This is a genomic window from Acinetobacter sp. 148 (genome assembly GCF_031196675.1).
GTDB lineage: Bacteria > Pseudomonadota > Gammaproteobacteria > Pseudomonadales > Moraxellaceae > Acinetobacter > Acinetobacter baumannii.
The window spans coordinates 1-43286 of the sequence record NZ_JAVIMT010000096.1; the positions used below are offsets into that span (position 1 = coordinate 1).

Here is a 43286-nt window from a genome sequence, read left to right on the forward strand (position 1 = left end):
TATTCCAGATGGTGCCTATGTGAACTTGGGTATTGGTTTACCGACCAAGATTGCCAGCTACCTACCTGCCGATAAAGATGTCTTCCTACATTCTGAAAATGGTCTGTTGGCTTTTGGCCCGCCACCAGCTGCGGGTGAAGAAGACNNGGCGAACTGGCACACGGGTGCGCCGGATGCGATTCCTGCTGTTGGTGGTGCGATGGATTTAGCGGTTGGTGCCAAGAAAGTATTTATCACTACAGACCACGTCACCAAACAAGGTGAGCCAAAGATAGTCGCTGAGCTGACTTATCCGGTAACGGGTAAGCACTGTGTGGATCGTATTTACACTGACCTGTGTGTGATTGATGTGACCAGAGATGGTTTAAAGGTGATTGAGAAAGTTGAAGGTCTTAGCTTTGATGAGTTACAGGCTTTAACGGGTGCAACTTTGATTGATGCGACTCAAGGGTAAGGTTTACACAACAAACACCTATTACACAGCATTCACTATCGTGACAGGCGACATGGATGTCGCCCGTTGGACAGGGAGGCAAGGAAGCCTCCTCTGTTCAACAAAGGTTTTTGTTACTTTTGACCTTTCAAAAGTAAGGTATCGCTTATACAACAGACCTATGGATATCACAATAAATTACAGCTGTGATGTTATTCGTTGATATGAAAATTTATAAAGCATCACAACGGAGTCTTATCTGTTTAAGTCAGGTACCACCAGCTAATTCGTGTCACTTTTTTAAAAAAGTAACCAAAAACCTTTGTTACTCAGACACAACCTCCCTGTTGTGCTGAGTAACAAGGCGACATCCATGTCGCCACTGCAAAATACTTACGGAGAATGGCTAAAAAGGCCTGAAGTAAAGGACAAAAGTTAGAATGAAAAACGCTTATATCATCGATGCCATCCGTACTCCATTTGGCCGTTACGCCGGTGGCCTTGCACCCGTCCGTGCCGATGACCTTGGCGCTGTACCTATTAAAGCCCTCATGCAGCGTAACCCAAGTGTAGATTGGGAACAGGTCGATGATGTGATTTATGGTTGTGCCAATCAAGCCGGTGAAGATAACCGTAATGTCGGCCGTATGTCAGCACTACTTGCTGGTTTACCGTATCAGGTGCCGGCAACCACCATTAACCGTTTATGCGGTTCATCACTCGATGCCATTGCCATTGCTGCCCGTGCCATTAAAGCAGGTGAAGCAAATCTAGTAATTGCTGGTGGTGTGGAAAGTATGAGCCGTGCGCCCTATGTGATGGGTAAGTCTGACAGTGCCTTTGGCCGTAGCCAGAAGATTGAAGACACCACCATGGGCTGGCGTTTCATTAACCCTAAACTTAAAGAATTGTATGGTGTAGACACCATGCCCCAGACTGCCGAAAACGTTGCTGAACAGTTTAACATCAATCGTGCAGATCAGGACCAGTTTGCCTTGGTGAGCCAACAACGCACCGCAAGCGCGCAAGCCAACGGCTTTTTTTCTAAAGAAATCGTGGCGGTTGAAATCCCTCAGCGTAAGGGCGATGCTGTGGTGATTGATACCGATGAGCATCCACGTGCATCAACCACCCTTGAAGGTTTAAGCAAACTTAAACCTGTAGTTAAAGCAGAGGGTACGGTCACTGCGGGGAATGCTTCAGGCATTAATGATGGTGCAGCGGCTCTGCTGATAGCTTCTGATGATGCAGTTCAGGCTTACAACTTAAAACCACGTGCCAAGATCATTGCTTCAACGGCCGTAGGTGTAGAACCACGCATTATGGGTTTTGCTCCGGCACCAGCGATTAAAAAATTACTTAAACAAGCCAACCTGACTTTAGAGCAGATGGATGTGATTGAGCTCAATGAAGCCTTTGCTGCACAGGCTTTGGCAGTAACCCGTGATTTAGGTTTGCCAGATGATTCTGACAAGGTGAATCCAAACGGTGGTGCAATTGCATTAGGTCATCCACTTGGTGCATCAGGTGCACGTCTTGTGACCACAGCCTTAAACCAGCTTGAACAAACAGGTGGTCGTTATGCCTTGTGTTCAATGTGTATTGGTGTAGGCCAAGGCATTGCTTTGATTATTGAACGTGTTGAAGCACTTTAAGGAGAAACAAATGCCATCTTTTCAATCTGCCGATGCACAAATTAACTATCAAACCTTTGGTGAGCCATCTTCCCCTGCTCTGGTGTTTTCCAACTCTTTGGGCACCAATTATGGTATGTGGCAAAAACAGTTTAATGAGTTAAAAGATCAATTTTTTGTGATCTGCTATGACACTCGTGGTCACGGTTCATCCTCTACACCTAATGGTCCATACACTGTAGAGCAATTAGGTGAAGATGTTGTCCGTTTACTGGATCATCTGAATGTTAGCAAAGCTGCTTTTTGTGGTATTTCAATGGGTGGTTTAACAGGTCAATGGCTGGCGATTCACTACCCTAACCGTTTTAGTCATGTGGTTGTGGCAAATACTGCCGCTAAAATTGGACAAGAACAGGCATGGCTTGACCGTGCAAAATTAGTACGTGAGCAAGGTTTACAACCAATCGCAGCTACAGCAGCTTCGAGATGGTTTACAGATCCCTTTATCCAAAGTCATCCTTCAATTGTTAACAACCTGTGTAACGACTTAAGTGCTGGCAGCGCAATGGGTTATGCCAATTGTTGTGAGGCTTTGGCTAAAGCGGATGTCCGTGAACAGTTAAAAGACATTAAAATTTCTGTATTGGTGATTGCTGGAACTCAAGACCCAGTCACTACAGTTGCAGATGGTGAATTTATGCAGCAACGCATTCCACAATCAAAACTTGCAGAAATAGATGCCTCTCATATTTCTAATGTCGAGCAACCAGAAGTTTTTAATAAAATCTTAAAAGATTTTTTAGTAGGTTAATTTAATGATTCAAAAAAATGGCCTATAGGGGCCATTTTTTATATTTCTTAGAATTTTGAAATTTAATACCGAATCATGACCGATTTTAATTCGGTGTAATCTTCGATAAATGCATCTGAAAACTCTCTGCCAATTCCCGAAGCTTTTACCCCACCAAATGGAACTGATGGATCTAAGAACGTATGCATATTGACCCACAAGGTACCTGCTTCAATTTTAGGAATTAAACGCAAAGCTTTCGATAAGTCATTTGTCCAAATACTTGCCGTTAAACCAAAGCGAGACTGGTTCATCAGTTGAATGAGCTCTTCATCAGTGTCGAATGGCATTACCCCGACCACTGGGCCAAAGATTTCTTCTGAAAATAAAGGATCATCGGTATTTTTAAAGGAAATTAAAGTCGGCTGTACAAAATATCCTGTTTGATCTAGAGCCTCACCACCAGCAATAATCTGATTGTTGGCTTTAGCCATATCTAAATAATGTTTCACTTTATGAAAGTGTGGCTGGTTAGAAAGTGGACCAAACATACTTCCTTCATCCATAGCTGATCCAATTTTAAACTGCGAAAGTGCTTTCGAGAGTTTATCAACTAGTTCATCATATTTTGTACGATGTACAAAAAAACGCTCTGGGGATGCACAAACCTGACCTTGATGCACAAAAGTTGCTTGCAATAAAGTCGGTAAAATCTCATCAATATTTGCATCAGCCAAAACAGCTATAGCATTTTTACCGCCTAACTCTAGACTTACACGGGTTAAATCGCTGCTCATTGCGAGTTTACCAATGGCAATACCTGTTGGTACCGAACCTGTAAACGAGACTTTCTTAACCAGCGGTGACTCAATTAAATATTGCCCTGTATCGCCCTTACCCGTAACTACATTAATTACACCAGCCGGAATACCTGCCTCAATAGCAAGTTCAGCTAAACGTAATAATGATAAACTGGCGAACTCACTTGGTTTAAGCACAATGGTACAGCCAGTTGTTAAAGCTGAACCGATTTTCCAAACGCCAATCATCAGTGAAAAATTCCAAGGCACAATCCCTGCAACTACACCCACTGGTTGCCTTAAAGTAAAGGCCGTATATTTCTCACCTTGCATAGAAGGAATAGAAGGTTGCATGGTTTGACCATTAATTTTGGTTGCCCACCCTGCAAAATATCTTAAGAAAATAACGGATTGTGCAACTTCAAGATGACGGGAAATATTGATAAGTTTTCCTGTAGACAACGTCTCGAGCTGAGCAAGTTCTTCACCATGTTGCTCAATTAAATCTGCCAACTTATTTAGTTTAACGCCACGTTCATACGGTGTAGTTTCAGCCCAAGCATTTTGAAAAGCATGTTCAGCACTTTTCACGGCGCTTTCGACATCGTGTTGACTACCAATACTAATTTGAGCAACGACTTGTTCAGTAGATGGATTCACTATATCCACTTTATCTAAAAGCTCGGCAACAACTAACTTTCCATCAATAAAATGTCCATATTGACGTGCCATAAATTGCTGTACGCTTTGTAAAATCTTAACTTCACTCATTTTTTATTTCTCTCAATTCATTTAAAAGGATTTATTAATAGATGTATTGCAGAATTAACTGCGCATAGACATTGGTTTTGTCATCGTAGTTTTGAGTACCGCCACTATGGATATCGTGTTTTGGTTTATAAAGTCCCACTAAAGGAATCACGTTGAATTTTTTATTAACCGACCAGACCGAAAAGACATCCAGCTCATGTCCATCTACATTAGTTAAAGATTTATTAACTGTTTTGAACTTATAGGCCAAAGCACCTAACATAAAGTTTTCTTTCAAATTCATCATGTAAGAAACTTGGTGAATATCTGCATTTTTATTGAATGGTCCAGCATAGTTTCCGGCAACTTCACCCTGAAACCATGTACCAAAGCCGACCGTATTTCCATAAAACATAGGGTCGTATTGGTCTGAAAAATGACTAAAACGGTAGCCTAATGAAGGCGTATATTTTGAAGATAAAAAGTTATAGTTCAGCGCTAAGTAGCCAGCATTTTCTTGGCCATCTTTTTTATCTTGAACTACAAACTCAGTTTTAACCTGTAGTTCTGGTAAAGGTTGATAATTCAAACGTAAAGCATAATTTTTAAGATCTTCTCGCCCTGAAACGTGTTCAGCATCTTCAAGGTCTAATACGTTTAAATAGGTAAACCCAACACCCTTATCTTTAAGCTGATACATCAGATCAGTCACAAACAGTTCAGGTGAAAATTGTGCTTTATTGTCGGACTTTAAATAAGCCAGTTTTAAGGTTGTGTTCTCTTGCGGTTTGTATTGAAGCAAACTTGTAAAATCAAAGCTTCGACGAGCTGCCAGATAATATGCCCCGCCACGATCTAGTGTGCCCTCCGCAGGCGCTTTACCAAGATTTAACGCATCACCTGCAATGAAGAACCCATCACCAATCATGATATTTTGCCGACCGATACTTAAATCATAGGTCGTTAACTCATCTTTATTGGTGCCATCTTTAAAACCAATAATCCATTCATTCACATCTGTTTTACGTTCTTTGCCATTACTATTTTGGCCGGCATCACCATCACCAAATGTTGCCGAGCTAATACCGCTCAAACTTGCATAGAGCTGATTGTTTTTAAAGGTGTATTGTCCTTTCGCACCATATTTAAGATGACCTTCTTGCCAATTGATTCTTTCATCATCTAGGTTTTCGCCGTTATAGCTTTTACCACTACTAAAAGCTCCAAAAGTTGCTTCAAATGTTGGCTTAATTTCTAGCTCACTAGCATGCACAGTTGAAAAAAATGAGACAAAGAAAGTCCCTCTCATAACCTGAGAAAATAAATTTTTCATTGAGAAATTCCTTTTTGCGAACGGCCTAACCGTGCTCAGATATGGGTAATTTATTCGTTACCCATCCTCGTCATGTTTGTCTTTAGTGAGGGTCGTGCTGCGTGCTTTGCTCTTCTTCACCCAAGTTTAAAGTCGGGGTGTTGTCAAAGAAGTTCCAAGGTTTGATTAAGGTATAAACCCATTCTGTCGGCATAATTGGCCACTCTTCAGCACGTGCCACATGGGTTGTGCCTGTTGTCATCCAAACCACAAGGTCTTTATTTTCAATATTTTCGTTGTTACCAATGAACTGTCCTAAGCCTGTATCATGAGTTGAACGGTTTGAATATTTCCCTTCAGGATAGCGTTCGTCTGGATTGTATTGAGTCACCCAAATTTGCTTATCCATAAAGTTCAAACGTTTAAATAACCATTCATCTTTAGAAAAATTGGCTCCTTTCGCCACAGGGTGTGTTCCACCTGCAAAAGGAATGAGCTGGTAAGAAACCGGATTACCTAATTTATTTTCCTTATTGAAATTCGTGAGTAAGCGAATGGTAGATGGATCAAACTTTTCAGCTGCATTTTGCTCATTGGTAATGACTTTACTGTCAATTTGCATTGAACTTGTACGAACACCACCTTTGTCATTGGCTTTCACTACAGGGTCCATATGCATAAAGCTGTTATTTTCCCCATCTACGTCCATGTCTAAGCGGAAGTTATAGATGTGCTGATGCGTTGTACCCACAATATTATGGTCAATTAAAGTTCCATATTTGGTGTCTTCTTTGGCAGTACTGTCATGCATGGTGCGTGCTTTAACACCTTTAACAGCTTCAATACCCGTTGCACCCGCATTAATTCCAATTACACCATTTTGGGAAAATACCCAGTCAAACATGTAATCGTAGTTTCCAACCGTACTAATCCAGCGGATGACAAGTTCACGGCGGGCTTCACTGGCATCCTGATTGCCAAAAATTTCGTGATGTTTATATTCAGGTCCTGCATAACGTTCAAATACAGCAATGGCATTTGGAATTACTTGTGGCTGGCCTTTGTAGTCTGCAATCACGGCATCAAGTAAAACAGCGTTGTCGGGTGCATCTGTTCCCGGAATAATAGATGAGGTAAGTGTTCCCATACCATATTCGCCAGAGTCCAAATAAGATTTGAAGTACCAACCGATATCAGGGTCACCATATGGAACCACCATTCCACCCAAGTTACCTTCATACATGACTTTACGCTTCACACCTTTATCTTTATAGGTCACTGTTGAAAGCTGTAAGCCAACACGAGAATCTAACGCCACATGCAAACACCAGTTCCCCCAATGTATGGTTTGGCCAGTAATGCTAAAGTTCTTACCCTCAGGTTCAGTAATATTGAGTGGTTTTAACTTACTTGCTACGGGCTTATTCGACATATAAGGTCGATTTGCCATCGGCACAGGAATGATCGCACCTTCTTCAATCTTGATAATTTTTTCTTTATCTAAATCGACTACAGCAACTAAATTTTCAATTGGATGCGCCCAGTAGTTACCATCCCCAACATCGAGATAAGCAACGACTTTTAATATATTGAGTTGTTTATCCAGACCATCTTTACCGCCAAAAAATCCAACAGTTAGCGGAGTAGCGATCACTTTCTTCACATCGGTAATGCCGCGTTTGCGTAACGCGTCTTGATATTCTTTACTCGTCTCAATTACGCGCTGTACGGCTTCAAAATTATCAAGCAAAACCATACCGTGAGTATCTTTAAGTACATTCCATTTTGTGACTTGTTGAGTATTAAGATTAACTTCACCTTCAATCGCTTGATTGCCCTTTAATAAAATAAATGAGGCAATACGATCTTCTTTAAAATCTTTATGATTAATAAAGTAATCCCATACTTTGGCTTTTTCAGGTTCTTTAAGCTTTAACTCGGCAAAACGCATATTTTTATAAGCGTATTTCGAGCGGTTAATCACATCAAATGTCTTTTTGATTTCGTCAGAATTTAAGCTATTGAGCGGGTGAAAGGTATTTTCAACTTTAAAAGTTTGATCTAACCCCGACTGGAATACTTCGTTAAAAAAATCTTTTCCAATAACAGGCTTACCATCTTTGATTAATAACGGGACACTGAGTTTTAAAGGTTTGCCATTCACTAAAACCTGATTTGAGTTTGGCTTGGCTCTCACCACTATAGAGCCTTTGGTAATTGTATAGGTATTGGTAAAGTCATCTTTAACAACTTTAGCGCCTTGCTCACTCATGTTCTGATAAAGTGAGACCATGTCGGCCTTTCCACCATGAGCAAACGCTTGAGTATTGAGTCCCCAAAAGCTTGCAGCGATTGATAAGTTAAGTGCCAGTATTTTTTGTATGTCATTCAATAATCGTTGTTTACGCATTGGTTTCATCCTTTTCATCTATCCCTGAACTATCTGAATCAGACAGTTAAAATGCACTTTCCTGTGAGTAAAATTCATTAGACCAACTTAATAGTTCTATGGTTATTAAGCTTATCTAACCTGCTCTAATGAATTTAATTTCAACACAGTTACATAGGGCTAGCTTGTTCAAGAATGACGTCGAATTTGTCTAAAAATGACATTAAAAGAAAAAATATTTAAACCGACATACCCTCTCTAAACTCTTTAGGAGAGATACCATAGGTCTTTTTAAAGATCTTTGAAAAATGAGCACCGTCCCAGAAACCCCACTTCAAGGCAATTTGGGTAATCGAACTCTGTTTGTTCTTTTTATCAAGCAAATCCGCTTTGACTTTTTCTAGGCGTTTGAGCTGTATATATTTGTTAATAGATAGATTTTCTTGAAGAAATAAACGGTAGAGATGTCGTAGTGATACCCCAATATGCTCTGCAATTAATTTAGGTGTTAAATCTGGTTTTGCTAAGTTCTCTATAATAAAACGCTCGGCTTTTTCCATCAGGTTATTGGAGCTATGAACATTTTTATAATTAATTGTGGGTTTGATTAAGGCAATCAGCGCATCTTCAAAAGCGTTACCATCTTCGGTTGCGTACCAAAGTTTGATGTTTTCAGCAGACATATTTTTCAAAATATTCTTGAGTAAAAAACCACTCATATTTTGAGTAATCAGTTTTCCAAAATATTCGGTACTAATATTTTCTTTAAGTAATTTTTCACGCGACAGGTGCACTGAAATCTGACTCACCAAACCTTGCGGATACATCGAAATTGTTTCGACCGGGTCCACCAACACAATATCGCCTTCATTTAGGCTTAAGGTTTCATTCTTATACTCGAGCAGCATTTTTCCCGAATACTGCAAAATCAAAAAACAAAAACGATTATTTACTCGATCTATTTCATCGGCTTTTCGGACAATTTTATTTGCATTGTTTTTGATAAAAGCAATTTCGGTATCGCCCAATAAAAAGCACTGAACCTCACCAATGAATAAATTACGGGTTCCGTCAAAATCGGTTTCAAAATTGCCGCACACACTTTTAATATGGTGCGTCCATGTGAGTAATGCATCGCTTACATATTGGTTCATCCCTTACCTCTCTATACATGTGCCACCGCTCAAAATTTTGTGTTTGTGGTGGTGCACTGTCTTGGCATATTTGCAATATTGTTTTATTGATAAACAAATTGTGTGCCAAAAATTCCTTATCCGTGGAATTGTTTTGATGATAGTCAGCTAGATATGAATAAGCTGATAAATCAATTCAATTTATCAGCTTAATGGGGCTTATGCTACTCCTGCAAAATCTCGCAGCATGGTAATAAAAATATCCTTTTGTTCCTCAGAATACTTTTTAAACACCTCATTTTGGTGGCTATCGGCAATATCAAATAAATACTGCGCCGTTTGTTTGCCTTTTTCAGTCAGTGCGTACAAATTATCGTGATCAACCAGTAACCCTTCAAATTTTAGAATTTCAGCTGATCTTTCAACTTCTTGCATTGGCATAGCAATATCGCGCGGTAAATCTTCTTTACTTGAAGCAGTACCACTGGCCAAAACAAGCAAGAGACGAGATTCACTGGTACGAAAACCCGAAGCCATTTGCTTTGGAATATAGTCGGTTTGATAAGCTTTGAAAGCACGGCTCATTAAGTAGCAGACATTATTATATAAGTGCCCATAATGTGTTTGGTCTACGCCGCTCTGTTCAGTTTGCTTAACTTGAAGGCTTGGATGCGGCATGACACAAGAATATGCACCTTGATGGTAGACCAATGGGCTTCGACCTTGGTCATGGAAACGAACCACCTTACCAATAATAATCCAGTGATCACCGCCTTCAATAACCTGATAGCGTTCGCACTCAAACACCGCAGAACAATTTTCTAAGATGGGTGCACGTCCTGCACCGAGTTGAAAATTTGTGTCGGCAAATTTATCTATATTGCGTCTCGAAAACTTATTAGACAGCTCAATTTGCGTGCCCGATAAAATATTAACTGCAAAATGTGTTGCTTCTTCAAATACAGAAAAACTTGACGATTTTTTATCAATGCTCCACAAAATAAGCGGTGGGTCGAGCGATACCGAGTTAAAACTATTTGCGGTTACACCGACTTTCTCACCTTGTGCATTTTGTGCAGTAACAATGGTAACGCCTGTTGCAAAATTTCCTAATGCTCGTCGAAACTGTAGTGGATCGACCGTAAACTCATCTATTTGTTGTAATACATTCATCATCTTTCTCCTAAACCTTCTCTTACATCCATATAAATCGCGAGAGCATTAGATATCTAAAACTAATCTCGGTGTTTTAGAGCGTGAACAGCACACCAATATTTGTTCATTGCTGGCCTTTTCTTCGTCAGTAAAATAAACATCTCTGTGATCAGGTTCGCCTTCAATTACATCGCACATACAGGTTCCGCATACGCCTTGCTCGCAAGACATTTCAATGTCGATGCCTTCTTTAGCCAAAGCCTGCAAAATGGTTTCGCCAGCTTCAACCATAATAATTTTTCCACTTCGCTCAGCCACCACCTCAAATGAATCTCCCGATGTGTCGGTTTCGACTTGGAAATACTCTTTGTGGATTTGCTGCTCAGGAAAATCGTGAGTCGTGGCGAGGTTAATCACCCAATCCATGAAACCGACTGGACCACAGGTATAAATATGACTTTCAGGATCAATATCTTTAATGGCAGATTCAAAAAATGCTCTGTGGCTTGCGCCTTCGGATTTAAAATGGAAAGTTGTGTATTGTGCTAACACACCATTTTTAATTTCATCAACAAAAGCACATTTTTCAGGGCTAGCACCACAGTAGTGAAGCTCAAATGATGCACCTTCATGTGCAAGTTGATATGCCATCGTAATTAACGGCGTAATCCCGATTCCACCGCCAATCAACACACTGTGCTTGGCTTTTAAAAGTGGGAATAAGTTTTTCGGCTCACTAACCTGAATTTGCATCCCATCTTTAATTTCATCAAATGCAGAAATCGAGCCGCCACGTGATTCAGGGTCACGTAAGATTCCAAGGCGGAACTTTCCTTCGTCATTTGGATTTTGGCAAAGCGAATATTGGCGCACCATACCATTCGGTAAGTGCACATCAATATGTGCACCGGGTTCAACCTTTGGTAATGCAGCAGAAGTTGCAGATTCAAACTCCATAACTGCAATATTTCCACCTTCCACATGGCGATTTTTAACGACAACATCATAAAGTGTAGTCATGATTTAACTCCCTTTTCATGGTTAAGCGATTGGCTTAACGCATGAATAAACCACCGTTAATATCCCATGTTGCACCAGTCACAAAACTCGCATTTGGACTTGCAAGCAACCCACAAGTTTCAGCAATAAAATGCATACTTCCTAAGGCTTTAACCGGAATATTCTGGATGAACTGTTCCATTTTTTCGTCTGGCACCACACTATGAACGATCGGTGACTCCATCGGTCCCGGTGCAATCGCATTGACCGTAACACCTTTTGCCGCAAACTCTTTGGCAAAAATTTTGGTTAACGTCACAATGGCCCCTTTGGTTGCCGCGTAGTGTGCACCCGTTGCAGTACCGCCGTTTTGTCCCGCTAAAGACGCCATATTAATGATGCGTCCATAACCTTTTTTGGCCATATATTGGCCAATAATTTGACAAGCTTGAAAGGTGCCGCGTTGGTTAACTTGGGTTACCCAATCAAAATCGGCTGCGGTAATTTCTAATACAGGCGTTGCTTTGGTGACGGTGGCATTGTTAATTAACACATCAAGTTTAGAAAATTTCTCTTCAATCCACTGCACCGCTGCATGAAAATCTGCCTCAACCGAAATATCCAGCTTTAAAGGAAACATATTTTGGGCATACTGACTTTGTGCCTTAGCATTTTCGGCTTTTTCAAGCGTACTGGCTGACAAAATCACTTGATGGCCTTGGCTCGCAAAATATTCAGCAATCACATTACCGAGTCCAGAAGCAGCACCTGTCACTAAAACAACCTGTTTCATGTTACCGCTCCTAAAGAATGTAGCTAATACCAGCCAAGGTATCGGTTGAGTTAACCAAGTTGATGATTTTACGGTTAATCTTGAAACCTGTATCAGCATCACGAGTTAAATGGTACGTAATATCGGCCGTGTAATGCTTGAGGTTTTCTTTACGGAATTCACGTAAATTTTGAGCACAGCGTAAAACGATTTCATCATCTTGATCTTGAATCACTCGTACTCGCGAAATGCTGCGTACCGTATTCGCCTTTGGTGCCGTAGAAATTGCCTCACCATTTTCAAGACGCTCTACCCGTAACTTACGCATATGATTATCGTCATAGGCATAATTTAAGTTGTTTTCGTAGTCTGTGAGGTTCGGGTCAATCGGAATGATATAAATGCCCTTTTCATTCCATAAATTGAGCCATTCACGGTATTCACTGTGGTCTAACATATCTGCTTCAGCCCAGATGAAAGCAGTGACTTCATTTAATAATTGCAGATTCATATTCATTGCTCTCTCCTTAAGCTGTCATCATCTTTTTCCACTGCTGATATGCTGCACGCATACCTGTTTCAGCACTGACATCACTTTTTAAGCCATCTTCAGTTTTAACTTCACCCGGTAAACCGCGGTTGAGCATGATCCATAAGTCATTACCGGCATTGGCACCATGTTGTACACGTTCCCAAGCCTCGGAGTCATCTGGCGTACCAAAACCAAATGGGCCTTGGAAATGTTCATGCAAACGTAAGCGATATTGATTGGCAATTTGCGGACCACCGTCCATCGTAATCACCGAGTGATGAATTTCTGTTTCAGCAACTGAAATTGGCTGTAACACACGGAAGAACGCCATTGAACATGCAATATTCGGAAATAAATTTAAGTTAAAGCCAGAACCACCAACTGCTCGAACAATACGGCGTACTTCTAACTCTTCATGCCCTTCGTCACGCAAAGCTTGAGCCAAGTCTTCGAAACGCTCTTGAATTGGTCGCTCCATTAAGTCTTCTTCTAAATCGACCAGTTCAGGAATCATCACCATGACACTGTGACCGTTTCCTAAGTCTTCAACAAAGCCCGGCTGGTTTTCGAAGTTAAAGAGTTCTTCGGTTTTTTCGTCGACAGAACTTAAGAATGACTTGTGTACCAACGGGAAGTGATATGCATCGGTGGTATTTTCAAGCTGGATTTTCCAGTTACCCGGGAAACGGAAGCGGTGTTCACCCAACACTTTAATTGGATAACCCGCACCTTGTTTCATAAACAGGTCAATCCATTTTTTCGCAGGCCCAAGGAACTCTTCAAGCGGTTGAATGTCTTCTTTAAATGAAGCGAAGATCATGCCGTTATATTCTTCTACCCGTAGACTCACCAGCGGTAATTCTGACTTATCTAAACAATCGCCGTAACTTTCCGGAGATGGCACGCCACGTAAACTGCCATCAAGTGCATAACTCCAACCGTGATATGGGCATACAAAACTGTTGGTTTTTCCTTTTTTATGTTCACATACGGTTGCTGCACGGTGACGGCAACGGTTTAAAAGTACATGGACTTTCTTTTTACGGTCACGCACCACTACAACAGGCTGTTTACCGATATTAATGGTTTTATAGCTTCCGCCTTCTGGAATTTCGCTAGCATGCGCAACCCACACCCAAGTGCTATAAAAGATTTTTTCCATTTCTTCATCAAAAATGCGTTCATCTTTATAAAGAGAAGTATGGGCACGGTCACTTTTAACTAAAGCATCATAATCAATGCCAATGTTATGCGTTGGGATAATACTGTTCATATCAATAGTCCTTTTAAATATGTCCTGGGTCATTCCTGGGAAGGTACCGGCAACTCGGCTTCACTGTGCCAATGCGATACCGGACGACTGAAAATATTCTGTGTTTGGAAATGTTTAATTTTCCATTTTCCATCTGCTTGCTTCTGAAACTTCACCTTGAGCTTTGCCGCATTCAGATGACTACGGCCATCTTGAAAAGTTGAAGTTTGCAACATCAGCCATGAAGCATTTGCATCATTTTGATTTACATAAATTTGTTCTGAATTTACAAAGTGTGCATTCATGACAAAGTGAGATTCTTTTTGTGTATAGCGTTTGAACATGTCGTAAATCGACTGCCAAGAATCATAACGACCAAAAGATTTGGAATATTTCTCACCAATACCTTCCCAAATACAGTCCTGATCAAAAAGATTCATCAACTCATAAAGATCTGTATTTGCATTGAGCTCGTCGCAGATTTCCATATAACGGTTTATGCAGTTACGAATGGCATTGTGTGCTTCCAACTGTTCTAGCCGTTCTATAATTTCTGCAATATTCACTTTGTCAGTCATTGCGGTCGCCTTAACGTTGAATAATCAATTCACGCCCAACACGAGCTTCAACTTTGCAATATTTCCAAAGTTTGTATGGCCCTTCACCCACCACGGTCGTTCTAAATAAGTTACAAGCTGCATGTACTGTCTCAATATCCGGAACATCTGCAAGCAAATAAGTGGTCCAAGGCCAGCCCGTACTTGCACCCACCATGCTTTGGTCATCATCAAGATTCCCAAAAACATGCACACCAGGTAGGTCATGAATGCCATTCCACATTTCACCAAATGCTGCCCAAACCGCTTTTGCTTCAGCAGGTTCTGCATCAAAAAAGTTCTGGTTAATACCCATGCAAAACAACACGCGTAATGGTTTTTTAGCTTCCATCTCAATATTCCTTTTTCAAAATTTAAACTTATAGATAACCTGGGGTTGGCTTTAACCCGAAACTGACTAAGCCTGCATTTTGTAAAGTTGCATCACCCATAAAGGCATGCTGGGTCACCACGTTGGTATCATTTACAAAACGGCTAAATGGATTGTTGGTATAAATCGCGGTCATACCCGCAAGCATTTGCATTTTTCGGGTGACTTTGGCGCAAACTCGCGCTGCATGGGTACATGCCAAACGCATATCGCTAATTTGTTCAGCAGTTGCTTCACGACCAGCAATAATTTCATTCCACACAATATCCATGGTTTGATAAAACCAAGACTTTGCCGCCTGAAACTCTGCATCAGCTTGAGCAAACTCATATTGAGTCACTGGGCGGTTTGCAATTTCTGCCCCACCCGTAATAGATGCTTTACCCGGTGCTAATTTTTCAAATTCTTCTAATGCGGCAGCTGCAACCCCAATACCCACCACGGTTAATACTTGAGTCGCTAAAGACAGTGATGGATATTTAAAAAATGGCTCGCTGAGTTTTGAAGGTTCGCCACGTACAAAGGTCCATTTCTTTTCGACCAATACATCTTCAACCACTAAATCATGGCTTCCGGTACCTTTTAGGCCAACAGTGTCCCACGTCATTTCGATTTTAGCTTTGTTGGCAGGCATCACTGCCATGCGTGGTAAACCTTGCATTTCATTATTTTTAAGGGGTGAAATCCCCACGCCAACAATGTCAGCGCCCATACAGCCGCTTGAAAATTTCCAACGTCCGCGCACCACCACACCTTCATCAGTAATTTCGGCAGGCTGAGGTGGGAAAATACCTCCAGCAAATACGACATCTGGCCCGTTTTGGTATAACTCTTTCAGCGTTTCTTCGGGCAAACTTCCTAAATATGCAGGGCTCATACCGAAACTTGCCACCCAACCCACTGAACCATCAGCTTTAGATAAAGTTTCGATCAACTCACAAAACTGCCGCGGTGACCATTCTTCACCACCAAAACGTTTAGGCACTAAGGCACGGTAAACACCAATTTTTTTAAGTTTTTCGATAATGTCTTGGCTCACATAGGCCTGATTATCAAACTCACCTGCACAGGCACGCTCACGAATTTCTTGGCACAAAGCATCTAAATCAACTGCTTTGTCTTGAGAAGCAAACTCCATTTTAGACAACTTATTCATCATCTAACTCCTTGTAATTTATTGCATTGCATCAACACAAAATTTAGCTATTGCACATAATTGCTCATCTTTTTGATGCTTTGATACGATCTGTAAGCCCACAGGCAAACCTTCACTGGTTTCAAGTGGCACTGAAATAGCTGGATGTCCTGATAAATTAAATGGTCGAACTAAACCGGTTAGGTTCAAAAAAGCGACCGTATTTTCAGCTTCAGAAACTTTTGGTGGAATTTGTGGAAGTGTCGGCAGAACCAATGCATCATATTTTTCTAATAAAGCATCGAGTTCCTCTGTCAGCTGCGCTTTCACAACTTCTGCTTGCTTTACTTGCTCTAAAGTGGTGTGTGCTGCTTTTAATAACCGATTATTTACATCAGAACCAATTAAGCCAGTTTGGGTTAATTCACCAAAAGCTTGCCAGTTTTCATAGTTAATAATCTGCATACCTGCATCATAAGCTGCTTCAAAATGTTCAACTTTTTCTAAAACGGTCTCTAAATTCGCTTTTTGAAGTGCTTGATAAATACAGTTCCAAACAACCTCATCTGCTTTGACATTGAGCAGCGCAAGTTTTGGTGTACGAGTGCATTCAGCCGGCTTAAAAGTTGGATCAATAATTTGCATGGCTTTTTCAATCATTTCGACTGAATTTGCAAAAGGACCAACGCAATCTAAAGAACTTGACGGCGGGTATACGCCTTCGCGACTTACCCGACCAAAAGTCGGTTTTAAACCAAAAACTCCGCAGCACGCAGCGGGCATACGAATTGAGCCGCCGGTGTCTGTCCCTAAAGTAAAATCAGCTTGTTTTGCAGCGACGGCTGCAGCCGAACCACTCGAAGACCCACCTGGAATAAGTTCAGGATATTTAGGATTGATAGGTGTACCAAAAGCATGGTTAATGCCCGTAATTCCAAAAGCCAATTCGTGCAAATTTGTCTTGCCAATAATTTCGCAATCAGCTTTTAAGATGTTTTTAACCACCTCTGCATCATCGTGCGCAGGTTCAACTTCTAATAAAGCTTTACTGCCAGCAATGGTTTTTAGACCTTGAATATCAATTGTGTCCTTCACCATCACCTTGAGCTTGCCACTTCCTTTGCGCACACTTTGGCTAATAATATTCATTCACTTTTCCATGTATTTTTATCCATTAATTAAAATATCAGAAAATTTAATGGAATTGTCAAGTAATTTTTCTAATGTGTGTTCAAGGAAATATGCAAAATTTTGTTTATAATAGAATTACCCTTTTTTTACTAAGTTATTGCTTAGCTATGCTTGATCATTTAGAACAATTTCTTCCCAATAAAGAACCGTCGAGTATTCAAAACTTCCCCTTTTTCTGGATTTCCCAAGTTAATGGTAAATATTCACAACTTATTGAAAAATCTATAAAGAAACTTGGCATTGATAATACTCGCCGCAAAATTATTTTAAGTACCAATGCGCTTGGGGAAGCCAGTATCACTGACATTGCCAATCTTTCTACTTTAAAACTCACAACAGCAACAAAGGCTGTATATCGATTGGTAGAAGATGGCATTGTGGAAGTCTACTCTTCCACCACTGATGAACGGATTTCGATGGTGAAATTAACAGCCAAAGGTGTTGAGCTTGTTGAACAGATTAACCAAATTAGTGTGGTTACCTTAGCTGGGATCCTCAATGCTTTTTCAGAAGATGAACTGCATAATCTAAATCATCAGTTAAAAAAATTATTTGATCTCATGCCATCAAGTTAATTATTTCCATCGACACTAAATTAACTTGGCTCTAGAGCAGTTAAAGCTAGTCTTAGCTGCTCACTATAAAAAATCTGCCATCAATAATAAAATTTATTAAATTCAAATATTTATAAAAATTAAACCCTTCCAATAGCTCACTTAACATACTTTTTAGGTATCTAAACATACTCAACAAGTAATGGAATTTTACATATAAAAAGAAAATAATAATTCAATAATCTAGTCAGCATTACTATTTCCGTTTGTGTTAAGACTCCTTCTTCAAGGCCCCTTACCAAACCAAATTCAATCATTTCTAGCCGTTTCATTATTCATTTCAAATGGGGACGTATCAAAAATTTTGAGGATGAATAGAAGCTAGAGATCAATTTCTTTAAAGCGTTTTATACATAAGGATTAAGTGTATGAACCAAAGTAATATCGCTGTTGAAAGGACACAAAAGAAAACCAATGCATATGCATGGTATGTGGTCATACTTTGTATGTTGGCCTATATATTTTCATTTATTGACCGTCAAATTCTGGCCTTGATGATTGAACCCATCAAAGCAGACCTTCAACTTTCAGATACTCAATTTAGCTTGTTACATGGCCTTGCCTTTTCACTATTCTACGCTGTGATGGGCTTACCATTAGCCTATATTGCCGACCGTTTTTCCCGACCAAAACTGATTTCAATCGGGATTATTGTCTGGAGCTTAGCAACAGCAACTTGCGGTTTAAGTAAAAACTTTATTCAACTATTCCTAAGCCGTATGGCTGTGGGCGTTGGTGAAGCAGCTTTATCTCCAGCGGCCTATTCAATGTTTAGTGACATGTTTAGCAAAGACAAACTAGGCCGCGCGGTCGGGATCTATTCAATTGGCGCTTTCTTAGGTGGAGGTATCGCCTTTTTAGTTGGCGGTTATGTGATTAACCTGCTTAAAGGCGTGACACTCATTGAAGTTCCTTTATTAGGTGCACTCAAAGCATGGCAAATTGCCTTTTTAGTGGTGGGATTACCCGGCATTATTATTGGTTTGCTATTTATTTTGACAGTTAAAGATCCTGCACGTAAAGGACAACAGCTCAACCAAAGCGGACAAGTTGACCAAGTTAAATTCACGCAGTGCCTTCAGTTTATCAAGAAACATGCAAAAACTTTTGCTTGTCACTATTTAGGTTTTACCTTTTATGCAATGGCACTCTATAGCCTAACTAGCTGGACACCTGCATTTTATATTCGTAAGTTTCAACTCGCGCCGACTGAAACAGGCTATATGCTCGGTACGATTCTGTTAGTCGCAAATACATTAGGCGTGTTTTGTGCAGGATGGCTAAACGACTGGTTTATTAAAAAAGGACGCCAAGATGCACCGATGTTCACGGGGGTGATTGGTATTGTTGGCCTGATTATTCCAATTGCATTTTTCACCCAAACAGATCAACTCTGGCTTTCAGTAACTTTGCTCATTCCTGCAATGTTCTTTGCCTCTTTCCCACTTGTGATTTCGGCAACAGCATTGCAAATGTTAGCACCCAACCAATTTAGAGCACGCCTTTCTGCCCTATTCCTTTTGGTAAGTAACTTAATTGGACTAGGTGTTGGTACAACATTAGTCGCAATTATTACAGATAAGGTTTTTGGCAATCCATTAATGGTGGGTTCTTCTTTATCTATTGTGGGTGGTTTGTCCTGTGTACTGGCTTTGGCTCTACTTTTTAAAGGCTGTAAATCCTTTAGTGAAAGCATGAAGCTTGAAAAATTACATTAATTGAAGCAACAGCCACTTATAAAAACAGGAGTTCCCTTTAAACAATTTAGGGAACACCACACCAATATTTCACAATACGTAATGCCGAGGACTGGCATATATCTTGGAAATGGATTATGGAATTATTACACCGTTTTAAACCACACACTTTAGCTGTTGCCACTTTAATACTTATGTGCAGCAGTTCTTGGGCTGCAAATCCAAATCAGCAAACTGAAGATGAGTGGAAATTCACTTTAAAAAATGCCTATATCAACCGTAATTTTGATAATGACGCCCTTAAAGATACCGGCAGTTGGTCTCAGGCAGCATCTTTATTTTATAAATCGAAAATGCATGGCACTCCACTAGTCATAGCAGATAAGCCTATCACCATTGGAGCTGATGCTTCAGTTCAATACGCCGTACGTTTGAGTTCAGACAAACATGTCGCAGATACAGTTTTGCCTTTTAATAAAGAAACGCAATCTCAAGCATCTGATTATCTAAAATACGGCGCGACTTTAAAACTAGGTTATGACAAAACACTTTTAAGTATCGGTGAACTCTGGCTAGATTTACCTGTAACGGCTGTTGATGCTAGCCGCCAGTTACTCACCTCGTATTGGGGAACCAATCTTAAATCACAACTTTCAGATCAACTTTATGCCGAAATTGGCCGAGTGGAAAAAGTCTCGCCACGAAATGAAGAAGATTTTAAAAAGTTTTCGTTCACAGCAAATGGAATTACCAAAGAATCTGATGGCTTAAATTATATTGACCTGCGCTATCAATTTACGCCGTCTTTGAAGGGCGAATATTATTTTGGTAATTTAGAAGATCTCTACAATAAACACTATGTAGGGCTTGAGCATACGTGGAAACAACCAACTTTTGCCCTGACCTCCAAATTTAAATACTTTAATGCGAAAGATGACGGCAATACCTTTGATATTGATGCACAGAACATTGGTTTACTTGAAACCGTCAAAGTAAAAAACCATACCTTTGGTTTGGGTTACCAACAAATTATTGGAGAGTCGGCTTACCCATTACCAGATGGCTTCTTACCAGAAACTTATTTCATTAACTGGAATGCCACAGGCTTTTTCAAAGAAGATGAAAAGTCTTACCATGTCATGTATGGCTATGACTTTAAAGATTACGTTCCGGGCTTAAACGCAATGGTGAAATATGTTTACGGTCATGACTTTAAAGCAGCCAATGGCGAGAAAAACCATGAAACCGAGTCTAATGTGATTTTAAACTATGCATTTCAACAGCCGTTCTTAAAAGGCATTGCCCTGCAATACATTCGTATTGATTACAACGTAAAACACGGTAATGACTTTGGTGAAGATCGCTTGTTTGTCAATTACACTAAAAAATTCTAAATAAAAAATACCCCCTAAACTTTAGGGGGTATTTTTTTATCCTAATTTATTGACCAACTTTAATGGTAAAACCTTCATGGCAATACTCATTGGTAACCACGGCCACTGTGGCACATAAGCTTTTACAGGTTGTTTTTCGATAGCTTTTACTAAAGCTTTACATCCTGTTTTGGCGTCAACTTCAAAAGGTAAATGTTTAGCACCTTCATTCATTTCGGTACGGATATAACCCGGGAAAATGGTTGAGACTTTAATTGGAGTATCCAGTAATTCAGCACGAATACCCTCGGCCAAGTGAGCAACTGCAGCTTTACTCGCCGCATAGGTCGATAAATGTTTTGGTAATCCGCGCATCGCACTCATAGACGACATGACCACCAAATGACCTGCATTTTGCGCTCTAAAAATTTCAATCGCTGCCTCACACTGTGCTAAAGCAGAGATAAAATTTGTTTCGGCCGTGGCTCTATTAATTTCAAAATTACCTTTACCAATACGACGGCCATTGCCTACCCCCGCATTTACAATAATTCGGTCTAAATAGCCAAATTCTTGTTTAAAGGCGCGAAATACTTCAAAAACCTGATCGTAATTGGTAACGTCCAGACTTTTCGCAATTACCTTAATACCGTACTCATTTTCTAGTTCGGTTTTTAAAGTCTCTAATCGGTCTAAACGGCGTGCACAAATCGCTAAGTTATAACCTTTGGCTGCAAATTCATGCGCCATACCTGCGCCTAAACCAGAACTTGCACCTGTAATTAAAATTGTCTTCGCCATGCTTTTATCCTTATTTTAAATCCATGTCAGTAAATCTGGACGCTCAGCTTTTATAAAATGATGTTCATTTAAACTTAAAACCTGAGCTTCGTTTCCAACTAAACGTAAAGTCGTGAGGCTTGTATTGGTAATTGCCCAATTCAAAGCAAAAGTTCGATTAGGGCTCAGTTCAAGCAGCTTGCCAATTGCTACGGAAATCACGCCACCCGAGGTAAAAACGACTGCATAACGAGGCTTGGTTTTTGCCAACTCATCACAAAGTTGCTGTAGTGCCGTTTCGACTCTTTCTTTAAAGTGTGGCCAAGACTCATCATATTCATGATGAAAATCGCCGTCGGTCCATCGTTCAATCGCACCTTCAAAGATTTTGGCAAGATACGCGCGAGGGTTATGCTCTTTTGCGACATCGGCTTTTAACAGTTCAGGCTGTTCAAAACGCGGCTCATAACGGGCAAAAACCTGTTGATGGTTAAACTCATTCCATAAATTATTATGATGAATTACCGCATCTGGAAAACATTCTTTTAGTGCAAGCTGTGCAGTTTGTTCATGGCGCTGCATAGTTCCTGCAACTACATAAGGTTGTTCTTTCAATATTTTCTTAAAATATTGGCCTAATAAAGTCGCTTGAGCTTCACCATTTTCAGACAACTCATCATAGTTACTTTTACCAAACGATGCCTGTCCATGCCTTACCAGATAAATTGTGGTCATCTTCTTAAAATACCCTGTATTTTCTGTAGAGATTGCTGAGCAAATTCCGATTCTTGCAGTTTTTGCTGGGCGATAAGTTTTAAAGCTCTGATATGTAGTGCATGGATCACTATCCAGAAATCTTTAAAAGCAGGGTTTCGGGTTTGTTTATGGTAATAACGATAATAGATTTGCTGGGCAATCACTGCTAAACGGAATACACCGAAGACTTCATAAAAAGTCCAGTTTTGAGGCTCCAGACCAGTTTTTTGCAAATAATAGTCAACAACTTCTTTGCGAGAGAACATTCCCTTTAAGTGAGTAGGCTGACGACGTGTCGATCTAAAAATCATATTATCCGTGGGCTCAACCCAATAGGCCAAAGCGCTACCTAAATCCATTAGAGGATCACCCAAAGTCGCCATTTCCCAATCCAGCACCCCAATCACTTCAGTTGGATGTTTTGGATCTAAAATCACGTTATCAAAACGCCAATCATTGTGAATAATACAAGTTGTAGAATCTTGAGGGATATTATCGTTTAGCCATTTTCGAACATATTTAAATGAAGGAACGTTGATTGTGCGGACTTTTTCATAACGCTTATCCCAACCTTCAACTTGTCTACGGCAATAGCCAGTACCTTTGCCTAGTTCAGCTAAAGGCGTGTTCTCATAAGGAACTTGATGTAGCTCGATCAGCTTATCAATAACGTTTACACAAAGCTCATGAACATCTTCCTCAGTAAAGCCAAGCTCAGGCGGTAATTTTGCACGAGGAATAATTCCTTCAATGCGTTCCATGACATAAAAATCACAGCCAATAACGGTTTCATCCTGACAAAGCGCTACCATTTTAGGAAGAACTGGATAATAAGGGGCAAGGTTTTTCTGCACCATATATTCACGGGCCATATCGTGGGCTGACTTGGCTTTTGTTCCTTTTGGTGGACGTCGTAAAATTAAATCCGTATTTTCATACTTTAAACGATAAGTCCAATTCGACGCCCCGCCCGTATATTGAGTAACCACTGCTGAACCAACTAGCTCAACACCTTGGTTTTTTAACCAGTTTTCAACTGCCCCAATATCAAGCTCTTCACCTTCACGTACTTCACCGCCTACATCAATTACCGACATATTCACTTCCTTTAAACTTATACTTTCTTATGACGACCATAACCACGTTTGGCCAACTCTAATTTGGCAATCATGCCTTTATGTACTTCATCCGGACCATCAGCTAAACGTAAACTGCGTGCTTGGGCAAAGAAACCTGTTAATGGCGTATCTCTTGAAACGCCCGCACCGCCATGTAGCTGAATTGCCATGTCGACTACTTTTTCTAATACGCTTGGAGCGACTACTTTAATTGCAGATATTTCTGTTAAAGCGGCCATGTTTCCTAAAGTATCCATTTTATAAGCAGCATACAAGGTTAAAAGTCTAGCTTGATCTATGGCGACTCGCGCATCGGCTACACGCTCTAGGTTTCCGCCGAGTTTTAAAATTTCTTTGCCAAACGCCGTTCTAGACATACCTCTATCAATCATAAGCTCTAGTGCTTTTTCAGCAGCTCCGATACAGCGCATGCAATGATGAATACGTCCTGGCCCTAATCTGCCTTGTGCAATTTCAAAACCTTGACCCGCTCCACCAATAAAGTTTTCAAGAGGCACTCGAACATTATTAAAATGAACCTCACCGTGTCCATGCGGTGCATCGTAGTCACCAAACACAGGTAACATACGTTGAATTTCAACACCTGCCGTATCAATCGGTACTAAAACCATAGAGTGTTGATGATGGCGGTCTTTAGTTTCATCTGGAGTATGGGCCATAAAAATAATGACTTTAGCATTTGGATCACCTAAACCAGACGACCACCATTTTTTGCCATTTAAAACAATTTCATTACCATCTATAAGTGCAGTCGCTTGCATATTGGTGGCATCACTTGATGCAACATCTGGTTCAGTCATGCAAAAAACAGAGCGAATTTTTCCGTCCAATAAAGGCTTTAACCATTGCTGTTTTTGCTGCTCACTGCCATAGCGCCATAACACTTCCATATTTCCCGTATCTGGTGCATTACAGTTAAAAACGGTTGGTGCCAATAAACTGCGACCAGTCAATTCAGCAATATGCGCATATTCTTGAACAGTTAACCCTGCACCTAGATTTTCATCGGGTAAAAACATATTCCAAAGACCTGCCTGTTTGGCTTTAGATTTCAAAGTTTCTAAAAGTTCGGGCCACTGCCATTTTTTCCAGTTTCCATCTGGATTTAACTCATGAACTTCTTCCCAAAATTTTGCTTCGACAGGTTCTATTTCTTCTAAAATAAATTTTCTTGTTCGCTCGGCAAAATCTTGAGCTTTCTTGGAGAGTTCAAACATTCTTTTTCCTTTACATCATTATCTGGTCTTTACATCAACATAACTTGAAACTTAATATGAATGAAATGATTTTATTAAATAATACATCATGAATAATATTCATAACCTACATGGCCTAGACTTAAGTTTTTTTCACCGAATTGATATCAATTTATATCCGCTTTTTATCGCGATTTATGAGCAAAAAAGTATTTCAAATGCGGCAAGTAGTCTCAATATTACGCAGTCAGCAGCAAGTCATGCTTTGCAGCGCTTACGGCAGCAACTTGAAGATGATGTATTTATACGTGTAGGCAATAAAATGTCTGCAACGCCTTTTGCCGAGCAGATTTATCCAACTGTTAAGCAAGCACTTTTAACGATTCAAAATATTAGCCAACAGAAACATGTGTTCGATCCAACAAGCTTAAAAAACTTAAAAATCGCCGTGCATGATGAAATTGAGCCGATTATTCTTCCAAGACTGGCTCAACATTTTCAAAATCTTAATTTAGATTTGCAGTTTGTGAGTATGAAACTCGATCGAAAACATATTATGGCGGACTTGGCGACACAGCAGCTCGATTTCGTGATTGATCTAGAACAATACTTATCTCCAAAAATTACCTTTGATCATTTGGTGACAGATGAATTTGTAATTTGCAGCCAACTTAAAGAAGTCGATTTAGCTAGTTATATTAATGGACGACACATTGGTGTTTCATCACGCCGTACGGGTGCTTTACTTGAAGATATTTATTTAAACCAACACCAAAAAATTTCAAGAAATGTATTTATGCGCTGTCAAAACTACTCAACGGCGTTACAAGTTTTGGGAGCCCAAGTCGATGCAATACTTACCATGCCCCGTATGATTTTGCAGCATTTATCTTATAGCCCTGAGATTCGGTTACATTCTCTACCTTTTGAGATGACCAATATTAAAATGGGTATGTTTTGGCACGAAGATTTAAGGGATAATTTAAGGCATCAATTTTTGCGACATGAAATTATTAAACTTTTTCAGTAAAGCAAATTGATCTACTAAGCTTCTATCGTACAAGGACCAGTAATGAGTAAAGATGAACGGATAATCCAGAATCAGGACAACAAAAAAACGATTCGTCATGAAGATTACATTGCTGGCATTGGTAAAGGCATGGCGATTTTAGATAGCTTTAGTAGTAATCAACATCGTTTAAACATTTCTATGGCTGCCGAAAAAACCGGACTCACCCGAGCTGCAGCAAGACGTCATTTATTAACTCTAGAATATTTAGGTTATCTTGAGTCAGATGGTCACTATTACTATTTAACCCCAAAAGTTCTTAAATTTTCAGGAGCTTATTTAGGTGCAGCTCAGCTTCCGAAAGTGTCTCAACCTTTATTAAATCTTCTAACTAACCAAACCTCTCTCATTTATTCTGTGATGGTACTTGATGGTTATGAAGCCATTACGATTGCCCGTAGTGCTGCCCACCAACAAACTGACCGTGTAAATCCATATGGTTTGCATTTAGGTAATCGCTTACCTGCTCATGCAACTTCGGCGGGTAAAATTTTATTGGCACATTTAAGCCAAGAAGAACAATTGGACTGGCTCCAAAAATATCCGCTTCAGCGTTTAACTAAATATACGCATGTCGAAAATGATAAATTTTTAGAGTTACTAAAAGAAATCCGAGAACAAGATTGGTGTTATTCACGTGAAGAGCACGAATTAGGTGTCCATGCGCTCGCCGTACCGATTTATGGACAAGATTTTAAAGTGGTTGCTGCCTTAAACATTGTTTCTCCAACCATGAGAACAACTGAAGAATATTTAATTCAACATATTTTGCCGCTATTGCAAGAGACTGCGCGGGATTTAAGACAAGTTCTTTAAATCTTACTTAGGCTATTTCCATAAGATTAATTTTATTTTTTGCTTAGGCTATTTGGTTAAATAAAATAATCAGAATGTATACTTAGGCTATTTCTAAAAGTAATTAAATGGGATTTTTAAATAGCGGATGCCATTCGCTTCAGGTTCCGGAAAATTTCCACCGTTCATATTAATTTGAATTGAAGGCAGAATTAATTTTGGCATTGCCAAAGTAGCATCTCTTTCTTGACGCATTTTTATGAATGATTCTTTGGAAACTCGTCGATTTAAATGGATATTGCTTTGTTTTTGAGTTTTTATATCTGTTTGACAGATATATTCGTCACGGCCTTCAGGCTTATAGTCTAGGAATGTTATAGGCATCTATCTCCCCTATTTTGAAATGTTCATAATCTTCAAATAAATAATCAAAAGGCTGATTTTCATTAAATTTCTTAAAATTAAAATTATAGATAGCCGAAAATGTTTCTTGTACTACCGAGATTTTTTGACTAATCGCAATTGTACCGCCCAATTTAGATTTTAAATATTGGGCAGCAGTCATATGGTCCGCATGTACATGGGTTTCTAAAATCCATTGGACTTTAAAGTTTTGCGCCAAGACATAATCGACAATCAGATCAGCATTAGTCGTTTTTGTAGTGGCCGACGCGGCATCATAGTCAAGCACACTATCAATAATTGCGCATTGACGAGTCGCTAAATCTGCAACAACATAGCTAAAAGTATTGGTATTTTCATCAAAAAAATCTTTCACTAGAGGTTGTTGCATAGCTTTAATTTCCTTTATTTAAAATTCGGTAAATAAACATTCCTACTAACATAGCCACAATAAAATAAAGCGCTTCAAAATGTCCTAATCCAATGAGAGTTAAAGCGGGCGCTGGACATATGCCTGCTATTCCCCAGCCTATACCGAAAATAAAAGCACCTACAATTAACCTTTGGTCAATCTGTGTATTTGTTGGTAATTGAATTTGTTCATTAAAAATGGTTTTTGGTTTTTTAATAGCCCTTTGAAACGGAATAAATGCCACAGCAATAGCACCTAGCATCACAAACATTAAGCTAATATCCCATTGCCCAAAAATATCTAGAAACCCTAAAACCTTTGCAGGATTAGACATACCAGAAATCATTAACCCCAATGAAAACAAACCACCAAATATAAAAGCAAAGATATTTTTCATAAGATTACCCCAGCACATGGCGAATGATATAAACAGTCAGCATGCCAGCAAACATAAAAACTGCGGTCGCTATTATTGAGCGTTTTGATAGCCTGCTCATTCCACAAATGCCATGCCCACTTGTACAGCCTGATCCAAGTCGTGTACCAAAACCAACAAGTATCCCTGCCAGAATAAGTACAAATGAATTGGCTTTAATTTCGATTTCAGGCTGATAGAAATAACCATATATGAAAGGTGTAATCACGAGTCCTGCAATGAACCAGAATGCAGAACTTTTAAATATATCTCTAGATGGGCTAATGAATTGAGCAAGCAAACCACTAATTCCAGCTATACGACCATTTATATATAAATACCCAACTGTTGCGATACCGAGTAATAAACCACCCACAAAGGCATAGACAATACTTGACATATAAGCACTCTTAACAATATATGTTTTTATAATCTGTATTATACGCTGATTCTTTTAGAAATACTTAATATAAAACTTTTAAGTTTATAATTCTTCTTAACAAGAAAAAACCCCAAGATTTTGGGGCTTTTATCATTAAATTAGATCTTTAATGCCTAATTGTTCAGGTAATTTTTCCATAACTTTATTTAATCTATTATTTGCTGGAGAGATACAACCTGTGTAATGGCTTAATTTTGTTTCTGTACCATTGGGTTGAATCCAGGTGATGTAATAGCTAGGCATATCGGTCGCAGTTTGCTGACAACCTGCAGTTTTAGATTGGGTTCCTGTTTGCGGGCGATAAGTTTTTAATTCATCAGCAAGTTTTTGATAATCTTTTACGCTACCTTGAATTTCTTTAACGCCAATTGCTTTTGTATATTGCTTACCTTCAAAACGAATTAAACCGGTAGGTGTTACTTCTACTGAGTAAATTGGGCATGCGCCGAAACATGGACTAGAAGCATAACGAATGGTTTCTTGTGTATTAGGTGCTTGTTGAACAGAAGCACAACCCATTAAAGCCAAACCGGATAAAGTTGCAAGAACTAAAAATCTCATTACATCACCTATTATTATCAAGTGGCATTAATCTAACAAATCATATGCAAATTGTCATTAAAGACTCATTTTTCATAGTATTATTTGCTATTACTTAGGCTATTTTTAGTTATCAAGAAAATTAAAATATAAAGCACATAAAAAAAGGCCCATCGTTAGATGAGCCTTAAGCCAATTAAAGCTTAAATTCCTGAAATACAAATTATTACTGGGTAGTAATAACCTGCGCCGACCATTCTATCTTAATGCAATACATTATTTAAATATAATATAAGTATATATTTACGCTCGTTTTTCCAACAAAAAAAACCTGTTTTTTAGAGTTAAAAACTCAATAATGTTTATTTTTAATTAAAATTCACAACTTTAAGTTAAACAAAACTTAATAAATTTTGAAATTTTATTTATAGGTAAAACATTATAAAAAAATGCTTAATAGTTCGGCTATATCTAGTGTTCAGGATGAATCAATTATAGGAATATTTTAAGTTTAGCAATAACTTCAAGCACTTTTTTACTATTTGGTAAAGCTATCTCACTAAAATTACAGAATTTACGCAAACACTCTAATAGAAAAAAGATATTAAAAAAATAAGGGCAAAAGAAAATTTAACCTTTTGCCCTCTTTCATTATTTCTCTAAACTATATGCGATCACATAATCACCATGGTCTGGGGACTGTCGTGCACCACCCGCGGTAACCACTACATATTGTTTACCTGTTTTAGGTGAAACATAGCTGATTGGTGTACCTTGACTACCTACTGGCATACGTGACTTCCACAGCTCTTTACCTGTAGATGAATCAAAAGCACGCAAGTAATAATCTTGAGTTGCAGCAAAGAAAACTAAACCACCTTGAGTTGCCATTGGCCCACCAATAGTTGGCATACCAATCGGTGCTTTCAAGCCCATCTTAATACCAAGTGGTCCAGTGTCCTCAACTGTACCAAGTGGTACTTGCCATGCAATCTGACGAGTTTTCATGTCAATTGCTGTCATGGTACCAAACGGTGGTTTTTGACAAGGAATACTTAAAGCGGACATAAAGCGGTTTTTATTCACTTTATATGGTGTACCTTTCATTGGTACAGCACCCATACCTGTATTTACTTTTTCGCCACCACTCGCCTGAATCTTAATATCTTCAGGTGTTTGTTTAATGAGTTGAACCCATAAACCAAGACGCATATCGTTTACGAACATGTAACGATGTGTCGGGTCAAAAGCAATACTACCCCAGTTCATGCCACCTAAAGAACCAGGGAAGCTTAATGAAACATCAGTACCCGGTGCAGTAAATAAACCTTCGTAACGCATTGACTTAAAGTTAATACGACACATGAGCTGATCAAACGGCGTTGCACCCCACATATCTGACTCAGTTAAAGTCTGATTACCAATTTGAGGCATTTCAACAGAACGTGGTTGAGTTAAACTGTATTGCTCACCCGGAATATTTGCCGCTTTCACTGGTTGTTCAATCACTTTAGTTAGCGGTTTACCAGTTACACGGTCAAGAACAAAGAATTGGCCTGATTTGGTTCCAATCACAACAGCTGGCTTAGTCGTACCATCTTTTAATGGAAAGTCGACTAGACTTGGTTGCATTGGTAAGTCAAAGTCCCATAAGTCATTATGAACAGTTTGATATACCCACTTTTCTTTACCCGTTGTCGCATCAAGTGCCAAAACAGAAGTATTGTATTTGTGATCTAACGGATTACGGTTACCACCCCAAATGTCGACAGATGAACTACCCATCGGTAAAAACACCGTATTCATTTGTGGATCATATGACATTGCAGCCCAAGAGTTTGCCGAACTACGTTTATAGGTTTCACCCGGTTTAAGAACATAGTTAGGATCTGGATTACGCGGGTCAAATGCCCAGCGAAGTTTACCCGTGATCACGTCATAACCACGTATTACACCACCCGGCATATCTGCTGCCACGTTGTCTGCAATACGGCTACCCACCACAATAGTTGTTCCGGCAATAGTTGGTGCAGAAGTCACTTCAAAACGTGGAGCCTTAGTCCCACCGCCTAAGCCTTCGAGTAGATCAACCGTTCCATTTACACCAAAGTCCGCACAGCGCTGACCATTATCTGCATTGACTGCAATTAAACGGCCATCTGGCGTATTGGTATATACACGACGTGGACAGGCTGTGTTGTTGGCAACAGTAGTGACTGGAGTTGCACCAGCTAAAGTTGGTTGCACCAGTGGTTTAGTTGAATCGAAGTATGCAACACCACGGCAACGTTCCCAAGCATCGGCTTTTGAGTTTACCTCAGCTTTCCAGATCTGTTTGCCCGAGTCAGCATCTATGGCAAAAATGTTGTTATGTGGCGTACATAAAAAGACTTTATTTCCAACTTGTAGTGGCGTCATTTGATCTTCGGCACCATTACCGCTACCCGTTGTAAAATCACCTGTTCTAAAGCGCCAAGCTTCTTTTAGTTTATGAACGTTATCTCGGTTAATTTGATCGAGAGCAACAAAGCGACTACCACCCGCATCATTTCCATAATTTTCCCAATTCACCTGTTTTTTTGCAGGGTCAACTGGTACTAAAGGTAGCTTTTCACCTGAGCTTGCTACTGTTGGATGCGGTTGAAACATTTGATAGAGCGCAATCAACATACCCACCACAACTAAGCCACCTACGGCATAGGCTGAAGATGCCAAGCTAGTTTGAAATTGGTAGCGTCGAATTGAAGGTAAGGTAAATAACAAGGCAGCAAAAAGACCAGCAGGAAACATTAAGCGCGAGAATAACGGCCAAAATTCCCATCCAGCATCAATGAGTGACCAAATTACGGTACCAACAAAAACAGCCGCAAAAATCCAGACACCCAGCGCTTTTTTCCGGAAAATACTAATTGCTGAAATGGTTATAAACAGTCCTGAGATAAGGAAATACCAAGAACCACCGAGAGATACTAGCTTTCCACCGCCCACGATATAAAAAATACCAGTAGCCAATAAAGCTAAACCTAAAATAAAACACCATATTTTGAATAAGATATGAAACTTAGAATCTGACTCAGACATAGATCCTACTCCACATATACTGAACCCGAATAGTTCAAGCATTTGGGCCAGTTAAACTATGTCTAACCAGCCATCAATATTATTAAAAATTAACTTTTACACTCAGGCCTGCCACCCAAGCATCATCGACTTCTTTCACACCAGCAGGTTGATGGATATATTGAATGTTTGGACGTAACATGACGGCCGGAGACCATTGATAGGTATAGTTCAACTCGACATTTAACTCGTCGTCTTGAATTGGAATATAGTCAGATGCAATCGGATCATAGCTATAGTATCCGCGGCTTTCGTTTGTCGCGATCTGTTTATCTTTAGCACGATCATTGACTACATAATTGGCAATACCAAAGCCAATCGAATCATTTGGACGGCTATCAAACGGTCCCTTATACCAAAGAGCAAGCTGTTGCGTACTTTGAACAAAAGTCGTTGCTTTATCATTTACAACGCCATTAAAACTTACATATAAACCGCGTTTCGGATCTTGGCCGGCATGGCTAAGTTGTTGCTGTGCATTAATCCAGAAGCTTTGTTTTCCGTCATGCACTTTACCCGCAGTTTTAATATCATTTGCTTCTGCGGTTGAGTACAGCGCACCTACTTTATATTCACCCGGTAAACCATTAAAAGCAGCAAGTTTTGGTTTCCATGCAAGTTCAACTGGTATGGTAGCACCCTTGACGTTATTCATATCCAGATTAAAACCATCACTGTTTGATTCGGTTTTAATATTGTCTGGATTGACCTCATACACACCAACACCTAAAGTCCACTCAGGTGCAAACTGATATTTAACGTTTGTCGCCCAAACACCGACTGGTGAGTTATACCAAATTGAACCAATTGATTTTCCTAACTGCCCACCGCAAAGCAATAAGTTCTGAAACTCACATTGAGAACTATTAAAGTCCTCTGACATTCCCATACGACCAAATTTGACCTGTACAGTATTATCAACCAAGCCCTTCTTTACCCATGCTTGGGATAAACGCCAAATTTTCCCGCGACCATAAATTTCTTGAGCATTGCCCAATTGGCTAGAACGTGGGTCTTTAATACGCTCAAGAGTTAATGCATTACCGTCACGTTTAGTCACGACTAGGCTCGCTGTTGTATCTTTCCAACCAGCAATTTTTTCTAAATCTAGGTTTGCACCTAAAGAAAGTTGTGCGGCATTTTCAAAAGTATTGCTGTCGTTATAACCACCATCTAAATTTGTGGCACTTTGGCTCATAATAGAAGCCGTAAATTTATAGCCCTGCTGCTCTAATTGCTGACGTTTTCCATTCCAGTCGCCTAGCAACCATTGACGGTCTTGTGACCAAGGCTCATTAGCAAGCGCAAATTGGCTACCTAATACAGCAATTGTTAGCACACTCAATTTCATTACATTTGGCATTTCAAGTCCCTTTTGTCTTTTCTGAAATGCGCCCCTGTTTTGAGGCGCTTTATTTTTTGTTATTTAACTTGCACAAACCCGAGCTCAGATGTAGCACCGAAGCGATCCGTCACATTTGCTGTAATTGAGGCAACTTTGACTGTTGGTTTCCAATTGGCTTTTGCTTTACCTTCGGCATCTGTAGCTACTGTTATTGTTCCTAAATATTGCTCAGCTTCTTTTGATGCTGCATTTTGGTTGCCAAAAAACTCAACTTGATAGCGTTGATTTGGTAAGCCATTAACTTCTACTGTAACTGAACCTTTATTCGCTGTTAACTTAGGCGCTTTAATACCCTGATTCGGCTGAGCATTACAGTCCTGTTGATTTGGCTGAGTACATGTTTTTTGTTGTTTAGATGGGTCGACAACCACACCACCACCACGAGAACCTACAAATCCTGCATGCTCAAGTGCAGGAACTCCAAATACAATTGCCCCTAAACGCTGATCTGGTACACATGAACCACCCGCTTCACAACGTTTAATATCTTTACCATTGTCCCAAATCAGGTTTTTAGTCAATGTAATTCTTGCATTTGCATCTTTTTCAGAGCGAATGGCTACACTAATACGGTTACCATGTACTTTATTGCTATCAAGAATGTTGCCATCACCCGTCATATTGAAACCAATCGAGTTATTGGTCATTTCGTTGTAGGCGATATAGTTACGTTTGCCCCAGTTAATCTGTAAGCCATCTGAATAGTTTTCGAATTTATTACCAACTACAGCATTGTCATTACCCCACAAAATTTCAATACCTTGTGATGGTTCTGGGTTTGCTTTGGTTGAAACAAAATGGTTATTCGCAATTAAGTTAAATGCTGCACCACGTGTCAGTTCTAAGCCATCACCATTGTCTTGGAAAATGTTGTCTAAAACTTTGTTATTATTAGTCGTAGTTGCGGTTGGATTACCTTTACCATCATCACCCGTCAACATAACACCTGCACCACCGTAGTTATTACTAATACGGTTGTGTTGAATCAGGTTATTGCTCGAGCGGTTAATCAATACCCCAATACAGAAACGATGAATGTCTAAACCTTTTAAAGTGACATTGTTGACGTCACGTAATACCAACCCCGGTAAAGTCATAGTACGTACATTGGTGCCGTACTGCTCAGGGTTTGCACCTGGACAAGCTTTTGCACCTTCGCCTTTAACATAGTTTGAACCATCAATTGCGATGTATTCGCCAGTTTTATCCCACTGAGTACCAATGATTTTGATGGGTGCTTTAATTTCAGGAAGTGCGCTGTTTAATTTAATCGCATAAGGCGCTTTGCCTACTGCTTGAATCAAGATATCGCTAGCTTCGCTTGGGTTTGCATTGGCTTGTTCAATTGCCCAGCGTAAAGAGCCTTTATTGCTATCGTCTTGATAACGGTCAACCACATAAGTTTGAGCCGCAGCTATGCCTGAAACCATCAAACCTAATGCAAGAGTAGTTAAACGTAATGTATTCATTTCATCATATCCTTATGATTTATGGGTTTGTTGGTTGAACTGTTTGTAAAATCTGTTTGAGCTTAGTCACATCAATTTGACCCGGTGCAGAAGCCTGACCAATCATGCCAAAGCTATAACTTCCGCCCATATTGGCAGTCGCAACACGGGAAATCGTACCTAATTGCCCCATCGACATCGTCAATAATGGTTTAGTGGTTTGCTGGCTTACTTTTAAAGTTGCGTTCATTAAAGTGAAGACATCTTGTTTAGATTTAGGCATTACAGCAATTTTGAGAATATCTGCGCCCATTTGATCTTGTTTTAACAAGCGTTTTTCTATTTCATCTTGGCTTGGTGTTTTTTGAAAGTCGTGATTAGACATGACAACGAGCACTTTCTTTTGATGTGCTTTTTGAACAATTTCTGAAACTACTTTTTGATCACGGAACATTTCAACATCTAACCAGTCCATGAAAGGATTCTTTAAATAAGCCTGATAAGTCTTACCATAATCAGCATCACTAATTTCAAGCTGGCCCCCTTCGTTTTTGGTACGAATAGTGGCAATCATTGGCTTATTGCCTAAAATCTTTTTCAGCTCATGACCTAAGGCAATGACTTGTTTTGTATCGCTGGCAAAGCTTAATAAATCGATACGGAACTCTGCTAAATCAGCATCTGCTGTATTTGCAATGACTTGAGCTTGTGCCAATGCTTGTTCTTTAGTTTTTGCGGTAATCGGAACAATCGTTTTAACGGCTGTAGCGGCAGGTTGTGTCTGAGCAGCTAAAGCAACAGGTTCAGCATTTACCTGTGCAGTAAAAAATGGGAGTGCAAGCAAACTTAGGCTTACTAATGTTTTCATGTTCATATGTTCATCCTTAAAAAGGCTACACGCATCCTTGAATAATCAGGTGTAGCCTTAGGTGTTTCTTAAATATCAAAAAATACAGTTTCGTCATCGCCTTGAATACGAATATCAAAGCGGTAAACAACTTCACCATTTTCTTCAAAACGTTTTGCAATGAGAGTTTGACGACGTGGTGCCCATTCAATACTATTTAGAATTGGATCGTTAGCATTTGCTTCAGCTTCATCTTCAAAATAAACACGTGTATGAAGACCCAAGTTAATACCGCGAGCGAAAATAACTAACGCAATATGAGGTGCCTGAATTGAACCTTTACGGCCTGCTGTCGCGCCCGGTTTAATCGTATTGAAACTCCAAACACCTGTTTCAAAGTCAGCTCCCGTACGGCCCCAACCGTGAAATGCAGGATCAGCTTTTTGCTCACGCGTATCTGCCTGACTTGGATAAATACCGTTCGCATCAGCCTGCCAAATCTCAATGAGTACATCACGTAGCGGTAAACCTAATCCGTCAAACACTTGACCTTCAAGACGAATACGCTCACCTTTTGTCTGGTCTTGAACCAACTGGTTATTAAAGTTGTTTTCAAAAACTTCAATACCAGCCTGTTGTGGCAATAAGCCAATGTGAACGTAAGGACCACCTGTTTGAGATGGAGTTTCTTTTAATTCCTGAAAATTCCAGTTGTTCATGCTCGTGCTCCCGATTAAGTCAAATCATTTTCGAAGTAAGTCGCTCGACGTCCACGTAAAGTGATGTCAAAACGGTAACAACGGCTATCTGCTTCGATAAAGTTGTTTTTATCTTCTAGTGCAATCAAGGCACGACGTTGATCTTCAGACGGAATCGTTTTTAAAATCGGGCAAGTATCAATGAGCGTATCGCCTTCAAAATAAAACTGCGAAATCAGACGCTGCGCCCAACCATCAGCAATTAAAGAGAAGTGGATATGAGCTGGACGCCATTCATTAATACGGTTACGCCATGGGTACGGACCCGGTTTAATGGTACGGAAAATATAAAAACCGTTTTCATCAGTTAAGGTACGACCACACCCACCAAAGTTAGGGTCCATTGCACCAATATATTTATCGTTTGGATGACGGTAACGACCAGAAGCGTTGGCCTGCCATACTTCTAGAAGTGCATTTTTTACAGGACGACCAAATTGGTCACGAACATAGCCATGAACAATGACACGCTCACCAATTGGCAAACCATCTTTGGCATAGTTCAAAATCAAATCGTTATCTTTTGGGCCAAACAGATTTGAAGAAAAATGTGGCGCAGTGACTTCAGTTAAAGTCTCATTAATTGAGATCAATGCATTTTTTGGCGAACGTAATACACTTGTTTTATAACCTGGCGTATACGCTGGTGGATGATCATCTGTATTACGTTGGGCGTAAGCACCCCAGCTATGTTGTGACATCTTTATCTCCTTAATCCTGTTCTTTCGCTGCAATTGGGTTTACTTCTATCCCCAACTCTTTAAAGACTTCTTCAGCCATATGCATTGCAGCGTTTGCAGCAGGTAAACCCGCATAGAGTGAACTGTGTAAGATCAGCTCTTTTAAATCTTCTTTAGTTACACCGTTGTTGAAACAAGCACGTAAATGCATGCGTAGTTCATCTTCGCGGCCTAGTGCCAATAAAATTGCGATAGTCACTAAACTACGGGTATGACGTGGTAAGCCTGGGCGAGACCACACTTCGCCCCATGCATAACGGCTAATAAAATTTTGAAAATCTTGGTTAAAGTCATTTAGGTTCTGCAAAGACCGACCAACATGTTTTTCACCCAAAACTTCAGTCCGCACCTCAATGCCTTGTTTATAGCGTTGTTCATCATTCATTGTGATAGACCTCTATTAAGTTGCATCGGTATGCGCAACAATTGATTTAATAAATACCGCAACAGCAGCAGCGGTCGCTGGAATGAGTAATAAACTAAGAATGGCGGTAAACGACCAATCATTACCGAGTAACACAGCTCCAATCCACGCACCAAATACCGCACCAAAACGCCCAATACCCGTCATCCAAGACACACCAGTTGCGCGGCACTGAGTTGGATAGAAGCGTGCACTTAACGCCGGCATCGAAGATTGCGCACCATTAATGGCGATACCCGCACAAAGTACCAATACTGCAAGTAAGGTTGAGTTGCCTAAGCTTTGACCGACAGCAATTGCAAATAGACCTGCGGCAAAGTAGAAAATGGCGATAACTCGGTTCGGGTTGAATTTGTCCATTGCCCAACCAATAAACAATGCACTCACCACACCACCGAACTGGAACAAACCGCCAATAAATGCAGCGCGCTCCATCGAAGCACCTGTTTCACGCATAAGTGTTGGTAACCAACTTGTTAGCAAGTAAACAACCACGAGTCCCATGAAGTAAGTCACCCAAAGCAAAACCGTACCTTTGGCATATGGCTTAGAAAACATAATTCCAAAGACATTTTTCTTTTGAACAACTTCTGTTTTTTCTTCAGGCACATGAAATGCTGTCGCATTTTGAATCTGTGCTGGTGCAATATGGTTTAAGATTTTGCGTACTTTTTCTGGATTCTTACCTTTCACAATTAAAAAGCGGTAAGACTCAGGTAACATCAAAATCACTAAAATCATTAAAATTAAAGGTGACCAGCCGCCGAGCAAAAATAAACTATGCCAACCGTAGGTCGGGATAAGCCAACTGCTAATAAAACCACCTGTAGCCATACCCAAGTTGTAGCCACAGAACATACATGTCACGAGTAATGAGCGAATGCGGGTTGGACAGTACTCAGAAAATAAAGTGGTCGCATTCGGCATAGCTGCGCCAAGCCCAATACCTGTCAAAAACCGTAAAACGACAAGACTATCCAAGTTGGTTGCATAAGCAGATGCCAAGGTGAACCCACCAAATACAAGCATCGAAAAGGCTAAAACAATTTTGCGGCCAAAGCGGTCAGCTGTCGGGCCAGAAACTAAAGCTCCAATAATCATTCCACCAAGTGCAGCACTCATCACTGGTCCTAACTGAGAGCGATCTACGCCCCAGTCCTGAGCCAATGCTGGAGCGATAAAACCCATTGCAGCTGTATCAATACCATCAGTAAAAATAATTAAGAAACAGATGATTGCGATCATCCATTGATATTTACTAAGTGGAGCATCATTAATCAGTGCTTGAGCATCGATGCTTTTGCTTGGTGTAGCGTAATCCTGAGACGCCATACTTGCCTCCTTAAGGCCAATTCCTTTTAAATTACTAAGCGATTAGATTTGCTGAATAAATCTAGTCAATTCCTGAGTAAATCTTTGTGGTTGCTCAATATTAGAAAGATGAGATGCTTCGAGTTTTGCAAGCTGACTGTTATTAATCGCCTTCTGCATAAATTCGGCATCTGCTACCGTCGTTACCGGATCTTCTGTTCCTGCAATCAGTAGCGTTGGAATTTGGATTTGTGCAATTTCATCTCTTAAATCGGCATACGCTAAAGCGCGACATGCATTGGCATAACCTTGTGCTGGTGTGTTTGCGAGACTTTGAATCGTCGTTTGTGCAACCACGTTATGTTGATAGTCGAAGTTTTCACTAAACCAGCGGGTATGCGTGGTTTTTACCAACTCAGCTAAACCATTCTGTTCCACAGAATCAGCACGACTTAACCAAGCCTCTGCCTGACCAATTTTGGCTGCCGAGTTCGCAACAGTAATACTTACAAAGCGCTCTGGATGATGAATACCCAACCAAAGCCCTGTAATTCCGCCCATTGATATGCCGCAAAAATGAGCTTTTTCAATATTCAAGGCATCTAAAATATCAACAACATCTTCAGCTAAGTTTTGCAATGTGGTGTCACTAATTACATCACTTTCGCCATGACCACGTGTGTCGTATGTAATGACATTAAAATGACTTTTTAATTCATTCAGCTGAGGTTGCCACATACCATGGTCTGTTCCTAATGAATTAGAAAACATAAGCACAGGAGCATCTTTTAGACCATCTGTATAAACTGCTAACTGTTTTCCTTGACGATTGCTAATAGTCTGTTTCACTTTGACTCTCCTTGTGCTTCTTTCAAAACCGCATCAATCTGTTGCTGAATATTGCCTAAATAGTTTTCTGGTTTGAAAATATTCCTTATCTCTTCTTGGCTAAACTGCCCTTTTATTTCATCTAGTTGGCTAACAACATCAAACAAATGCTCATTTTGTGCTACTGCTGTTTTACATGCAGCTTCAACTAAATGATGAGCATTTAAACGACCAATTTTGGGAGCAAGTGCCATCATCACCGCTTCTGCCATAATTAACCCGTTGGTACACTCAAGGTTCTGTTGCATATGCTCAGCATTAACTTCAAAACCTTGTAGAACTTCACCAGTACGGCTTAATGCTCCAGTACAAAGCTGAAAGATTTCTGGAACTGCTAACCATTCTGCATGCCACGCACCTAAGCTACGTTCATGTTCCTGTACCATGCTTTGATAAATGCTAGACATCAGTGCTGGTACACGATTCGCCGCGGCCAATACGGATGCTGCCGCAACTGGATTACGCTTATGAGGCATGGTCGATGAACCACCACGACCCTTTGCGGTTGGCTCAAACAACTCTGCAATTTCAGTTTGCATCATGAGTGACCAATCCCGTGCCATCTTGCCCGTATTCCCGACAATCATGCCAAGCACACTTGCAATTTCTACAATACGATCACGCTCACCATGCCATGTACTTGTTGGTACAGTCAGATTCAGTTGCTTCGCAAATGCGCTGACCACAAGCGAACCTTGGTCTTGCAATGAAGCCAACGAACCCACAGCACCGCCTAACTGAGCAGTGAGCACACGTGACTTCATAGCTTGTATACGATCTAAATCACGTTTAAATGCAGAAGCCCAACGAGCAAGCTTATGCCCTAAAGTAATAGGTAAAGCTTGCTGTAACCATGTACGCCCAATCATGACTTGATGGCGATATTGTTTAGCTTGTTGTAATGCTGTGGTGTAGCACTGTTGAAGTTGACCTTCCACAATATTCAACGCATCACGGCATTGCAAAATACAAGCTGTGTCTAAAATATCCTGACTGGTTGCTCCCCAATGCACATAACGCGAAGCATCTTCATCAGTATCTTTAACAATTGCCGTAAGCTGTTTTACAAATGGAATTGCGATATTCCCAGCTAAGCCAGTTGCTACCGCCAAAGCCGAAAAGTCAAACTTTTCTAACGCCTGTTCAGCTACTTGGGCAATGGTATTTGCTGCATTTTGAGGAATCACGCCAACTTGTGCCTGCGCTTGGGCTAACGCAACTTCAACCTGAATCATGTAGGTGATTAAAGATGAATCACTAAAGATTTCAGTGACGTCTTTTTGGTAAAACAAGCTGGCATATAACTGGCTCATGATTAGACTCTCTCAATAATCAATGCGATACCTTGACCTACACCAATACACATTGAACACAAGGCATAACGACCGCCTGTTTGTTCAAGCTGGTTTAAGGCTGTGGTCACAAGACGTGCACCTGATGCACCGAGTGGATGACCTAAAGCAATGGCACCACCGTTTGGATTTACCTTGTCAGAATCATCTGGTAAGCCTAAATCACGGGTCACTGCTAAAGCCTGTGCAGCAAAGGCTTCATTCAGTTCAATTACATCCATCTGCTCTAAAGTCAGGTTGGCTTGTTTAAGTAATTTTTTAATCGCTCGTGCCGGAGCAAAACCCATAATGCGTGGTTCTACACCTACGGCTGTTGAAGCAATGATCTTGGCACGCGGTTTTAGGTTGTAAGCCTGAACCGCTTCGTCAGAAGCAATCAGTAGAGCTGCTGCACCATCGTTAATGCCTGAAGCATTCCCCGCAGTAACTGTGCCATCTGCTTTAACCACAGGTTTAAGTTTGCTTAAACCTTCAAGTGTGGTTGATGCACGAGGATGCTCATCGGTATCAATCACAACAGCATCACCCTTACGCTGAGGGATTTCAACTGCCACAATTTCTTTAGAAAAAAAGCCTTTGGCTTGCGCGCTTGCGGTGCGTTGTTGGCTCACCAAGGCAAACTGGTCCTGATCTGCACGATTGATGTTAAACTGTTCAGCAACGTTTTCGGCAGTCTGGGGCATGGTGTCTACACCATACAATTCTTTAAGTTTAGGGTTAATGAAACGCCAGCCCATGGTGGTGTCTTCAATCTTCTGGCTACGGCCAAAAGCACTGTCAGACTTACCCATTACATAAGGTGCACGGCTCATGCTTTCCACACCGCCAGCAATCACCAAGTTCGCTTCACCTGCTTTAATGGCACGGGCAGCAATGGCAATGGCATCGAGTGATGAACCGCATAAACGGTTAATGGTGGTTGCCGGTACTTGATACGGTAAACCTGCAAGCAGTGCTGACATACGGCCCACGTTACGGTTGTCTTCACCGGCTTGGTTGGCACAGCCATAGATCACATCATCGACCTGTTCCCAATCTACATTTGGGTTACGTTGCATGAGTGCTTTGATAGGCACAGCGCCAAGGTCATCGGCACGGACAGGTGCAAGGCCACCGGCATAACGGCCGAATGGAGTACGGATGGCATCGATGATATAAGCGTTTTTTAATGTCATTTCCCTACTTCCTTACCCTTGAGTCGCATCAATCAAAGTTGCACCGGTTAAAGCCTGTAACTCATCAAAGCTAAGACCTTCAACTTTCTCAATCACCTTTAAACCATCTTTGGTCACATCAATTACACACAGGTCAGTGTAAATACGATCCACACAGTGCTTACCCGTCACCGGATAGCTCAGCTCAGCGACAATCTTCGGCTCACCTTGTTTGGTGACGTGGTCTGTAGTGATAAATACTTGCTTGGCACCAACCGCCAAATCCATCGCACCACCTACGGCAGGAATCGCATCCGGTGCACCCGTGTGCCAGTTCGCCAAGTCACCATTGGCTGCCACCTGAAATGCACCAAGCACCGCAATATCAAGGTGACCACCACGCATCATTGCAAAGGAGTCTCCATGGTGGAAAAAGCTGCCGCCTTCAAGCATGGTCACAAACTCTTTACCCGCATTAATCAGTTCAGGGTCTTCTTCACCCGCAGCTGGCGGTGGGCCAAAAGCCAACAGGCCATTTTCAGAATGTAGAAAAACATCTTTGTCAGCAGGTAAGTAGCTGGCAATCTTGGTCGGTAAACCAATACCCAAGTTGACATAGGCACCATCTGGAATATCTTGTGCCACACGTTGTGCAATCTGGTCACGGCTGAGTTTCTGGTAGCTCATGTTATTTCTCCTTATTGCTTACTGTGCGGGCTGTACTTGTACAACATGCTGTACAAAGATACCTGGGGTAATGATATGTTCCGGATCTAATCCACCTAACTCAACCACTTCAGAAACTTGAGCAATGGTGACATCAGCAGCCATGGCCATGATCGGGCCAAAGTTACGTGCAGATTTACGGTAAACCAGATTGCCCCAGCGGTCGCCCTTGTAAGCTTTAATCAGGGCAAAGTCAGCCTTGATCGGATACTCAAGCAC

General features: G+C 40.5%; 41 protein-coding genes and 1 pseudogene. 8 read left to right on the forward strand and 34 right to left on the reverse strand.

The features are described from left to right. The first annotated feature begins 1 nt into the window (after position 1). From RFX69_RS18810 to pcaD (RFX69_RS18820), 3 genes are all read left to right on the forward strand, one after another. The gene (locus tag RFX69_RS18810; RefSeq protein ID WP_309169623.1) at positions 2–454 is read left to right on the forward strand and encodes a CoA-transferase; all 453 of its coding nucleotides are present in this window, start codon (positions 2–4) and stop codon (positions 452–454) included. Positions 455–873: 419 nt separating this feature from the next. Further along, entirely contained in the window at positions 874–2088 is a 1215-nt protein-coding gene (pcaF, locus tag RFX69_RS18815) for a 3-oxoadipyl-CoA thiolase (RefSeq protein ID WP_289332598.1), read from the forward strand. Positions 2089–2098: 10 nt separating this feature from the next. Next, on the forward strand, positions 2099–2878 hold the full coding sequence (gene pcaD / locus RFX69_RS18820) for a 3-oxoadipate enol-lactonase (RefSeq protein ID WP_207273256.1): 780 nt from the start codon (positions 2099–2101) through the stop codon (positions 2876–2878). A 62-nt stretch (positions 2879–2940) separates the two neighbouring features. Here pcaD (RFX69_RS18820) and RFX69_RS18825 read toward each other — a convergent pair whose 3' ends face one another. The 13 genes from RFX69_RS18825 to RFX69_RS18885 all read right to left on the reverse strand — a co-directional run bounded on the left by RFX69_RS18825 (position 2941) and on the right by RFX69_RS18885 (position 17222). After that, entirely contained in the window at positions 2941–4428 is a 1488-nt protein-coding gene (locus tag RFX69_RS18825) for an NAD-dependent phenylacetaldehyde dehydrogenase (protein WP_271056369.1), read from the reverse strand. A gap of 34 nt (positions 4429–4462) precedes the next feature. Then, positions 4463–5680, reverse strand: coding sequence for a hypothetical protein (locus RFX69_RS18830; RefSeq protein WP_125282220.1), 1218 nt, complete (start codon positions 5678–5680; stop codon positions 4463–4465). Between the two features lie 142 nt (positions 5681–5822). Then, entirely contained in the window at positions 5823–8138 is a 2316-nt protein-coding gene (tynA, locus tag RFX69_RS18835) for a primary-amine oxidase (protein ID WP_289332597.1), read from the reverse strand. 209 nt (positions 8139–8347) lie between these two features. Beyond that, positions 8348–9262 (reverse strand): transcriptional regulator FeaR, encoded by a 915-nt coding sequence (gene feaR / locus RFX69_RS18840; RefSeq protein WP_016685079.1) that lies wholly within the window; start codon positions 9260–9262, stop codon positions 8348–8350. A 198-nt stretch (positions 9263–9460) separates the two neighbouring features. Beyond that, positions 9461–10417, reverse strand: coding sequence for a p-hydroxyphenylacetate 3-hydroxylase reductase component (locus RFX69_RS18845; RefSeq protein ID WP_080631088.1), 957 nt, complete (start codon positions 10415–10417; stop codon positions 9461–9463). A gap of 45 nt (positions 10418–10462) precedes the next feature. Further along, positions 10463–11416, reverse strand: coding sequence for a PDR/VanB family oxidoreductase (locus RFX69_RS18850; protein ID WP_000210286.1), 954 nt, complete (start codon positions 11414–11416; stop codon positions 10463–10465). A gap of 34 nt (positions 11417–11450) precedes the next feature. Further along, positions 11451–12188 carry an SDR family NAD(P)-dependent oxidoreductase gene (locus RFX69_RS18855; RefSeq protein WP_000815905.1) on the reverse strand — a complete coding sequence of 246 codons (738 nt, stop codon included), beginning with the start codon at positions 12186–12188 and terminating at the stop codon, positions 11451–11453. 10 nt (positions 12189–12198) lie between these two features. Beyond that, entirely contained in the window at positions 12199–12684 is a 486-nt protein-coding gene (locus tag RFX69_RS18860) for an aromatic-ring-hydroxylating dioxygenase subunit beta (protein WP_001056936.1), read from the reverse strand. Between the two features lie 10 nt (positions 12685–12694). After that, entirely contained in the window at positions 12695–13972 is a 1278-nt protein-coding gene (locus RFX69_RS18865; RefSeq protein ID WP_001084470.1) for a Rieske 2Fe-2S domain-containing protein, read from the reverse strand. A 29-nt stretch (positions 13973–14001) separates the two neighbouring features. Next, positions 14002–14529: a nuclear transport factor 2 family protein gene (locus RFX69_RS18870; RefSeq protein ID WP_289332596.1), complete on the reverse strand. Its 528-nt coding sequence runs from the start codon at positions 14527–14529 to the stop codon at positions 14002–14004. Between the two features lie 10 nt (positions 14530–14539). Next, positions 14540–14899: a hypothetical protein gene (locus RFX69_RS18875; protein ID WP_000387550.1), complete on the reverse strand. Its 360-nt coding sequence runs from the start codon at positions 14897–14899 to the stop codon at positions 14540–14542. 28 nt (positions 14900–14927) lie between these two features. Further along, positions 14928–16076, reverse strand: a complete 1149-nt coding sequence (locus RFX69_RS18880) for an acyl-CoA dehydrogenase family protein (RefSeq protein WP_086222375.1) — start codon at positions 16074–16076, stop codon at positions 14928–14930. Between the two features lie 36 nt (positions 16077–16112). Continuing rightward, positions 16113–17222: an amidase gene (locus RFX69_RS18885; RefSeq protein ID WP_289332595.1), complete on the reverse strand. Its 1110-nt coding sequence runs from the start codon at positions 17220–17222 to the stop codon at positions 16113–16115. Positions 17223–17371: 149 nt separating this feature from the next. On the opposite strand from RFX69_RS18885, the gene RFX69_RS18890 reads away from it, so the two are divergent. The 3 genes from RFX69_RS18890 (at position 17372) to RFX69_RS18900 (ending at position 20969) form a co-directional block, all read left to right on the forward strand. Beyond that, positions 17372–17839: a MarR family winged helix-turn-helix transcriptional regulator gene (locus tag RFX69_RS18890; protein ID WP_002036546.1), complete on the forward strand. Its 468-nt coding sequence runs from the start codon at positions 17372–17374 to the stop codon at positions 17837–17839. Positions 17840–18246: 407 nt separating this feature from the next. Then, positions 18247–19596: an MFS transporter gene (locus tag RFX69_RS18895; RefSeq protein ID WP_001076618.1), complete on the forward strand. Its 1350-nt coding sequence runs from the start codon at positions 18247–18249 to the stop codon at positions 19594–19596. 116 nt (positions 19597–19712) lie between these two features. Continuing rightward, the gene (locus RFX69_RS18900; protein WP_289332594.1) at positions 19713–20969 is read left to right on the forward strand and encodes an OprD family outer membrane porin; all 1257 of its coding nucleotides are present in this window, start codon (positions 19713–19715) and stop codon (positions 20967–20969) included. Positions 20970–21005: 36 nt separating this feature from the next. Here the strand turns inward: RFX69_RS18900 and RFX69_RS18905 are convergent, their stop codons facing one another. From RFX69_RS18905 to RFX69_RS18920, 4 genes are read right to left on the reverse strand one after another with little or no spacing between them, the layout of a single operon-like run. After that, complete coding sequence (locus RFX69_RS18905) at positions 21006–21749, reverse strand: SDR family oxidoreductase (protein WP_001140450.1); 744 nt, start codon at positions 21747–21749, stop codon at positions 21006–21008. A gap of 15 nt (positions 21750–21764) precedes the next feature. Beyond that, entirely contained in the window at positions 21765–22463 is a 699-nt protein-coding gene (locus tag RFX69_RS18910; protein WP_000208313.1) for a histidine phosphatase family protein, read from the reverse strand. After that, a complete protein-coding gene (locus tag RFX69_RS18915) occupies positions 22460–23581 on the reverse strand; it encodes a phosphotransferase family protein (protein WP_289332593.1) in 1122 nt (373 codons plus the stop codon). The genes RFX69_RS18910 and RFX69_RS18915 overlap by 4 nt, the downstream gene beginning before the upstream one ends. 17 nt (positions 23582–23598) lie before the next feature. Further along, positions 23599–24840, reverse strand: coding sequence for an acyl-CoA dehydrogenase family protein (locus RFX69_RS18920; protein WP_289332592.1), 1242 nt, complete (start codon positions 24838–24840; stop codon positions 23599–23601). A gap of 88 nt (positions 24841–24928) precedes the next feature. On the opposite strand from RFX69_RS18920, the gene RFX69_RS18925 reads away from it, so the two are divergent. Both RFX69_RS18925 and pcaU read left to right on the forward strand, forming a co-directional pair. Next, entirely contained in the window at positions 24929–25849 is a 921-nt protein-coding gene (locus RFX69_RS18925; protein ID WP_065725904.1) for a LysR family transcriptional regulator, read from the forward strand. Positions 25850–25891: 42 nt separating this feature from the next. Then, entirely contained in the window at positions 25892–26704 is an 813-nt protein-coding gene (pcaU, locus tag RFX69_RS18930) for an IclR family transcriptional regulator PcaU (RefSeq protein WP_000030961.1), read from the forward strand. A gap of 93 nt (positions 26705–26797) precedes the next feature. Here the strand turns inward: pcaU and RFX69_RS18935 are convergent. From RFX69_RS18935 to RFX69_RS19015, 17 genes and pseudogenes are all read right to left on the reverse strand, one after another. Continuing rightward, positions 26798–27476: pseudogene (locus tag RFX69_RS18935) on the reverse strand (MBL fold metallo-hydrolase). A 4-nt stretch (positions 27477–27480) separates the two neighbouring features. Next, positions 27481–27894, reverse strand: coding sequence for a DUF6691 family protein (locus RFX69_RS18940; RefSeq protein ID WP_000789128.1), 414 nt, complete (start codon positions 27892–27894; stop codon positions 27481–27483). 4 nt (positions 27895–27898) lie between these two features. Further along, entirely contained in the window at positions 27899–28312 is a 414-nt protein-coding gene (locus RFX69_RS18945) for a YeeE/YedE family protein (RefSeq protein ID WP_000095335.1), read from the reverse strand. Positions 28313–28447: 135 nt separating this feature from the next. Further along, positions 28448–28915 (reverse strand): DUF6438 domain-containing protein, encoded by a 468-nt coding sequence (locus tag RFX69_RS18950; protein WP_001211835.1) that lies wholly within the window; start codon positions 28913–28915, stop codon positions 28448–28450. 630 nt (positions 28916–29545) lie between these two features. Continuing rightward, on the reverse strand, positions 29546–31975 hold the full coding sequence (locus tag RFX69_RS18955; protein ID WP_289332591.1) for a glucose/quinate/shikimate family membrane-bound PQQ-dependent dehydrogenase: 2430 nt from the start codon (positions 31973–31975) through the stop codon (positions 29546–29548). An 82-nt stretch (positions 31976–32057) separates the two neighbouring features. Continuing rightward, a complete protein-coding gene (locus RFX69_RS18960) occupies positions 32058–33377 on the reverse strand; it encodes a carbohydrate porin (protein ID WP_289332590.1) in 1320 nt (439 codons plus the stop codon). Positions 33378–33436: 59 nt separating this feature from the next. Next, on the reverse strand, positions 33437–34888 hold the full coding sequence (locus RFX69_RS18965; RefSeq protein ID WP_289332589.1) for a right-handed parallel beta-helix repeat-containing protein: 1452 nt from the start codon (positions 34886–34888) through the stop codon (positions 33437–33439). 19 nt (positions 34889–34907) lie between these two features. Further along, entirely contained in the window at positions 34908–35735 is an 828-nt protein-coding gene (gene aroD / locus RFX69_RS18970; protein WP_289332603.1) for a type I 3-dehydroquinate dehydratase, read from the reverse strand. A 68-nt stretch (positions 35736–35803) separates the two neighbouring features. Next, on the reverse strand, positions 35804–36433 hold the full coding sequence (pcaG, locus tag RFX69_RS18975; protein WP_272239312.1) for a protocatechuate 3,4-dioxygenase subunit alpha: 630 nt from the start codon (positions 36431–36433) through the stop codon (positions 35804–35806). A gap of 14 nt (positions 36434–36447) precedes the next feature. Beyond that, positions 36448–37173 carry a protocatechuate 3,4-dioxygenase subunit beta gene (gene pcaH, locus RFX69_RS18980; RefSeq protein WP_017816140.1) on the reverse strand — a complete coding sequence of 242 codons (726 nt, stop codon included), beginning with the start codon at positions 37171–37173 and terminating at the stop codon, positions 36448–36450. Between the two features lie 10 nt (positions 37174–37183). Further along, on the reverse strand, positions 37184–37597 hold the full coding sequence (gene pcaC / locus RFX69_RS18985) for a 4-carboxymuconolactone decarboxylase (RefSeq protein ID WP_000997505.1): 414 nt from the start codon (positions 37595–37597) through the stop codon (positions 37184–37186). A 15-nt stretch (positions 37598–37612) separates the two neighbouring features. Continuing rightward, complete coding sequence (locus RFX69_RS18990) at positions 37613–38968, reverse strand: MFS transporter (RefSeq protein ID WP_002068110.1); 1356 nt, start codon at positions 38966–38968, stop codon at positions 37613–37615. A gap of 42 nt (positions 38969–39010) precedes the next feature. Then, positions 39011–39796: a 3-oxoadipate enol-lactonase gene (pcaD, locus tag RFX69_RS18995; RefSeq protein WP_289332588.1), complete on the reverse strand. Its 786-nt coding sequence runs from the start codon at positions 39794–39796 to the stop codon at positions 39011–39013. Beyond that, complete coding sequence (locus RFX69_RS19000) at positions 39793–41148, reverse strand: 3-carboxy-cis,cis-muconate cycloisomerase (RefSeq protein WP_289332587.1); 1356 nt, start codon at positions 41146–41148, stop codon at positions 39793–39795. The genes pcaD (RFX69_RS18995) and RFX69_RS19000 overlap by 4 nt, the downstream gene beginning before the upstream one ends. 2 nt (positions 41149–41150) lie before the next feature. After that, positions 41151–42362, reverse strand: a complete 1212-nt coding sequence (gene pcaF, locus RFX69_RS19005) for a 3-oxoadipyl-CoA thiolase (RefSeq protein ID WP_289332586.1) — start codon at positions 42360–42362, stop codon at positions 41151–41153. Positions 42363–42374: 12 nt separating this feature from the next. Next, positions 42375–43028: a 3-oxoacid CoA-transferase subunit B gene (locus RFX69_RS19010; protein ID WP_289332585.1), complete on the reverse strand. Its 654-nt coding sequence runs from the start codon at positions 43026–43028 to the stop codon at positions 42375–42377. Between the two features lie 18 nt (positions 43029–43046). After that, a partial coding sequence (locus tag RFX69_RS19015; RefSeq protein WP_079732754.1) for a 3-oxoacid CoA-transferase subunit A occupies positions 43047–43286 on the reverse strand: 240 nt, incomplete at its 5' end.

Bases quoted from the DNA above. Each gene is read 5' to 3' on its own strand.
- RFX69_RS18965 (WP_289332589.1), bottom strand. From the start codon at position 34,888: ATGAATACATTACGTTTAACTACTCTTGCATTAGGTTTGATGGTTTCA.
- pcaC (WP_000997505.1), bottom strand. From the start codon at position 37,597: ATGAATGATGAACAACGCTATAAACAAGGCATTGAGGTGCGGACTGAA.
- RFX69_RS18950 (WP_001211835.1), bottom strand. From the start codon at position 28,915: ATGAGATTTTTAGTTCTTGCAACTTTATCCGGTTTGGCTTTAATGGGT.
- RFX69_RS18890 (WP_002036546.1), top strand. From the start codon at position 17,372: ATGCTTGATCATTTAGAACAATTTCTTCCCAATAAAGAACCGTCGAGT.
- RFX69_RS18850 (WP_000210286.1), bottom strand. From the start codon at position 11,416: ATGACTACACTTTATGATGTTGTCGTTAAAAATCGCCATGTGGAAGGT.
- feaR (WP_016685079.1), bottom strand. From the start codon at position 9,262: ATGAACCAATATGTAAGCGATGCATTACTCACATGGACGCACCATATT.
- RFX69_RS18990 (WP_002068110.1), bottom strand. From the start codon at position 38,968: ATGGCGTCTCAGGATTACGCTACACCAAGCAAAAGCATCGATGCTCAA.
- RFX69_RS18855 (WP_000815905.1), bottom strand. From the start codon at position 12,188: ATGAAACAGGTTGTTTTAGTGACAGGTGCTGCTTCTGGACTCGGTAAT.
- RFX69_RS19010 (WP_289332585.1), bottom strand. From the start codon at position 43,028: ATGAGCTACCAGAAACTCAGCCGTGACCAGATTGCACAACGTGTGGCA.
- pcaF (WP_289332598.1), top strand. From the start codon at position 874: ATGAAAAACGCTTATATCATCGATGCCATCCGTACTCCATTTGGCCGT.
- RFX69_RS18915 (WP_289332593.1), bottom strand. From the start codon at position 23,581: ATGTCGGTAATTGATGTAGGCGGTGAAGTACGTGAAGGTGAAGAGCTT.
- RFX69_RS18960 (WP_289332590.1), bottom strand. From the start codon at position 33,377: ATGCCAAATGTAATGAAATTGAGTGTGCTAACAATTGCTGTATTAGGT.
- pcaH (WP_017816140.1), bottom strand. From the start codon at position 37,173: ATGTCACAACATAGCTGGGGTGCTTACGCCCAACGTAATACAGATGAT.
- pcaF (WP_289332586.1), bottom strand. From the start codon at position 42,362: ATGACATTAAAAAACGCTTATATCATCGATGCCATCCGTACTCCATTC.
- RFX69_RS18940 (WP_000789128.1), bottom strand. From the start codon at position 27,894: ATGAAAAATATCTTTGCTTTTATATTTGGTGGTTTGTTTTCATTGGGG.
- aroD (WP_289332603.1), bottom strand. From the start codon at position 35,735: ATGAAAACATTAGTAAGCCTAAGTTTGCTTGCACTCCCATTTTTTACT.
- pcaG (WP_272239312.1), bottom strand. From the start codon at position 36,433: ATGAACAACTGGAATTTTCAGGAATTAAAAGAAACTCCATCTCAAACA.
- RFX69_RS18895 (WP_001076618.1), top strand. From the start codon at position 18,247: ATGAACCAAAGTAATATCGCTGTTGAAAGGACACAAAAGAAAACCAAT.
- RFX69_RS18845 (WP_080631088.1), bottom strand. From the start codon at position 10,417: ATGATGAATGTATTACAACAAATAGATGAGTTTACGGTCGATCCACTA.
- RFX69_RS18900 (WP_289332594.1), top strand. From the start codon at position 19,713: ATGGAATTATTACACCGTTTTAAACCACACACTTTAGCTGTTGCCACT.
- RFX69_RS18925 (WP_065725904.1), top strand. From the start codon at position 24,929: ATGAATAATATTCATAACCTACATGGCCTAGACTTAAGTTTTTTTCAC.
- RFX69_RS19000 (WP_289332587.1), bottom strand. From the start codon at position 41,148: ATGAGCCAGTTATATGCCAGCTTGTTTTACCAAAAAGACGTCACTGAA.
- RFX69_RS18865 (WP_001084470.1), bottom strand. From the start codon at position 13,972: ATGAACAGTATTATCCCAACGCATAACATTGGCATTGATTATGATGCT.
- RFX69_RS18945 (WP_000095335.1), bottom strand. From the start codon at position 28,312: ATGTCAAGTATTGTCTATGCCTTTGTGGGTGGTTTATTACTCGGTATC.
- RFX69_RS18880 (WP_086222375.1), bottom strand. From the start codon at position 16,076: ATGGAGTTTGCTTCTCAAGACAAAGCAGTTGATTTAGATGCTTTGTGC.
- RFX69_RS18885 (WP_289332595.1), bottom strand. From the start codon at position 17,222: ATGAATATTATTAGCCAAAGTGTGCGCAAAGGAAGTGGCAAGCTCAAG.
- RFX69_RS18910 (WP_000208313.1), bottom strand. From the start codon at position 22,463: ATGACCACAATTTATCTGGTAAGGCATGGACAGGCATCGTTTGGTAAA.
- RFX69_RS18955 (WP_289332591.1), bottom strand. From the start codon at position 31,975: ATGTCTGAGTCAGATTCTAAGTTTCATATCTTATTCAAAATATGGTGT.
- RFX69_RS18860 (WP_001056936.1), bottom strand. From the start codon at position 12,684: ATGAATATGAATCTGCAATTATTAAATGAAGTCACTGCTTTCATCTGG.
- RFX69_RS18920 (WP_289332592.1), bottom strand. From the start codon at position 24,840: ATGTTTGAACTCTCCAAGAAAGCTCAAGATTTTGCCGAGCGAACAAGA.
- tynA (WP_289332597.1), bottom strand. From the start codon at position 8,138: ATGAAACCAATGCGTAAACAACGATTATTGAATGACATACAAAAAATA.
- pcaD (WP_207273256.1), top strand. From the start codon at position 2,099: ATGCCATCTTTTCAATCTGCCGATGCACAAATTAACTATCAAACCTTT.
- RFX69_RS18870 (WP_289332596.1), bottom strand. From the start codon at position 14,529: ATGACTGACAAAGTGAATATTGCAGAAATTATAGAACGGCTAGAACAG.
- RFX69_RS18905 (WP_001140450.1), bottom strand. From the start codon at position 21,749: ATGGCGAAGACAATTTTAATTACAGGTGCAAGTTCTGGTTTAGGCGCA.
- pcaU (WP_000030961.1), top strand. From the start codon at position 25,892: ATGAGTAAAGATGAACGGATAATCCAGAATCAGGACAACAAAAAAACG.
- RFX69_RS18875 (WP_000387550.1), bottom strand. From the start codon at position 14,899: ATGGAAGCTAAAAAACCATTACGCGTGTTGTTTTGCATGGGTATTAAC.
- RFX69_RS18825 (WP_271056369.1), bottom strand. From the start codon at position 4,428: ATGAGTGAAGTTAAGATTTTACAAAGCGTACAGCAATTTATGGCACGT.